The organism is Arthrobacter glacialis (assembly GCF_002909445.1).
GTDB lineage: Bacteria > Actinomycetota > Actinomycetes > Actinomycetales > Micrococcaceae > Specibacter > Specibacter glacialis.
On sequence record NZ_PPXC01000004.1, the window covers coordinates 1 to 57,671 of the forward strand.

52 protein-coding genes, 1 tRNA gene, 1 pseudogene and 2 riboswitches (1 of these 56 running past the window's edge) are annotated in these 57,671 nt (G+C 61.6%); of the genes and pseudogenes, 17 read left to right on the forward strand and 37 right to left on the reverse strand.

From position 1 onward, the window contains the following. Positions 1–227: 227 nt before the first annotated feature. From CVS27_RS05610 to gcvP, 5 genes are all read right to left on the reverse strand, one after another. Positions 228–1,625 carry an L-serine ammonia-lyase gene (locus tag CVS27_RS05610; protein ID WP_103464774.1) on the reverse strand — a complete coding sequence of 466 codons (1,398 nt, stop codon included), beginning with the start codon at positions 1,623–1,625 and terminating at the stop codon, positions 228–230. 139 nt (positions 1,626–1,764) lie between these two features. After that, the gene (gene glyA, locus CVS27_RS05615; protein ID WP_279325104.1) at positions 1,765–3,090 is read right to left on the reverse strand and encodes a serine hydroxymethyltransferase; all 1,326 of its coding nucleotides are present in this window, start codon (positions 3,088–3,090) and stop codon (positions 1,765–1,767) included. Then, the gene (gene gcvH / locus CVS27_RS05620) at positions 3,087–3,470 is read right to left on the reverse strand and encodes a glycine cleavage system protein GcvH (protein ID WP_103464775.1); all 384 of its coding nucleotides are present in this window, start codon (positions 3,468–3,470) and stop codon (positions 3,087–3,089) included. Before gcvH ends, glyA begins: the two co-directional genes overlap by 4 nt. 221 nt (positions 3,471–3,691) lie before the next feature. Next, a complete protein-coding gene (gcvT, locus tag CVS27_RS05625; protein WP_103464776.1) occupies positions 3,692–4,813 on the reverse strand; it encodes a glycine cleavage system aminomethyltransferase GcvT in 1,122 nt (373 codons plus the stop codon). Positions 4,814–4,847: 34 nt separating this feature from the next. Beyond that, the gene (gcvP, locus tag CVS27_RS05630; RefSeq protein ID WP_103464777.1) at positions 4,848–7,739 is read right to left on the reverse strand and encodes an aminomethyl-transferring glycine dehydrogenase; all 2,892 of its coding nucleotides are present in this window, start codon (positions 7,737–7,739) and stop codon (positions 4,848–4,850) included. Between the two features lie 150 nt (positions 7,740–7,889). Continuing rightward, positions 7,890–7,985: riboswitch (glycine riboswitch) on the reverse strand. Positions 7,986–8,187: 202 nt separating this feature from the next. After that, a riboswitch (glycine riboswitch) is annotated at positions 8,188–8,304 on the forward strand. Positions 8,305–8,459: 155 nt separating this feature from the next. Between gcvP and cycA the strand changes: the two genes are divergently transcribed. Further along, a complete protein-coding gene (gene cycA, locus CVS27_RS05635; protein WP_103464778.1) occupies positions 8,460–9,938 on the forward strand; it encodes a D-serine/D-alanine/glycine transporter in 1,479 nt (492 codons plus the stop codon). Further along, a complete protein-coding gene (gene purU, locus CVS27_RS05640) occupies positions 9,935–10,840 on the forward strand; it encodes a formyltetrahydrofolate deformylase (RefSeq protein WP_103464779.1) in 906 nt (301 codons plus the stop codon). The genes cycA and purU overlap by 4 nt, the downstream gene beginning before the upstream one ends. Before the next feature lie 550 nt (positions 10,841–11,390). On the opposite strand, the gene CVS27_RS05645 is transcribed toward purU, so the two are convergent. Beyond that, positions 11,391–11,828: a Fur family transcriptional regulator gene (locus tag CVS27_RS05645; RefSeq protein WP_103464780.1), complete on the reverse strand. Its 438-nt coding sequence runs from the start codon at positions 11,826–11,828 to the stop codon at positions 11,391–11,393. A gap of 198 nt (positions 11,829–12,026) precedes the next feature. On the opposite strand from CVS27_RS05645, the gene CVS27_RS21610 reads away from it, so the two are divergent. Beyond that, positions 12,027–12,389 (forward strand): hypothetical protein, encoded by a 363-nt coding sequence (locus CVS27_RS21610; RefSeq protein ID WP_370739472.1) that lies wholly within the window; start codon positions 12,027–12,029, stop codon positions 12,387–12,389. 11 nt (positions 12,390–12,400) lie between these two features. Here CVS27_RS21610 and CVS27_RS05655 read toward each other — a convergent pair whose 3' ends face one another. After that, complete coding sequence (locus tag CVS27_RS05655; RefSeq protein ID WP_103464781.1) at positions 12,401–14,110, reverse strand: ABC1 kinase family protein; 1,710 nt, start codon at positions 14,108–14,110, stop codon at positions 12,401–12,403. 5 nt (positions 14,111–14,115) lie between these two features. Beyond that, on the reverse strand, positions 14,116–14,658 hold the full coding sequence (locus CVS27_RS05660; protein ID WP_103464782.1) for a PadR family transcriptional regulator: 543 nt from the start codon (positions 14,656–14,658) through the stop codon (positions 14,116–14,118). Positions 14,659–14,853: 195 nt separating this feature from the next. Here CVS27_RS05660 and CVS27_RS05665 point away from each other — a divergent pair, with 195 nt between their 5' ends. Beyond that, positions 14,854–15,639, forward strand: coding sequence for an isocitrate lyase/PEP mutase family protein (locus CVS27_RS05665; RefSeq protein ID WP_103465076.1), 786 nt, complete (start codon positions 14,854–14,856; stop codon positions 15,637–15,639). Positions 15,640–15,695: 56 nt separating this feature from the next. On the opposite strand, the gene CVS27_RS05670 is transcribed toward CVS27_RS05665, so the two are convergent. From CVS27_RS05670 to galU, 10 genes are all read right to left on the reverse strand, one after another. Continuing rightward, complete coding sequence (locus CVS27_RS05670) at positions 15,696–15,950, reverse strand: HPr family phosphocarrier protein (protein ID WP_103464783.1); 255 nt, start codon at positions 15,948–15,950, stop codon at positions 15,696–15,698. 32 nt (positions 15,951–15,982) lie between these two features. Next, the gene (gene ptsP / locus CVS27_RS05675; protein ID WP_103464784.1) at positions 15,983–17,656 is read right to left on the reverse strand and encodes a phosphoenolpyruvate--protein phosphotransferase; all 1,674 of its coding nucleotides are present in this window, start codon (positions 17,654–17,656) and stop codon (positions 15,983–15,985) included. Between the two features lie 9 nt (positions 17,657–17,665). Then, positions 17,666–18,535 carry a PRD domain-containing protein gene (locus CVS27_RS05680; RefSeq protein WP_103464785.1) on the reverse strand — a complete coding sequence of 290 codons (870 nt, stop codon included), beginning with the start codon at positions 18,533–18,535 and terminating at the stop codon, positions 17,666–17,668. 57 nt (positions 18,536–18,592) lie between these two features. After that, complete coding sequence (locus CVS27_RS05685; protein WP_103464786.1) at positions 18,593–19,066, reverse strand: PTS sugar transporter subunit IIA; 474 nt, start codon at positions 19,064–19,066, stop codon at positions 18,593–18,595. Positions 19,067–19,105: 39 nt separating this feature from the next. Then, positions 19,106–20,653, reverse strand: a complete 1,548-nt coding sequence (locus CVS27_RS05690; RefSeq protein WP_103464787.1) for a PTS transporter subunit EIIC — start codon at positions 20,651–20,653, stop codon at positions 19,106–19,108. 349 nt (positions 20,654–21,002) lie between these two features. Next, a tRNA-Ala gene (locus CVS27_RS05695) sits at positions 21,003–21,075 on the reverse strand. 89 nt (positions 21,076–21,164) lie between these two features. Further along, positions 21,165–21,953, reverse strand: a complete 789-nt coding sequence (locus CVS27_RS05700; RefSeq protein WP_103464788.1) for an SDR family oxidoreductase — start codon at positions 21,951–21,953, stop codon at positions 21,165–21,167. 111 nt (positions 21,954–22,064) lie between these two features. After that, a complete protein-coding gene (locus tag CVS27_RS05705; protein WP_103464789.1) occupies positions 22,065–22,886 on the reverse strand; it encodes a hypothetical protein in 822 nt (273 codons plus the stop codon). Between the two features lie 171 nt (positions 22,887–23,057). After that, positions 23,058–23,672 carry a GNAT family N-acetyltransferase gene (locus tag CVS27_RS05710; RefSeq protein WP_103464790.1) on the reverse strand — a complete coding sequence of 205 codons (615 nt, stop codon included), beginning with the start codon at positions 23,670–23,672 and terminating at the stop codon, positions 23,058–23,060. Between the two features lie 4 nt (positions 23,673–23,676). Continuing rightward, positions 23,677–24,579 (reverse strand): UTP--glucose-1-phosphate uridylyltransferase GalU, encoded by a 903-nt coding sequence (gene galU / locus CVS27_RS05715; RefSeq protein ID WP_103464791.1) that lies wholly within the window; start codon positions 24,577–24,579, stop codon positions 23,677–23,679. A gap of 80 nt (positions 24,580–24,659) precedes the next feature. Here galU and CVS27_RS05720 point away from each other — a divergent pair, with 80 nt between their 5' ends. Together CVS27_RS05720 and CVS27_RS21220 are read left to right on the forward strand one after the other, a co-directional pair. Next, positions 24,660–25,283, forward strand: a complete 624-nt coding sequence (locus CVS27_RS05720) for a 5-formyltetrahydrofolate cyclo-ligase (RefSeq protein ID WP_103464792.1) — start codon at positions 24,660–24,662, stop codon at positions 25,281–25,283. Positions 25,284–25,365: 82 nt separating this feature from the next. Continuing rightward, positions 25,366–25,479 (forward strand): annotated as a pseudogene (locus tag CVS27_RS21220) (FmdB family zinc ribbon protein); the annotation flags it as partial. A 62-nt stretch (positions 25,480–25,541) separates the two neighbouring features. Here the strand turns inward: CVS27_RS21220 and CVS27_RS21225 are convergent. Continuing rightward, the gene (locus CVS27_RS21225; RefSeq protein WP_243399919.1) at positions 25,542–25,688 is read right to left on the reverse strand and encodes a hypothetical protein; all 147 of its coding nucleotides are present in this window, start codon (positions 25,686–25,688) and stop codon (positions 25,542–25,544) included. 289 nt (positions 25,689–25,977) lie between these two features. On the opposite strand from CVS27_RS21225, the gene CVS27_RS05730 reads away from it, so the two are divergent. Beyond that, positions 25,978–26,598: an RcpC/CpaB family pilus assembly protein gene (locus CVS27_RS05730; RefSeq protein WP_243399915.1), complete on the forward strand. Its 621-nt coding sequence runs from the start codon at positions 25,978–25,980 to the stop codon at positions 26,596–26,598. A gap of 19 nt (positions 26,599–26,617) precedes the next feature. Here the strand turns inward: CVS27_RS05730 and CVS27_RS05735 are convergent, their stop codons facing one another. The 8 genes from CVS27_RS05735 to CVS27_RS05770 all read right to left on the reverse strand — a co-directional run bounded on the left by CVS27_RS05735 (position 26,618) and on the right by CVS27_RS05770 (position 37,698). After that, positions 26,618–27,133 (reverse strand): hypothetical protein, encoded by a 516-nt coding sequence (locus tag CVS27_RS05735; RefSeq protein WP_133162887.1) that lies wholly within the window; start codon positions 27,131–27,133, stop codon positions 26,618–26,620. Positions 27,134–27,150: 17 nt separating this feature from the next. After that, complete coding sequence (locus CVS27_RS05740) at positions 27,151–31,356, reverse strand: DUF4011 domain-containing protein (RefSeq protein ID WP_103464796.1); 4,206 nt, start codon at positions 31,354–31,356, stop codon at positions 27,151–27,153. A 111-nt stretch (positions 31,357–31,467) separates the two neighbouring features. Then, the gene (gene guaA, locus CVS27_RS05745; protein ID WP_103464797.1) at positions 31,468–33,057 is read right to left on the reverse strand and encodes a glutamine-hydrolyzing GMP synthase; all 1,590 of its coding nucleotides are present in this window, start codon (positions 33,055–33,057) and stop codon (positions 31,468–31,470) included. Positions 33,058–33,276: 219 nt separating this feature from the next. Further along, entirely contained in the window at positions 33,277–33,786 is a 510-nt protein-coding gene (locus tag CVS27_RS05750) for a DUF3817 domain-containing protein (protein ID WP_370739473.1), read from the reverse strand. Further along, positions 33,783–34,622 (reverse strand): SURF1 family protein, encoded by an 840-nt coding sequence (locus CVS27_RS05755; protein ID WP_103464798.1) that lies wholly within the window; start codon positions 34,620–34,622, stop codon positions 33,783–33,785. Before CVS27_RS05755 ends, CVS27_RS05750 begins: the two co-directional genes overlap by 4 nt. 161 nt (positions 34,623–34,783) lie before the next feature. Beyond that, positions 34,784–35,275 (reverse strand): PTS sugar transporter subunit IIA, encoded by a 492-nt coding sequence (locus CVS27_RS05760; protein WP_103464799.1) that lies wholly within the window; start codon positions 35,273–35,275, stop codon positions 34,784–34,786. Positions 35,276–35,417: 142 nt separating this feature from the next. After that, on the reverse strand, positions 35,418–36,542 hold the full coding sequence (locus tag CVS27_RS05765; protein WP_103464800.1) for a GuaB3 family IMP dehydrogenase-related protein: 1,125 nt from the start codon (positions 36,540–36,542) through the stop codon (positions 35,418–35,420). Between the two features lie 43 nt (positions 36,543–36,585). Continuing rightward, on the reverse strand, positions 36,586–37,698 hold the full coding sequence (locus CVS27_RS05770) for a BtrH N-terminal domain-containing protein (RefSeq protein ID WP_103464801.1): 1,113 nt from the start codon (positions 37,696–37,698) through the stop codon (positions 36,586–36,588). Between the two features lie 66 nt (positions 37,699–37,764). Between CVS27_RS05770 and CVS27_RS05775 the strand changes: the two genes are divergently transcribed. Further along, positions 37,765–38,379 (forward strand): hypothetical protein, encoded by a 615-nt coding sequence (locus tag CVS27_RS05775; RefSeq protein WP_103464802.1) that lies wholly within the window; start codon positions 37,765–37,767, stop codon positions 38,377–38,379. A gap of 165 nt (positions 38,380–38,544) precedes the next feature. Here the strand turns inward: CVS27_RS05775 and guaB are convergent, their stop codons facing one another. Next, positions 38,545–40,053, reverse strand: coding sequence for an IMP dehydrogenase (guaB, locus tag CVS27_RS05780; protein ID WP_103464803.1), 1,509 nt, complete (start codon positions 40,051–40,053; stop codon positions 38,545–38,547). Positions 40,054–40,283: 230 nt separating this feature from the next. Here guaB and CVS27_RS05785 point away from each other — a divergent pair, with 230 nt between their 5' ends. Next, positions 40,284–41,282: a DUF389 domain-containing protein gene (locus CVS27_RS05785; RefSeq protein ID WP_103464804.1), complete on the forward strand. Its 999-nt coding sequence runs from the start codon at positions 40,284–40,286 to the stop codon at positions 41,280–41,282. Between the two features lie 92 nt (positions 41,283–41,374). Here CVS27_RS05785 and groL read toward each other — a convergent pair whose 3' ends face one another. From groL to CVS27_RS05800, 3 genes are all read right to left on the reverse strand, one after another. Further along, complete coding sequence (groL, locus tag CVS27_RS05790; protein ID WP_103464805.1) at positions 41,375–42,982, reverse strand: chaperonin GroEL; 1,608 nt, start codon at positions 42,980–42,982, stop codon at positions 41,375–41,377. Between the two features lie 93 nt (positions 42,983–43,075). After that, positions 43,076–43,372: a co-chaperone GroES gene (groES, locus tag CVS27_RS05795; RefSeq protein ID WP_038464523.1), complete on the reverse strand. Its 297-nt coding sequence runs from the start codon at positions 43,370–43,372 to the stop codon at positions 43,076–43,078. A 238-nt stretch (positions 43,373–43,610) separates the two neighbouring features. Beyond that, positions 43,611–43,940 carry an ankyrin repeat domain-containing protein gene (locus CVS27_RS05800; protein WP_133162888.1) on the reverse strand — a complete coding sequence of 110 codons (330 nt, stop codon included), beginning with the start codon at positions 43,938–43,940 and terminating at the stop codon, positions 43,611–43,613. 105 nt (positions 43,941–44,045) lie between these two features. Between CVS27_RS05800 and CVS27_RS05805 the strand changes: the two genes are divergently transcribed. Both CVS27_RS05805 and CVS27_RS05810 read left to right on the forward strand, forming a co-directional pair. Beyond that, positions 44,046–44,921, forward strand: a complete 876-nt coding sequence (locus CVS27_RS05805) for an ABC transporter ATP-binding protein (protein WP_103464807.1) — start codon at positions 44,046–44,048, stop codon at positions 44,919–44,921. Next, positions 44,918–45,730 (forward strand): ABC transporter permease, encoded by an 813-nt coding sequence (locus CVS27_RS05810; protein ID WP_103464808.1) that lies wholly within the window; start codon positions 44,918–44,920, stop codon positions 45,728–45,730. Before CVS27_RS05805 ends, CVS27_RS05810 begins: the two co-directional genes overlap by 4 nt. 84 nt (positions 45,731–45,814) lie before the next feature. Here CVS27_RS05810 and CVS27_RS05815 read toward each other — a convergent pair whose 3' ends face one another. From CVS27_RS05815 to CVS27_RS05830, 4 genes are all read right to left on the reverse strand, one after another. Next, positions 45,815–46,573, reverse strand: a complete 759-nt coding sequence (locus CVS27_RS05815; protein ID WP_103464809.1) for an iron ABC transporter ATP-binding protein — start codon at positions 46,571–46,573, stop codon at positions 45,815–45,817. Further along, the gene (locus tag CVS27_RS05820; protein WP_103464810.1) at positions 46,570–47,586 is read right to left on the reverse strand and encodes an iron chelate uptake ABC transporter family permease subunit; all 1,017 of its coding nucleotides are present in this window, start codon (positions 47,584–47,586) and stop codon (positions 46,570–46,572) included. The genes CVS27_RS05815 and CVS27_RS05820 overlap by 4 nt, the downstream gene beginning before the upstream one ends. Beyond that, entirely contained in the window at positions 47,576–48,598 is a 1,023-nt protein-coding gene (locus tag CVS27_RS05825; RefSeq protein WP_306418476.1) for an ABC transporter permease, read from the reverse strand. Before CVS27_RS05825 ends, CVS27_RS05820 begins: the two co-directional genes overlap by 11 nt. Before the next feature lie 70 nt (positions 48,599–48,668). Then, a complete protein-coding gene (locus tag CVS27_RS05830; protein ID WP_103464811.1) occupies positions 48,669–49,619 on the reverse strand; it encodes a siderophore ABC transporter substrate-binding protein in 951 nt (316 codons plus the stop codon). Positions 49,620–49,766: 147 nt separating this feature from the next. On the opposite strand from CVS27_RS05830, the gene CVS27_RS05835 reads away from it, so the two are divergent. Next, positions 49,767–50,993: a THUMP-like domain-containing protein gene (locus tag CVS27_RS05835; RefSeq protein WP_103464812.1), complete on the forward strand. Its 1,227-nt coding sequence runs from the start codon at positions 49,767–49,769 to the stop codon at positions 50,991–50,993. A gap of 34 nt (positions 50,994–51,027) precedes the next feature. Here CVS27_RS05835 and CVS27_RS05840 read toward each other — a convergent pair whose 3' ends face one another. Beyond that, a complete protein-coding gene (locus tag CVS27_RS05840; RefSeq protein ID WP_103464813.1) occupies positions 51,028–51,843 on the reverse strand; it encodes a shikimate 5-dehydrogenase in 816 nt (271 codons plus the stop codon). A 100-nt stretch (positions 51,844–51,943) separates the two neighbouring features. Between CVS27_RS05840 and CVS27_RS05845 the strand changes: the two genes are divergently transcribed. Next, a complete protein-coding gene (locus CVS27_RS05845; RefSeq protein WP_103464814.1) occupies positions 51,944–53,086 on the forward strand; it encodes a glutamate--cysteine ligase in 1,143 nt (380 codons plus the stop codon). Positions 53,087–53,152: 66 nt separating this feature from the next. On the opposite strand, the gene CVS27_RS05850 is transcribed toward CVS27_RS05845, so the two are convergent. Continuing rightward, positions 53,153–53,761: a TetR/AcrR family transcriptional regulator gene (locus CVS27_RS05850; protein WP_103464815.1), complete on the reverse strand. Its 609-nt coding sequence runs from the start codon at positions 53,759–53,761 to the stop codon at positions 53,153–53,155. Between the two features lie 154 nt (positions 53,762–53,915). Here CVS27_RS05850 and CVS27_RS05855 point away from each other — a divergent pair, with 154 nt between their 5' ends. The 4 genes in view from CVS27_RS05855 to CVS27_RS05870 are tightly spaced (each overlapping or abutting the next) and all read left to right on the forward strand, a layout consistent with a single transcriptional unit that may run on beyond the window. After that, positions 53,916–55,259, forward strand: coding sequence for an ABC transporter substrate-binding protein (locus CVS27_RS05855; protein WP_103464816.1), 1,344 nt, complete (start codon positions 53,916–53,918; stop codon positions 55,257–55,259). Beyond that, positions 55,256–56,218, forward strand: a complete 963-nt coding sequence (locus tag CVS27_RS05860) for a carbohydrate ABC transporter permease (protein WP_103464817.1) — start codon at positions 55,256–55,258, stop codon at positions 56,216–56,218. Before CVS27_RS05855 ends, CVS27_RS05860 begins: the two co-directional genes overlap by 4 nt. Continuing rightward, the gene (locus tag CVS27_RS05865) at positions 56,215–57,123 is read left to right on the forward strand and encodes a carbohydrate ABC transporter permease (RefSeq protein ID WP_103464818.1); all 909 of its coding nucleotides are present in this window, start codon (positions 56,215–56,217) and stop codon (positions 57,121–57,123) included. The genes CVS27_RS05860 and CVS27_RS05865 overlap by 4 nt, the downstream gene beginning before the upstream one ends. Further along, positions 57,123–57,671, forward strand: the 5' end (the start) of a protein-coding gene (locus tag CVS27_RS05870) for a glycoside hydrolase family 2 TIM barrel-domain containing protein (RefSeq protein WP_103464819.1). The gene runs 2,538 nt beyond the window's last position; 549 of the gene's 3,087 nt are visible here — the first part of the coding sequence; its start codon is at positions 57,123–57,125; its stop codon lies beyond the right edge, outside the window. The genes CVS27_RS05865 and CVS27_RS05870 overlap by 1 nt, the downstream gene beginning before the upstream one ends.

Sequence of the window (57,671 nt, forward strand, 5' to 3'; positions counted from 1 at the left end):
AGGCTTCCGCTCCACCGGCACAGCAGCATTACGCTGCTCAATCCGCAACAACTTACGTCCCTCAGGTGCCAACGTCATGTCAATACTCCTTCAAGCGGCGCCGGCAAGATGCCATGGCCTGGTTGTTTCTGAACTTATGCGGTGAACTCGTGCTGGGTTCTGCGCATGCGTGCTTATGCGTTGAACTCGTGCCGGGTTTGGCGCATACGTTCATGGTTTCACCGGTGTTAGCATTCCACGACGTTGACGGCGAGGCCGCCCATGGCTGTTTCCTTGTATTTGGAGGACATGTCGCGACCGGTTTCGCGCATGGTGATGATGACTTCATCCAGGGAGACCCGGTGTTGGCCATCGCCCCAGAGCGCCATTTTTGCGGCGTTGATGGCTTTCGCTGCGGCGATCGCGTTGCGTTCAATGCAGGGGATCTGCACCAAACCGCCGATCGGGTCACACGTCAGGCCCAGGTTGTGTTCCATGGCGATCTCGGCGGCGTTTTCGACTTGTTCCGGGGTGCCGCCCATGATTTCAGCCAGGCCTGCAGCGGCCATCGAGGACGCGGATCCGACCTCGCCCTGACAGCCGACCTCGGCGCCGGAGATCGAGGCTTGTTCCTTGTAGAGCACGCCCACGGCGGCGGAGGCGAGCAGGAACTTCACCACCACATCATCAATCTGCTCCTGCGTGGCATCGGCCATGCCGGCGGTGTAGTGGGTGGCGTAGAACATCACGGCCGGGATGATCCCGGCGGCCCCGTTTGTAGGGGCAGTGACCACGCGCCCGCCGGAGGCGTTTTCCTCATTCACGGCCAACGCGACCAGGTTCACCCATTCCTGCCAGAACTTCGGATCCCGGTCCGGGTCTTCAGCCCGCAGCCGGGCATACCAGTCCGGGGCGCGGCGGCGCACATTCAACCCGCCCGGCAACAACCCGGTACGGGCCAGGGACGCGTTCTTGCAGTCCTCCATGACGTCGCGGATATGCAGCAACCCGGTACGGACTTGTGCCTCGGTGCGGGTGACGAGTTCGTTAGCGAGCATCACACCACTGAAATTGGTGCCCGTCGAGGCACAATGCTTCAGGAGTTCCGCCGCGGTCCGGAACGGGTGGGGCAGCAGTTCCTTGGAGTGTTCCAGCTCAGCCACGGCCGCGTCCACAGCGCCTTCACGGATGATGAACCCGCCACCGACGGAAAAGTAGGTGGCCTCATGCAGCACGGCACCGTCACTGCCCAAAACAGCGAGTTTCATGCCGTTGGTGTGGCGGGGAAGAATCGTCAAGGGGTGCAAAATGATGTCCCCGGCCCCGTAGGCCAGGGCCACACTGCCACCGAGCAGCAGCGGATCCCCGGCAGCAAACGCGGCCAGGCGGGACTCGACCTCTTCGGGCAGGATCAGTTCAGGCTCACGCCCCTCCAACCCCAGCAACACCGCCGTCATGGTCCCGTGCCCACGACCCGTCGCGGCCAGCGAACCATACAAATCAACCCGGACCCCAGAAACCTGTCCCAGGACACCAGCGTCCATCAGTTCCTGCACAAACGCAGCCGCCGCCCGCATCGGCCCCACAGTATGCGAACTCGACGGGCCAATACCCACCGAAAACAAATCAAAAACACCAACGGACATGTGAGTACCTCACTAAAGACTAAATTCCTTCCGCCAGTGAAACCTGGCGGAGGGCCGGGCACACCCTTGGATAATGCCCAGCCTATTCCCTGCGGCGACGGCCATCAATGGCCGTCGCCGCAGGGAGCTACTGTACCGCCTAGGACAGATTTGTCACTGACGGGTAGAGCGGGTGGGCTGTTGCAAGTGCTTCAACCCGGGTGCGCAGACCGGACAAATCCGCGTCAGCGTCGGCCAGAAGGGCCTCAGCAATGATGTCCGCCACTTCGGCAAAGGCGGCCTCGCCGAAACCGCGAGTGGCCAGAGCCGGGGTACCGATGCGCAGGCCGGAGGTGACCATGGGCGGGCGGGGATCAAACGGAACGGCGTTGCGGTTGACCGTGATGTCAATGGCAGCCAGCCTGTCCTCGGCTTCCTGGCCGTTGAGCTCGCAGTTGCGCAGGTCAACGAGGACCAGGTGGACGTCGGTCCCGCCGGAAATCACGGAGATTCCCTTGGCCGCGACATCCGGCTGGATCAGGCGGTCGGCCAGAAGTCGGGCACCCAGCAGCACCCGCTCCTGGCGTTCCTTGAATTCTTCCGAGGCGGCGATCTTGAAGGCCACAGCCTTGCCAGCGATGACGTGCTCCAGCGGCCCGCCCTGCTGGCCCGGGAACACGGCGGAGTTGATCTTCTTGGCAATGTCGGCGTCGTTGCTCAAGATGATGCCGCCGCGGGGGCCAGCAAGGGTCTTGTGCGTGGTGGACGTGGTGACGTGGGCGTGCGGCACCGGTGAGGGGTGCAGCCCGGCGGCCACCAGGCCGGCGAAGTGTGCCATGTCCACCATGAGGTAGGCACCGACTAGATCCGCGATGCGGCGGAATTCGGCGAAGTCCAGCTGCCGTGCGTAGGCGGACCAGCCGGCAACAATCAGGGCTGGCTTGTGCTCGAGCGCCAGGCGCTCAACCTCAGCCATGTCTACCTGGTGGGTGTCCTCGCGGACTTGGTACGGGACCACGTTGTAGAGCCGGCCGGAGAAGTTGATCTTCATGCCGTGCGTCAGGTGCCCGCCGTGGGCCAGGTTCAAGCCCATGATGGTGTCGCCCGGCTTGATGAGCGCGTGCATGACGGAGGCGTTGGCCTGGGCGCCCGAGTGCGGCTGGACGTTGGCGAAGCCGGCCCCAAACAGGTCCTTGACCCGGTCGATGGCCAGCTGCTCAATAACGTCCACGTGCTCGCAACCGCCGTAATAGCGGCGGCCCGGGTAGCCCTCGGCATACTTGTTGGTCAGCACGGAGCCCTGGGCCGCCATGACGGCCGCCGCAGTGTGGTTCTCCGAGGCGATCATTTCCAGGCCGGTCCGCTGGCGGGACAGCTCGGCGTCGATCTGCACGGCGATTTCCGGATCCAACGCGGACAACGGAGCATCCAGGCTGGCCGATGTCACCTGAACGTAGTCCACGGTTGCTGCGTCGGCGCGGCTCACAGTTCCCCGCCATTGGCAGCTGCGTACTCGTCGGCGGACAGGAGCGGACCCTCAGACTCCACGGCCACCTTGAACAACCATCCGGCACCGTAGGGATCGGAGTTGATCACGGCCGGATCCTCGACGGCGGCCGTGTTGACTTCGCTGACCTCGCCAGTGACCGGGGAGTACAGGTCCGAGACGGACTTGGTTGACTCAATCTCGCCACACGCCTCACCGGCGGTGACAGTGGAGCCCACCTCAGGCAGGTCCACATACACAATGTCGCCCAGCGCGTCGGCGGCGACGGCGGAGACACCAATCGTGGAGGGGCCGGCGCCATCAGCGGCGATCCACTCGTGCTCGGCGGAGTACTTCAGTTCAGGAGCTACTTTGCTCATCATGATCCGTTCGTTAAGTGTTGTGAAGGCTATTTGCAGAGGATGGAGGAGGGGAACAGGCGCGCAGCGAGGTGGGGGCTGGCGGTGTGGTGGGCGCCGCCGCGGACACACCGACGAAGTCGTGTGTGGCGCGGCGCGGGCACCAGCCCCCACCTCGCGAGAGCGCCGGTCCGTCGCCGGGATCTGAACTAGCGAAACCCCGGCGACGGTCCGCGCAGAAGTTACTTTTGGCGCTTGTAGAACGGCAGGGCAACCACTTCGAAGGCCTCAGCTTTGCCGCGGAGATCCACGTCAAGCAGGGTGCCGGGTTCGGCGTGCGCCACGTCGACGTAGGCCATGGCGACCGGGTAGCCCAGGGTGGGGCTGGGCTGGCCGGAGGTGACCTCGCCGATGGTGGCGCCGTCCTTCAGGACCGGGTAGTGGCCGCGGGCTGAGCGGCGGCCAAGACCCTTCAAGCCAACCAGCTTGCGGCCTGTGGTGGAGCCTTCACCGGCTTCCTTGATGGCGGCGAGTGCTGCCTTGCCGACAAAGTCGCTTTCCTTGGCCAACGAAACCACGGGGCCCAGTCCTGCGGAGTACGCGTGCCCGGTGACGGACAGCTCGTTGCCGTACAGCGGCATGCCGGCTTCCAGACGGAGCGAATCCCGGGAGGCCAAGCCAGCCGGGATGAGCCCCTGGTCTTGTCCGTTGGTCAGCAGTATCTGCCACAGGGCGGCGGCGTCGGCGTTGGGGATGTAGATTTCGAAGCCGTCTTCGCCGGTGTAACCGGTGCGTGCCAGCAAGAGCTCCTGGCCGTTAATCGTCACATCGACAGCAGCGTAGTACTTCAGCTCGGTCACCAGGGAGTGCTGCTCCGCAGGCACCAGCGTCAGCAGGATGGCTTCGGCGTTGGGCCCCTGAACGGCGATCAACGACGTCTCTGCGGAGACATCCTTGACCTCTACATCGAAGCCTGCGGCGCGCTCAGCCAAGAGCCCTGCCACGGTTGCGGCGTTACCGGCGTTGGGGACCACCAGGTACTTCTCGTCGCTGCGGCGGTAAGAGATCAGATCGTCGATGATGCCGCCGTCGGCGTTGCAGATCAGCGAGTACTTGGCCTTGCCCACGGCAACGGCTGACAACTTGCCAGCAAGTGCGTAGTCCAGGAAGGCTGCGGCGTCGGGGCCACTCACCCAAACCTCGCCCATGTGGGAGAGGTCAAAAAGGCCTGCGGCGTTGCGGACTGCGTGGTGTTCGGCCAGCTCCGAGGAGTACTTCAGCGGCATCTGCCAGCCACCAAAGTCGGTGAATGACGCGCCGGCCTTCTCGTGCTCGCCGTAAAGGGCTGTGTGGTTCTCAGTCATGGGAATTCCTTCGCGGTGGTGGTTAGTGAACGCTTCAGTTTTCTTCGAAATCTGCTGCATCGTCCTCGAAGGACTCGATGGGAGGGCAGGAGCAGACCAAGTTGCGGTCTCCGGCTGCACCGTCAATGCGGCCAACGGGCGGGAAGTACTTGTCTTGGCGCAGGGCGGCCACGGGGAACACGGCCTGCTCTCGTGAGTAGCCGCGATCCCAGTTGGAATCGACTACGGCGGCAGCCGTGTGGGGTGCGTTGCGCAACGGGCTGTCGAGCAAGGTGAAGGTGCCCTCGGCTACCTGATCAATCTCGGCACGGATGCTGATCATGGCGTTGATGAAGCGGTCAATCTCGGCCAAGTCCTCGGATTCGGTCGGCTCAACCATCAAGGTGCCGGAAACCGGGAAGGACAGGGTAGGGGCGTGGAAGCCGTAATCGATGAGGCGCTTGGCCACGTCTTCTGCCGTGACACCGGTCTTGGCTGTCAGATCGCGCAGATCCAGGATGCATTCGTGGGCAACCAGGTCCCCGGCGCCCGTGTACAAGACCGGGTAGTGCTCGTTGAGCTGCGAGGCGATGTAGTTCGCTGCCAACAGTGCCGACTTCGTAGCTTCCGTCAGCCCCTTGCCGCCCATGAGCTTTACGTATGCGTAAGAGATGGGCAGAACGCCGGCCGAGCCGAAGCGTGTAGCCGAGATCGGGACGCCGGTACCGTCGTGAGACGCCGCGTTGGCATCGCCGGGCATGAACGGGGCCAGGTGGGCCTTGGCTGCAACGGGACCTACACCGGGGCCGCCGCCGCCGTGCGGAATGCAGAACGTTTTGTGCAGGTTCAGGTGGCTGACGTCGCCGCCAAACTTGCCGGGCTGGGCAAGGCCCACAAGCGCGTTCAGGTTGGCGCCGTCAACGTAGACCTGGCCTCCGGCTGCGTGAATGGCGTCGCACACCTCGCGAACATCGGCGTCGTAAACGCCGTGCGTGGATGGGTAGGTGATCATGATGGCCGAGAGCTGATCCTTGTGGGTTTCGATCTTGGCCGTCAGGTCCGCGTGATCGATGGTGCCGTCGGGAGCCGTGGCAACAACAACAACCTTCATGCCGGCCAGCACGGCCGAGGCAGCGTTGGTGCCGTGGGCCGACTGCGGGATAAGGCAGATGGTGCGCTGTTCGTCACCGCGTGAGAGGTGGTACCCGCGGATGGCGAGCAGGCCCGCAAGTTCGCCCTGGGAGCCGGCGTTGGGCTGAATGGAGACCTGGTCGTACCCGGTGATCTCGGCCAGATCGGCTTCCAGTTCACCGATCAGTTCACGCCAGCCTTCGGTCTGGGAATCAGGAGCGAACGGGTGGATGGAGGCGAATCCTGGCCAGGACATGGCTTCCATCTCGGCCGTGGCATTGAGCTTCATGGTGCAGGAGCCCAGCGGGATCATGGTGCGGTCAAGTGCCAGGTCACGGTCGCTGAGGCGGCGGATGTAACGCAACATCTGAGTTTCGGAACGGTGCGTGTTGAACACGGGGTGCGTCAGGAAGTCAGAGCCGCGCACGGTGTCCGCCGCAAAGCCGAAATCTGAGCTGCTGCCCTGGTCCGTGCCGTCTCCTGCCGGCGCGGCTCCAAACACGGCGACTACGCGAGCCACGATGTCCGCCGTCGTGGTTTCATCAACGGAGATGCCAACATGGTCGGCGTCGATGGAACGCAGGTTGATGCCATCCCTCTCGGCCAGGGCCACCAGTGCGCTGGCGCGTCCCGGAACCTTGACTGTGATGGTGTCAAAGAAGGAAGTGTGGGCCAGTTCGACGCCGGATGCCTGCAGTGCCGCTGCCAGGGTGCGGGCGTGGCCGTTGACCGTTTCGGCAATGGCCTTCAGCCCGGAGGGGCCGTGGTAGACGGCGTACATGGAGGCGACAATCGCCAGCAGGGCCTGTGCCGTACAGATGTTGGAGGTGGCCTTCTCGCGGCGGATGTGCTGCTCGCGGGTCTGCAGGGCCAGGCGGTAAGCCGACAGGCCGGTGTTGTCGGTGGAGACCCCAACGATGCGTCCGGGCAGGGTGCGTTCCATGCCGCTGCGGACCGCCATGTACGCTGCGTGCGGTCCACCAAAGAACAGGGGAACGCCGAAGCGCTGGGCAGTACCAACGGCAATGTCGGCACCTTGCTCACCGGGAGGGGTGATCAAGGTCAGGGCCAGCAGATCGGCGGCAACAGTGACAAGCGCACCGCGCTCCTTGGCTGCGGCAATCACGGGAGCGTGGTTGAAGACGCGTCCGGATACGCCGGGCTGTTGAAGAACGACGCCGTTGATGTCACCTTCGGGCAGTCCCTGGGCGAGATCGGCAACTTCCACCTCGAAGCCAAGGGCTTCGGCTCGGCCCTTGACGATGGCGATGGTCTGCGGCAGGAGGTCCGCGTCCAGGACAGTCTTGCCGTTTGCGGCGGTCTTTGACTTGTTGGCGCGGCGCATGAGCAGCACGGCCTCGGCTACAGCGGTGGCTTCATCGAGCAAGGAGGCGTTTGCAACGGGCAGTCCGGTCAGGTCGCTGACCATGGTCTGGAAGTTCAGCAGCGCCTCGAGGCGGCCCTGGGAGATCTCGGGCTGGTAGGGCGTGTAAGCCGTGTACCAGGCCGGGGCTTCAAGGATGTTTCGCATGATCACCGGCGGGGTCACGGTGTTGTAGTAGCCCTGACCGATTAGCTGGACTGCCATCTTGTTCTTGGCGGCGATGGCGCGAAGGTCGGCCAGCACTTCCACTTCGCTCAACGCAGAACGGAGCTCCAAGGGCTTGGCCTGACGGATGGAATCGGGAACAGCCGTGTCTACGAGGGAATCGACGCTGTCATAGCCGATGGCCTTGAGCATGGTCTCGATGTGGGACTGCTTGCGGGCGCCAATGTGCCGGTCTACAAACGCAGTTTGACTGGACTGAATCGTCATGAGGAACTCCAAGATACGGCCGAACCAAGGGGGTGCGGCATGGGTGGGTTCCTCCCCGCTCTGTCTTGGACCTGAGAGATTCCGCGGATTTGTCATCCGCTTTGCACCGTCGGTGAGCTGGGGTTTCCCGCAGCTGCTTTCCAGAGTTGCCTCACCATGACGGTACGGGGGCCTGAGAGATTCCTGGGGAGGATTTGCTCCTACGGCGCCGCCACATTGCTGGGAGGACTCTCCCGCCACGGTTCGAAAGGCGTATTAAGATATGGGTGATTCGAAGCACACATTACACGATAGATTGTTTCCGTCCAAACATTGTCCGGTCTGCGAACTAATTTTTCCGGACATCACCTCTAGCTCCCGGCCACATACTGAACTCATCTTGCACGCGGTCAAAGATCAAGATAATCTGTGACTCGCGTCACCAAACTAAAGTTATTTGAAGTGCCTATGATCCGCGGCGGGAGAGTTCCGCCGGTACATCTGCGCGAAGCGCAGACATCAAGTGGGCGCCGAAGGAGCAAACCCTCCCCGGGAATCTCTCAGGCCCATGTACCGCCGTGGCGAGGCAACTCTGGAAAGCAGCCCGAACATCCGGGCTCACCGACGGTGCAAGCGTCCCCTTGATTTCTAAGGAAACGCGGAAACTCTCAGGTCCAAGACAGAGTGGGGAGGAAGCAAATCTTCGTGGTGCACCCTGCCACCTAAACGAAGGGCCTTCCTTTGACGATCCACCAATCCATCACCACACCCGAGGCCGAGCCCCACCTTGAGCGGCAGCTGAGCAACAGGCATATTCAGCTCATCGCCATCGGCGGCGCCATCGGAACCGGCCTGTTCATGGGCTCCGGCAAGACCATCTCCGCAGCCGGCCCCTCGGTGATATTTGTGTACATGATCATCGGTTTCATGCTGTTCTTCGTCATGCGCGCCATGGGTGAGCTGCTGTTGAGCAACCTCCATTACAAATCTTTTAGCGATTTTGCTGCGGATCTTTTGGGCCCATGGGCCGGCTTCTTTACCGGCTGGACGTACTGGTTTTGCTGGGTCATCACCGGCATCGCCGATGTCATCGCCATCGCGGCCTACTCGGAGGTACTCTTGCCGGGGATCGAGCTGTGGATCCCCGGGGTAGTCACCATCGGAATTTTGCTGGTCCTGAACCTGACCACCGTGAAAGCCTTTGGCGAAACGGAATTTTGGTTTGCCCTGATCAAGATCATTGCCATTGTTGCCTTGATCGGTGTGGGCTTGTTCATGATCTTCAGCCGTTTCCAATCTGACACCGGAACGGCGAGCTTCACGAACCTGTGGAGCCACGGCGGACTCTTCCCCAATGAATTCATGGGCTTTGTTGCCGGATTCCAGATCGCCGTCTTTGCCTTCGTGGGCATTGAGCTCGTGGGAACCACCGCAGCCGAGGCCAAGGATCCGGAAAAGAACCTGCCCAAGGCCATCAACTCCATTCCCATCCGCGTCCTGCTTTTCTATGTGGGCGCACTGGTCATCCTGATGTCGGTCATTCCCTGGACGCAGTTCGTCGCAGGCGAAAGCCCGTTTATCGCCATGTTCTCCATGGCGGGACTCGGCGCGGCTGCCACCATCATCAATCTCGTGGTCCTCACGTCCGCGATGTCCAGCGCCAACTCCGGCATCTACTCCACCTCCCGCATGGTCTATGGTCTGGCGCAGGAGGGCGATGCCCCCTTCCGGTTTTCCAAGTTGTCCAAGCGCAAGGTCCCCAACAATGCGCTGTTTCTCTCCTGCGTTTTGCTCCTCTCCAGCATCGTGCTGCTGTACGTCGGCGAGGATGTCAGCAAGGCCTTTGAAATGGTCACAACCGTGGCCGCTGTCTGCTTCGTCTTTGTCTGGTCCATCATTCTGGCCAGCTACCTCGCCTTCCGCCGGCGCCGCCCTGAACTGCATGAATCCTCGAAGTTCAAAATGCCTGGCGGCATTCCCATGGTCTATGTTGTCTTCGCCTTCTTTGCCTTTGTCCTGTGGGCCCTGACCACTCAGGTGGATACGCTGATTGCCCTGCTGGTGACCCCCTTGTGGTTCATTGTGCTGGCTGTGGTCTGGTACCTCGTAGGCAAGACCCCCAGCCACCGGGCCCGCTACGCGAAGTTCAAGGCAGATCTTGAATCTGAACGAGTTTCCGCGCAGGGACCGCTCGGAGCTGAGAGCTCGGCAGGAAAATGAGCACCGGTCCGCTGACGCCGTCGGCCAAAGTTCCTGCGAATCCTCAGGAGGGTGGGTCATTCATCCTCACCCTCGATTGCAACGAATCCCCGGGGATCGTGCATGCCGTGGCGCAGTACCTGCTGGACCACGGATGCTACATCGTGGACATCAAGCAATTCGGTGACCAGCTGGTGCGGCACTTCTTCATGAGGGTTCATTTCATAGCCGGCGTTGGTGGGCCAAGTCCTGAAGACCTCCGGCAGGAATTCGCGCCGGTGGCCCAGCAATGGGGCATGAATTGGCGTCTTGAACCGCAGGTCCGCAAGGAACGCATCATGGTCATGGTCTCGAAGTTTGGCCATTGCCTCAACGACCTGCTTTTTCGCGCCCGAACCGGTGAATTGCCGGTGGAAATTGTTGCCGTCGTCTCCAATCACGAGACCCACAGGGACCTGGTTGACTGGCACGGGATCCCGTTCCACCACATCCCCGTAACGCCTGAAACGAAGCCGGCCGCCGAAGCAGAGTTGCTGACGCTGGTCGAGGAGTACAAGGTTGAGCTGGTTGTTCTGGCACGCTACATGCAGGTTCTCAGTGACAACCTTACGTCCGTACTATCTGGACGGGCCATCAACATCCACCATTCCTTCCTGCCAAGCTTCAAGGGCGCCAAGCCGTATCACCAGGCCTACGATCGTGGCGTCAAGACCGTAGGTGCGACGGCCCACTACGTCAATGCCGAACTGGACGAAGGCCCGATCATCGCCCAACAGGTCATCGACGTGGACCACACATTCAGTCCTGCGGATCTCGTGGCTGTTGGCAAGGATGCTGAGTGCAAGGCCCTGACCAACGCCGTCCGGTGGCATGCCGAGGGCAGGATCATTTTGTCGGGGAACCGGACCGTGGTGCTGCGCTAGGTCTGCCATCCTAGGTCAACCGATGAGGCTCCCCACGAGGTGAACTCCCGTGCAGATCATGAAGAACGACGGCGGCGCAAGGTACAGCCAGTTTTTGGCCATCTTGGGCCGCCGTTGATTTGGCACCTAGGTGGCGCACCCCGACCACCGGGAGGATGCCGCGCCTGTTACCTCGCGGAACGCTCGGCACAGCTCACGTATGAGCCCACAGGACCAGAGAGCTTCGCGCTGGTTGTCACATAGGTGCCCACTGGCCCGGACGGCTGCGCGTCGGTTGTCACATAGCTGCCTGGACGTGCGGCAGGCTTCGCATCAGTTGTCACGTAGCTTCCCGCGGGGGCCCAGCTCGCTGCTCGGGATCCCCCATCAGCATGCTCGCTCATGTACAGGCGGATATGGGGATGGCGGGAGGAAAAGGTGGATGTTGTCAAGATAATTCCTTTGCGGTTGCTTGATGAGGGCGCAACAAATCACGCCACGTCATGTGGTTGGTGGCAGTAGCAATGGAGCTATCTGGCCAAAAAAAGGGGGGCGCCGTACGCGCTGCAGGCTATGGGACGGCGGTCTGGCACTGGGAGCACAGGCCCCAGAAGGTTATTTCAGCGGTCTGAACGGCGAAACCGTTCATGTTCGACGGCGTCAGGCAGGGACTCTCCCCGACTACGCAGTCCACATCTTCCACACTCTTGCAGTTGAGGCAGACCATGTGATGATGGTTGTCGCCCACGCGGGCCTCGTAAAGCGCTGCGGAGCCAGCGGGCTCGATTTTTCGAACCAATCCGGCCGATACCAGCGCAGCCAAAACGCCGTAGACCGCTTGCAGGGACGTCTTCGGCAGGGGCGTGGAGACCTGGGAGAAAACTGCTTCGGCATCCAGATGGCCACTGGTGGCAAGAACACCAAGAACGGCCACGCGGGGTGCCGTCACTTTCAGTCCGGCCAACCTAAGCCGTACCTCTAAATCGTCTGCTTGCGCGTCCCGTCCCATAACTCAATACTAACAGTTGTTTTGATTTACTCAAAACAACTATGCGCGGTCACGCACCAGGCCTGCCCGCCCAAGACTTGGCGCCGTGCTTGGCGGCGGCCACAGTACTTGAGAAAATGGGGACCGCCCCGAAGGCTCCTCCCTTCGGACCCACAGACACGAAGATGAGTTATTGGATGGGGGTTTCACATGTTCGAGGTGATCATTAGCGGCGGCGAGCCGACGGGGATGATGCTGGCCAGCGAGCTGGGGCAGCACAACGTGGGCGTGCTCGTGCTGGAGAAGGATGCCGAGCGGCACCCGGTAGCCGGAGGAGTGCTGACCCTCACCCGAGCACAATCGGAATTGATCTCTCCCGAGCCCGGCCCGCAGGCAGGGCTCCGGCTGCTGACTGAGCTGATGGATTTGCCGGACGTCAGCCGTTTCCTGGCCGAGAAGATCACCGGGTCTGGATCCGTTACGACTTCGTCGAAGGACCCGAGATGCTCGGGCGACGACCAGGAGGACCACCTGCACCACCTGCACCACCTGCCCACAGGGTATGGGGCAGCCTCCGAGTGAGGTGGCGAGGCTCAGCGGCGGCGCCCCACCCACAGTCCATGCAGCAGCGGAACCACCGAAAGCAGCATTAGCATGTTGCCGAGTGCCGAGTCATCTGCCCGAACCAAGGATCCGGCGATGAGCAGGGCGCCGAATAGCAGGGCCCCTATCCCCCGCTGCGCCGTTCGCTGCAGCCGGGCCAGCTGCCGTTCCAGGCGCGGGTTGGCCATTTGTAGCTGCCCGTCTTCAATGGTGCTGATGAGTCCATCCAGGCGTTTTGGCAGGCGCAGGGCGAGTCCTACGACGTCGAGCGCCTCTTGGGCAACATCCTGGACAATGTTGCCGCGCTCCTCGCGCAACAGCCGCGCCGCATAGGGTTCCACCGAGTCCCACAGGTTGAACCGGGCATCCAGGGAGCTGCACACTCCCGAAGTCAGCGCCATGGCGCGGATAACGAGCAGGAAGTTCTCCGGCAGCTGGAACGGCAACGAACGCACCACGTCGCCGAACTCCACCGCAAAATCGCGGAACTCCCGCGGATCCACCTCGCGCAGTTCGGCGAACCCCATCCCGCCAAACCGGGAAAACAGCTGCGTCATGGCCCGTTCGAGCTCGGCGGTGTCGGCCGACGGCACCAGCACACCCACGTCGCTGATCGCTGCCACCAGCCCCTTGCCGTTGCGCGAGGCAGCCGCGATCAGCAGCTTCCGCAAGCCCGAGCGCGTGCTGGGCGGAACCTCGCCCATCATGCCGAAGTCGACGAACGTCAGCCTCCATGGGTGCTCAGCCGATGTATCGGTGACCGGAGTGACAAAGATATTGCCGGGGTGCGGATCAGCGTGAAAAAAGCCGTTCGTGAACAGCTGGTCAAACATGACCGACGCGAAAACCGGGGCCACCTGCGCCGGCTCGATGCCCACGGCAAGGAGCGCCTTCGTGTCCGTGATCTTGATCGCCGTGACATCTTCAAGCGTGAGCACCCGCCGGGTGGTCCGCTCCCAGACGACGCCGGGCACAGCCACCCTGTTGTCGTTCTCGAAATCGGCACCAAAGCGTTCCGCATTGGCAGCCTCATTCAAGTAGTCGATCTCCTCGAGACTTGTCTGGGCAAACTCCTCGACCAGGGCGGGCGCGTTGGCACGGTTGGACACGAGGCGAATGTGGCTGAGCCAGCCGCCCACCTTGCGCAGTGCGGCCAGATCCACATCCACAATTTCCGCGATGCCCGGCCGCTGTACCTTCACCACCACCTGGTGGAGCCCGGTGTCGGCGGCATTGGCGGGAAGAAGCTGTGCCCGGTGAACCTGCCCGAGGGATGCGGCAGCTATGGGCGTCTCCTCAACCCAGGCGAACACCTTGTTCAACGGCGCTGCCAGCTCCGCCTCGGCAAGGGCACGAATGGCAGGGAACGGGACGGGCGGCACCTCGTCCTGCAGCCCCTCCAGTTCGGCAGTGATTTCCGGCGGGAGCACATCGAGCCTGGACGACATGAACTGGCCAACCTTGATCATCAAACCGCCCAGGTCCACCGCAAGGGCATGGAAACGCTGCGCGAAACGCCGCATCCTCTTGGCCCGGGTGCGGTTGGCAACCCTGGCCAGGCCCAGCCGGGGAAGGACCAGCTCAAACCACCAGGTCACCGTCAGATGCCACGCGGCGAAGCGCAGGATGCGGCGGTAGCGGGCACGGGTGTTCCCGGCACCGGGCACAGGATCTGCCCGGCCGCCACGAACCGACGCCACCTACGTCAGTCCTGGGCGAGGATCGAATACAGTTTGCGCCGTGCCTCTTCGAGCACCGCAACGGCCTCCTGCACCTGCTTCGACGTGCCTGTACGGCCAACCTGGGCAGCCGCCTGCGCAAGCTCCATGCCAGCCTTGGGCAACGCCGCGAACCCGCCACCCTGCGCAGGACCCGTTGAGTCCCACGGCGCTGACACATCTGTTCCCGCCACAGCCTCGCGGCCCGCCTCGGTCAGCGAGTAAATCTTGCGGCCGTTGGATTCTTCAGCACTGATGAGCCCCTCATCAGCCAGCAGCTGCAATGTTGGGTAGACGGAGCCGGCACTTGGCTTCCAGCTGCCACCACTGCGCTCCTCGATTTCACGGATGATCTGGTAGCCGTGCATGGGCTTTTCCGCGAGTAGTGCCAGCACCGCCGATCGCACCTCGCCGCGGCCCGCGCGCGTGCCCGAGGGCTTCTCGAACCGTGAACGCAACTCCTCAACGGCCTGCCACATGCCATCCATGTTGTTGCCAAAAAACCCGCCTGCCGGGAATGAATTATGCATCATGCTCTCCTCAACCACTCGTGAACGATACTCAGCGATAGTTAACGATATACCCGGGCAGGAGCAGAATCAATGGTTCCGGGGACGCGAGCGGGGCCGCGTTCTGTTGTGCCCATTGCATCCTGGCGTCCTCCTGCCACGCTTGTAGGCTGGGGGAGATTCGGGTTGCTCGTCTGGTTTGGGATGGGAATGGACATGGCCACGTTTAGGGAACTCCACCGCGGTAATGCACCGCGTCTGCTGCCCAATGCCTGGGACGCTGGCTCGGCCCTGGCATTTGCTGCAGCGGGCTATCCCGCAGTCGGCACCACGAGCTTTGGCATCGCGGCCAGTGCGGGCCTGCCCGACGGCGGCCGGACCGGCAAGGCGGCAACCGCCGCGCTGGCAGCGCAATTGTGCCGGCTGGCTGTCCACATCACGGTGGACAGCGAAGACGGCTATTCCGACGATCCTGCCGAGGTCGCTGACTTTGTGGCCGAACTGGCGGCCCTGGGCGTGGCCGGGGTCAACCTTGAGGACATCACGGACGGGCATCTGGTGGCTCCAGCGGCCTTTGCCGCCAAGATCGCCGCCGTCAAGCGCCGCAGCCCGGACATGTTCGTCAATGCGCGGGTGGATAACTTCTGGTTTGGCGAACAAGCCGCCGTGGACGTTGTGCTGCGCCGTGCCCGCGCATACGCCGATGCGGGGGCCGACGGCATCTTTGTCCCCGGCGGTGCGGATCCGGAGGACATTCGGGGCCTCACCGCCGGGATTGGGCTGCCGGTCAACCTGCTGGCACACCCCTCGTTGAGCGTTTCCGAGCTGTGGGAATTAGGGGTCCGGCGCGTGAGTTCCGGTTCGCTGCCCTACCGCGCATCCGTGGACGCGGCCGTGAACGTGGCTAACGCCCTGCGCGACGGCAAACAACCTCTGGCGGCCACCTCTTACAGGGAGATGCAGGCGCGTCTAGAGGCACATGTGGCTGGAAATGCTCCTTAAAGAAGTGGCACCCCGATCCAATGAGCGGGGTGCCTTGTACCAACTGGGGTGATCCGTTAGGCGTCCAGGTCTTTGGCGATCAACGAGGCGATTTCCGCCACGGCGTCGGCGTTCTCCGACTCAACAGTGACGCTCGCGCCAAAGTCTGCGCCGAGGGTCATGATCATCAATGACGAGGCGGCATCTGCTTCCTCGCCGTCCAGGACCAGCAGGATCTCCTCGTCGTAGGCACCTGCGGCCTTGGCAATCAGGGCGGCGGGGCGGGCGTGCAGGCCCACGGGGGATCCAACTACAACTGTTTGGGTGGTCATTCGTTTACTCCTTGGAACATTTCTTGGGTGAATTATGAAAGCAGTTCGCGGGCCGTGGCCCTGGCCGCACGTGCCGTGGTGCAGCGAAGGACGGCGACGGCTGCCCGCTGGCATTGCTCGAGCGTGACGGATTCAAGCTGGAGGCCGACGGCGGCCACGGCGTTGGGTGCCATGGACAGACTAGTCAGGCCCAGCCCCACCAAGATGCAGGCGAGCAGCGGGTCTGCCGCCGCCTCGCCACAGACGCCAACCGGCTTTTGGGCACTGGCGCCGGCCATGGCAGCGAGGCGGATGAGGTGCAAAACTGCCGGCTGCCACGGGTCTGTCAGTGCAGCAAGGGATGGTGCCATGCGGTCGGCGGCCATGGTGTACTGCGTGAGGTCATTGGTTCCGATGGACATGAAGTCCACTTCTGCCAGGAACGCGTCGGCGAGCAACGCCACGGACGGCACCTCAACCATGAGCCCCGGCGAAAGCTTTCGCGAACGGCAGGCTGCGGCAAAGTTGCGGGCCTCATCGATGGTGGCCACCATGGGTGCCATCACCTTGGCCGCGGTCACGCCCTGCTGTTCTGCGGCAAGGGCAACGGCGTCGAGCTGGCGCTCCAGCAATCCCTGGTCGGCGTTGCCCAGGCGGATGCCCCGCACCCCCAACGCCGGATTCTCCTCATCAGGGTGCGCCACAAAAGGCACGGGCTTGTCGGATCCGGCGTCGAGCGTGCGGATGACTACCTTTTGTCCGGGGAAGGCTGCCAGGACTTCACCGTAGATGCTGGCCTGTTCGGCCACCGACGGTTCGTGTTGTGCAGACAGGAAGCACAATTCCGTGCGGAAGAGCCCCACTCCCTGTGCCGGGAATTGTGCCGCCGCCCGTGCGCCGGCGCCGTCCTGAACGTTGGCCAGAATTTCGACGGCGGTTCCATCCTTGGTGCGGCCGGGCCCCTGCCAGGACTGCACGGCCTTGCGGCGTGCAGCATCCGTAAGGACCTTGGCCTCAGCCTCAGCCGGATCTGCCCCAACCGCCACAGTGCCGGCGGCCCCGTCAATGAGGACCAGGGTGCCGTCAGGAATGTCAGCCAGGTCTGCGGCAGCCACCACGCAGGGGATTCCAAGCTGACGGGCAATGATGGCCGTGTGGCTGGTGGGTCCGCCCAGTCGGGTTGCAATGCCGTGAATCAAGGCCGGGTCAAGCGTTGCCGTGTCCGCCGGGGCGAGGTCTTCGGCGAGCAGGATGATGGGGGTAAGTGGAGTGGGGACGCCGGGTTCCGGCAAGCCCAGCAGCGCGGAAATGACCCGGTTGCGGATGTCGCCAAGATCAGTGGCCCGCTCGGCCATCAGGCCACCGAGCTTTTCAAACTTCGCGATGAACGCCGCTATGGCCGTGACGGTGCCGGCTTCAGCCGTGGACCCTGCCGCTATGAGCTTGACTGTTGTCCGTTGGAGGCCCTTGTCCGCCGCCAGGGCTGCTGTTGCTTCGAGGACTTCGGCGGCCGCTCCCGTGGCAGCCGCCGCCCGGGCTGCGAGCCTGGCCGCCACCGTCTCAACGGCTGCTTTCCAGCGGGCAATTTCGGCTTCCCGGGCCTCCTCGGCAACCACGGCATCAGTACTGTGGGGCAGGATGGGCGCTGGCTTCACCCAAAGCGCGGGCGCATAGCCAAGCCCAGCCACAACACCTGTTCCGGTGGTGGCTATAGCATTGTCAATCATGAAAGAATCCTAAGTATTGAGCATCTCGACATAGAGCCGACTTGTATGCAGTGCCAGGTAGGAGACCTCGTCATCCCCAAGTTCCCGGCGAAGAGCGCCACCAATGAGCTTGGCCACCTCCAGGGCGGCATCCGCCGCTTCCGGGTAGGCCTGGCGGACGGATGCCAGGACATCCACCCGGATCGAGTTGGCACCAGTGGCCTCGGCCGAGCGCGCAAAGAGATAACGCAGGTGGGTCACGAAGCGTGAAGCGCTGAGCGCATTCTCATCAATGTTCTTGCCCCACCGCACTGACAGTAGTGAAAACGCCCGGGCGATGGTCTCGGTCATGGAGACAGTCTTGGAAAAATCGGCCTTGGACCATTGCTGGTTGACGAAGTGCAGGGCGAACGCCACCCACTCGTCTTCCTGCAACTGCACGCCCAACCGCTCCATGATGAGTGCCACAACGCGCCGCCCCAAATTTCCTTCGGCCGGGTATAGCTGGGCCACTTCCCACCTGAGCGGGAAGTCAACCTTGATGCCGTCACGAGCGCGCTGCACGGCGAAGCCCAAATGATCAAGAATCGGGACCAGCAGCGACTGCCGGGGCTCCAATTTCAGCTCTGTCTGGGCCATCGCCATGATTTCCTGAACCAGCTCGATCTGTTCCAGCGGAGCGTCGCTGAGGATGTCGGCAACGTGGCTGGCGGCGTAGCTGCCGTCAGGAACGAACCTTTGATCCGCAGTTTCAAGGTCAACGGCTTCGCCCGGCTTGTGGTTGAAGCCGATTCCCTTGCCAACAAGAACCATCTCGCTGCCGTCGCTGAGTTCAGCGAGGAGAACGTTGTTGTTGTAGACCCTCTTGATGGTTGCGGAGGATCCCTGAGTCAGCTCCATGGTGATGCGATCCTGGCAGATGTCTGGGCGCAGGCGGCACCCGTGACGGGCATCATGTTATTTCTTCCGAACGGTGATGACTGGCGTTCCGTTGGCAGCACCGATTTGCGTCTCGGCGATGACAAAGTCCTTGCCGTTGGTCACCAGCACCGGTGTCACCATTGACGGAACCAATGCCGCCATCTGGGCCAGGTCGCAGGTGATGATGACATCGCCCTGCTTGACCTGTTCCCCTTTTGCCCGGTGAGCCGTGAATCCTTCACCCTTGAGCTTGACCGTGTCCATGCCAATGTGGACCAAGATCTCGGCTCCGGCGTCGGTGCGGACCGCGTAGGCATGCAGCGTCTTGGCAACCAGGATCAGTTCCCCATCGACCGGGCTCACAAAGGAACCTTCGGTAGGTTCGACGGCGAATCCCCCACCAACGGCGCCACTGGCGAAGACGGGGTCCGGCACCTCGGCAAGGGCCATGACGGAACCGGCGGCCGGCGCGAAGATCTGTTCGCCTTTTTTCTTGAACATTTTCAGCATCTGATTGACTCCTAGGGTGGTTAAGCGTTTGGCGTGTGATTAGTCGTCAAGGCCAAGGCTTTCATTAATCGCACTTTTGTAAAGGACAGCTTTTCCGCCGAAGACGGCCTGAACGCCACCGCTGACCTCAAAAACGCCTGTGGCGCCGAGCTTGCGGAGTTTGTCCTTGTCCACCTGGCTGGGGTCCTTGACGGAAACACGCAGCCGGGTGATGCAGGCATCCACGTCGTCCAGGTTCCCGGCCCCGCCCAGTGCGGCGAGAACCTGGGCGGCTTCGCGCTGAATGGGGGTGCCGGCTTCAGCGTCGCCTACTGTGGCGGGAACCAACTCGGCGTCGCCCGCGGAGGCGGTCTCGGCGTCGTTCCCCAGCGTGTCTTCCAAATGTCCGGGGGTACCGAACTTGAACTTCTTGATGAAGAACTTGAACGTGAAGTAGTACAGGAAGAACCACACGATGCCCACGGGGATGACCAGCAGCCAGTTGGTGCGGTCGTTGCCCTGGAACACACCGAAGAGCAGGAAGTCGATCAGGCCGCCGGAGAAGGTGTTGCCGATACTGATGTTCAGCAGGTCTGCAATCAGGAAGGACAGGCCGTCAAAGACCGCGTGAACCACGTAAAGGATGGGGGCCACGAAGAGGAACATGAACTCGATGGGTTCGGTGATGCCGGTGACGAAGGATGTCAGCGCAACAGACGCGAACAGGCCCATGTACTTGGCGCGGCGACCCTTGGGGATGACGTGCCACATGGCCAGGCAGGCGCCCGGCAGGCCGAACATCATGGTGGCGAAACGGCCTGAGAAGAAGCGGGTGCCTTCGGTGAACAGTCCCACGTGGTTCGGATCGGCGAGCTGGGCGAAGAAGATCTTCTGGGCGCCGATCACCTGAACCCCGTTGACCATCTCGGTGCCGCCCAGCGGGGTGTACCAGAACATGGGGTAGATAATGTGGTGCAGGCCGGCGGCACCGCTGAGGCGCAGCAGCGACCCGTACAGGAACGTTCCGAAAGCGCCCATACTGGCGATTCCCGTGCCGGCGTTGACCAGCGCCAACTGGACAGGGGGCCACACGAGGAAGAAGGCAGCGCCAACAAAGATGGCCGCAAAGGCCGTAACAATGGGGACAAAGCGGGATCCGCCAAAGAAGCCCAGGACGGCCGGCAACTGAATGTTGTGGAAGCGGTTGTGCAGCATGACAGCCACACCACCCACCACCAGTGCGCCAACCACACCGGTGTCAATCGCTGCGGCGTCGGGGGTAAAGATCCCCAAAAGTGACTTGATGGTGGCCACCATGACCAGGTACCCCACCACACCGGCCAGTGCGGCGGTTCCCTTGTCACGCTTGGCCAGACCAATGCACAGGCCGACGGCGAGCAGGATCGCCAGGTTGTCAAAGACAGTTGCGCCGGCGGCCGACATGACGCCGAAGATGCCCTGCAGGACATGGTTGTCCAGCACGGGGTAAGCCGCGACGGTGGTGGGGTTGGAGAGGGCCCCGCCGATACCCAGCAGCAAACCGGCTGCCGGCAGGATGGCGATCGGCAGCATGAATGCCTTGCCGATCTTTGAAAGTTGCTTGAACACTACAATTCCCTTCGCTCGTAGCTTGACGACGTCGTCGAAGCCAGAATCTGAGCCGAGGGGGACCATGCAGAAGAAACGCAGCTGGTGCGTGACGGGCGGCAACGTTGGCGGCCCACGCGAATTGCGCAGTCAGGATGGAACCTCGGACAAAGACAGACGGATCGCCCCTGCAAATTGCTGCGCGAGGCGTGGCGTCCCAGGTTATTGCCGAAAGTTACAATCCCGATGACAACCGCCAAAAGTGGCGGCGTGACAACCATACACGTGTGACGGGCATCTATGCCAAACAGGGTCCGAAATGAGCATTTTTCACCGCCGGAGTTGATACCCTCACGGCGGCACCCGGCGGTGGAGCTAAGGGGATTCGAACCCCTGGCCTCTTCGATGCGAACGAAGCGCGCTACCAACTGCGCCATAGCCCCTTGGCAGTGCGTGCACTGCCGTTTTCATAGACTAGTCCTGCAATCGGGTGGATTCCAAGGGATGACTCACGCCGAACCCGAAAGGGCCGTCAACTCACGTGGGTCTTCGATTGCAGCCACTGCCCAAAGCTCTGCTGACCCACGGCATGCTCCGGAATCAAATTCTTGCCGAGCCGCAGGAACGTGCCAAAGGAGCCCGGCAGCGGCATAGTTGTCACGCGAGCCTTGCTGCCGGTGACGCCCTTCCACTCCTTCGCCAGCTCCGCCATGGCCTGCACTTCGGGCCCACCAGCGAGAACTGGCCTGTGCCCGGGATCCTCAACCAGTGCCTCCCCAACAAGCACACGCGCCACGTCCGCCGTCGCAATTGTTTGAAAGGAGACACCACGGAAGGCTGGAATGACACCAACTTTGGCACCTGCAGAAAAAATGCCCGCCAACAGATTGTGAAACTGGGTGGAATACACAACGCTTGTCGCCATGCCCGAGTGCTCGTAACTCAGGGCCCGCGCCGCCTGCGCCTGGTAGTAGCCCACGGAGCACTCCCCTGCCCTGACAATGGTCAGCAAAACGCACCGCTTAACGCCCGCCGCGGCGGCCGCGTTCAAGACAGCCACCGAGGTGACCGGCAGCGCCCGCAACCCAGCGCCGGATCGGGCATCCAGCGTCTCAACCAGCGCATCAACACCAAGCAGCCCCGCCGCAACGCCCTCGCCAGTGTGGAAGTCGCAGTGGACGTACTCCGCTCCCGCCACCCGCGCCTCGGCAGATGGAGGCCGCCGGGTCAATGAGCGCACCTTGTGCCCTCGGGCCAGAACCTCTTCAATAACGGCCCGGCCAGACAGTCCCGTACCGCCTGCAACCGCAATCAAAACCATGGCTCAAACACTACGCCTAGAGGGACAAAACAGCCTCCCGAACGGGGAGTAGTTGTTGATGTTTTTGGAAAACATCAACAACTACTCCCCGTTCGGGAGGCTAAAAGTTTATTAGGCCCGACGGCGTTGGAGGACGTCGTCCAAATTGTTCAGGGCGTAGCTTCCGCGCTCCGAAGGAGCAATCGCCGACGGTGCAACCACAGCGGGCGCAACCACAACCGGGGCGCCCCGGCCGGGAACATCGGGAACAGCCGCAACGCCTTCGTGGTCACCGGCAACACCCACACCGGCCTGGTCAGCCTTGATGGAGGTGCCGGCGGATTTGGGGGCAATAGGAATAGCCAAAGGCTCGGCCTTCGACGCTGCGCGGGCGGCAGTCACGTAGCCGGGCACGGGGACCTCTACCGGCTCCCATGTTTCGACCTCCAACTCACCCTCAGCGAGGGTTTGGGTGTGTGCCAACTTGGCGTCGGCGGTTCCCTTGGCAGCAACGCGCAAAGCGGCAGCGCGCAATTCCTCTGCCGTGAGTGGTTTCTGCACAGGCGCCGGCGGAGCACCTTCTGCACCATCAAAGAGTGTGGTCTCACGCAATTCCGGAGCGGGCGTGGAGGCCTGCGCGGAAGTCGCTCTTGCTGCATCACTTGCAGCAACTCGGGCGGCACGGCGAATATTTTGGTCACGCACAGCAAGCGTGCGGAGGCCTGCAATCACCAAGCCAAACACGGCGAGGGATGCCCAGGTCAAGCCGGAAGTGGTCACAGACAGCATGCTCAGCGCGCCGGAAATACCAGCCACCAGCAATGCCATGAGACCCAGGCAGGCAACCAGGGTTCTGCCCCAGCGGATTTTCAAAGGCTTGTCAGCTGGCGAGGGCACGACCGTTGAAGGTCCCGGCTCCACGTGGGTGTGGGCGTCGGAAGTAATGCTTTCCATTGACGTCTCCTGCAACTGCTGGATTGGGTGGGCTCGCAACACGTGTCCGGCCACATTTCAACCCTAGAGGGGAAACATGTCGCCACCGGCATTACTGGCGGTGTGTCGCAAGCTAAGGGAATAAATCTGACACTTCTTACATCCGATGTCGGTCAACCCACCACCTGATTCCTACCGGCTGGCCAACCACCTGGTCAGGATCCCCTCGGGGACCTCTTCAGCAGTGAGGGCAAAACTCCTATGGTCAGCCCACTGGCCGTTGATGTGCAGGTACCGAGGACGCAGGCCCTCATCCCTGAAGCCCAGCTTCTCCACCACACGCAAACTCGCCACGTTCTCCGGGCGGATGTTGATCTCCATGCGGTGCAGTCCTAGCTGCCGGAAGCAATGGTCCGTAGCCATGGCAACGGCCGTGGGAACAATGCCACGCCCGGCGCGGTCCTGATCCACCCAATACCCCAAGGTGGCAGACATGGCTGATCCCCACATGATGGAGGAAACAGTCAGCTGACCCGCAATGGCTGGTTTTGACTTGCCCGGGACACGCTCAGTAATGATGAACGGCAATGCCGCCGCCTCACGCGCCTGCTGATTCAAGACCCGCACCATTCCACCAAAGGTGGGCAACTGGCCCTGGCTGGCAGGGTTGCTGGCCTCCCACGGCTGAAGCCAGGCAGCATTTCTGGCGCGTACCTGGCTCCACTCCGCCTTGTCACGAAGCTTGATGGGGCGCAGGACCAAATCGCCGCTTTCCAAGGTCACCGGCCAGATGGCCTGCCCCCACATGAACTTAGACCTGGAAGTCGGCTGTGAACTCGCCCAGCCATTCACGCAAGTCCGAGCCCAACTCTTCGTTTTCACAAGCCAAGGTCACCACTGCCTTGAGGTAGCTCAACTTGTCGCCAGTGTCATAGCGGCGGCCACGGAATACGACGCCATACACGCCCCCACCTTCACCGTCCATCGTGGCCAGGGTCTGCAGCGCATCGGTGAGCTGGATTTCATCGCCACGGCCCGGAGGGGTGTTTTCCAGTACTTCAAAGACGGCCGGGTGGAGCACGTAGCGGCCAATGACGGCCAGGTTGGACGGTGCGTCCTCGATGGCCGGCTTCTCGACCAGGTGGTTGACGCGAACGTAGTCTTCGCCTTCAATGACTGTCATGTCGGCGCAACCGTACGAGGAGATCTTGTTCTGCGGAACCTCGATCAAGGCCACCACTGAGCCGCCGGTGCGTTCCTGCACGGCAATCATGGCGGTGAGCAGCTCATCGCGCTCGTCAATCAAGTCATCGCCGAGCAACACGGCAAACGGCTCGTTCCCCACATGGGTCTTGGCGCGCAACACTGCATGCCCCAACCCCTTGGGGTCGCCCTGGCGGACATAGTGGATCTCGCCCAAATCCGTGGCGTGCTGGACAGCGGCGAGGCGCTCGACGTCGCCCTTTTCCTGCAGCAACTGCTCGGTGACGGGAACCCTGTCAAAGTGGTCTTCAAGAGCCCGCTTATTGCGGCCTGTGATCATCAAAACGTCTGTCAGTCCGGCACTTACTGCCTCCTGGACAACATATTGGATGGCTGGTTTGTCAACAACAGGCAACATTTCCTTGGGCATGGCTTTGGTTGCTGGCAGGAATCGAGTGCCCAAACCGGCTGCGGGAATTACCGCTTTACGAACGCGCTGTGCAGGAGTCATGCCCCAAGGTTAGCGGAATTCCAAGCGAAATCATGGATAGTGTTGCTTAGGCCAGTATTCCCCACCTCGAGCGGACAGACATGAGCACAATGAGCAAAGCCGAGTGGAGGGCCCAAATCCGCGCCCAGCGCCAGTCCGTGGCGCCAGCCGCCGGCCCTAAGCTCGCCCGCGTGGGGCTTGACTGGTTGGCTTCCTTGGACATGTTGGCCCCAGCCGCTGCTGGCATGACCGCATGCGCCTACGTCTCCATGGGCCATGAACCACCAACTGCGCCGCTGCTAGAGGCGTGGACGGCGGCCGGGCACACGGTCTATGTTCCGGTATGCGAGCCCGAATATCGGCTGAGCTGGACTCTCTGGCACCCGGGAATCCAAATGGCCAAGAGCCCTCTGGCACCGGTCATGGAACCAGTTGGTCCGCGACTCTCCTTTGCCGCACTGGGTTCGGTGGAAGCCATCCTGATTCCCGCACTAGCCGTGGACACAGCAGGTGTGCGTTTGGGGCAGGGTGGCGGCTACTACGACAGGTTCTTGGCCACCATTCCGGCTCTCCCCGTGGCCGCCGTGGTCTATGCCCATGAACTGGTGGCGCCGGGGCTGCTCCCCCATGATTTCCTCGATGCACGCGTCACCCATGCACTCACTCCAGCCGGCTACCAACGCTGCGGCCCACCCCTAGGCAACGGGAATGCCCAGGAGCCCTGAGGCGTTCTAGCTTGCGATGGTAGAATTAGCCCTTGGGACCATGGACTGCCAGCCACGCGACTGGCGGTTAGGGTTCCAACGCATGTATCCAGGAGGAAAATTAGTGCCCACGTATGCCTACGCCTGCAAAGATTGCGGCCATGCTTTTGATATTCAGCAGTCATTTACCGATGACTCGTTGACTGTGTGCCCGGAATGCCGCGGAAATCTACGCAAGAAGTTCAACTCCGTTGGCGTCGTCTTCAAAGGCACCGGTTTCTACCGCACCGATTCCCGCTCCACCTCCAGCTCGGTGGCAGCTACGGCAAGCACCAGCTCAGAGCCGGCCCCGGCAAGCAGTTCCGCTGGCAGCAGTTCAAGTTCCAGCAGCACCTCCAACAGCGCAGCGCCAGCCAAGGCCGCCACTGTTGGTGCCGCCTAGTATCACGGAGATTTGGGCCCTCGTCGGGCTCTCTTCCATCCTTTAGTTCCTCCACAGGGACAGCTGTGCCATGCACTGTCCACAATAGGGCGAGAGCCACTTTTGCGGGCGGGCGCGTACCCTTAGCGTGGGTGCATGAAAGCAAATCGTGTTCCCGCGCCTCCGCCCACGTACCCAGGACCTGCGTGGCGGTCCCGACATTGGTCGGGACGGGCATCACCACAAACAGCATGGGGGAAATTCTTTCGTCTGGTGATGCGCCGACGAAGACTTGTGGCAGCTCTGCTGCTGTGTGCGGCAGCCGCCATTGCTGTTGAGCAGCTAACCCCTGCGAGTCCTCCCACAACCACCGTTTTGCTTGCTGCGCGGGACCTTCCTGCCGGGCATGTTCTCAGCCCATCCGATCTTGGTCAATCCGCAGTCAGCCCGGCCATGGTGCCAGACGGCTCATTGCTACCAGAATCTGTCCTGTCGCCAGAAAATGGCACAACTACCGCGTGGACAGGCCGGCAGCTTTCAGGCCCCGTCCGCCGCGGAGAAGTCCTCACCGACGCCTCGTTGCTGGGTAACGAACTACTGGTGGGTGCACCACCTGGCAGTCAGGCAGTCCCGGTTCGGTTGAGCGATCCCACCACTGTGACGTTGCTGCGCCAAGGACAGCTGGTGACAGTGGTTTTGAGCAGCAGTGCAGGACTGGACGGGCCAGTCACCAATGAAGTGCTCGCCAGTGATGTTCCCGTTCTCTGGACACCCGCCCTGGCTCCTCAAAGCGGCGGTCTTCTTCCCGCCCAAGAGAATGAGGGGATTGTGGTGGTTGCTGCCTCTCCCGAACAGGCGGTACCGTTGGCCGGCGCAATCAACCGGGGGAAAGTGTTCCTGATACTGCTGAACTGACGCTCCCCCGGAATCGGTGCTACTGGCCGCGGGCAGCCTTGGCGGCAGCAAAGTACCTGGTACTGGCAGGCAGGTAGCAAAGACCCACGGCCACGCCGCCCAGAACAAGCTGCGCCACAGTTGCCAGGCCTGCCGGGAAGCTGATGCCGACCAACTGGATCAACGTCAGTGCCACCAGGACAGCAGCCGTTGACCGCGCCCATGACCGGCCGCGCAGTAGGAAGAAACTGATGAAGAGGTAGGCTCCCACCGTCACAACACCAGCCAAGATCACCGTTAGCAAGCCCATGTTGCGCATCAATTCCAGGCTGGGCACGTCCCCGCTCATGACATCGATCTGCGCTTGGATGGCGGCAAGCCGTTCAGGAGAGGATGCATAGATCAGGCCAAAAATGCTCGCAACAATCTGCACAACGGCGCAAAGTCCCAAGAGTCTGGCTGCAACTTTAACAAGCCCTGGAGTTTCCGGCATGGACGCCCCGGGGTTCTTGTCCACGAATGCGCCTATTCCTGGAATTTGTGGCGAAGTAGCCATGGTGATCCTTTTAGTCTTTAGCCCCAGTGCGGGGGTTTGTTCTCGCGCAGCCATTCGTCATGGCCCTTGGCTGTGGGTGTGTCGCCCCAGGTGTGGTCGGCGTCGTGCGGAGCTACCTTGGGCAAGACGCCCGAATCCGATGACGGTGCCAAGTCGCCGGCCGCATCCTGAGCCGACTCTGCAGCCGGTTCGGCCATGGCCTCGGCAGTGGTTTCAGCCGCTGACTCAGTCTCGTTCATATTCGCAGCCTGCTCACTCACTGACTTCTCGCTTTCAGCACTCACTAAATCTTGTTCCAGTTCCGGCGCCATGTCCTCGCTCTGGGTTTCCCCGGGCGCTTCGACTGCGTCGTTGTTTGTCTCGGCGGCTGTTCCGCTGCGCCGCCGCGAACGGGGCGAATCGATCACGGCCGTCATGGACGTATCCAAGGAGGTGCCCATCAGGGAGGCCAGATCGGCGTCGCCAGCTGTGGAGGACAGGCCCAGGAAACGGCCAATTTGGTCGGCACAACTCGAGGGATCCGTGAAGACTTCAATGGTCCACAGCGGAACGTAGCGCCAACCTAGGCGTTCCAGCATCTCGGGCCGCAGGCGACTCCGTTCACGCACACTCATGTTCTGGTATTTGGCGGTGCCATCCGATTCAACTGCCACAGGGACAGGGATCTCATGCTCGGCGCGGCCCAACAACTGGATGGGATCCGGGGCTGCCGCCATGTCCAGGGCGCCGTCGTAGTGGTGCCACACGCGGGCCCCGCGGGCACGGAGCCTGTCGGCAAGGTCGGCCACCAAGGGGTCTTCACCCGTGATCCGTTCGCTGTCCTGGGCGCGCGATGCGGGTGTGCCCAACAACGAATTCCCGGCCAGTTCACGGTCCAGCAGCTCAAAGAAGTCGGTGGCGCCGTAGCTCAAACGCTGCTCGTCCAGATCCTCGGGACGGAAGCAGGTCAAGATGTGGATATGAGTCCGGGCACGGGTCATGGCCAGCGCAAACTTGGCGCGGCCATCAGGCTCGGACAACGGACCAAAGCCATGCAGGGCGCGGCCATGGGGTGTCCGGCCATAACCTAGGGAGAAGATAACCCTGTCCCTGACCAAGCCGGCAGCCCTGTCCACCGTGACCACACGGAAAGACTCAGGACCGGATGCGAAGAACTCGCCCAGCAAAGGATGGTTGGCCATGTGGATCCGGATGGCCTGCGCCACACGTACCGCGTGGCGGTCACTGGCAGTAATAACCGCCAACGACTCGCGCGGACGTACCCTGGCGTGTTCAAACACCAGGTCCACAACGCGGTTCACCTCAGCCACCACTGACTCGACACCACCGTCGCCAGCACCCGGCAGGCCCTTGCCGTCAGGCAGGTAGTCCACGGTGAGTGAGCGTTCAAGGCCAGTCACGGCGCGGCCATCGGGCAGGCGTTCGAGCTGGGCGTCGTAGAAACCATTGCTGAGCTGGCGGACCAACTCTTCATCCACGGCACGGTAGGAAACCGTCAGGCGGTGGCGCGGCAACACGCGCGACAGTGCACCAAAAACGCTTTCCAGTGGGTGTTGCTCGCTGCCGCGCTGCGACGGTGAGCTGACAGCCACGGTGAAACTCTTGGGGCAGGCTGTTTGCTCATCCCCAAAGGCAACCACTTGGTCGGCACGGGCCAACGCTGGCAGGGCCGATTGCAATGATGTTGATTCGGCATCCAGGATAATCACTGCATCAAAGCGGTAATCGGAGGGGATTGCCGTGGGCACCACCAGGGGGCTCAGCACAAACACGGGAGCCAAGTTGCGCAACAAGTCCGGCGCTTGAGCACTCAGTGCGGCCAAGGAAACCCGGCCATCCTTCAAAACGTTGCGCAGCATTTCGCCCTGGCGGTTGCGGCCAGCCAGGATTTCAGTCCACTGCTGCGCCAAACGCCAGCGAATGCGGCCGGGCCCGGAGGCAACATGGGTTTGGTCAGCCAAGCGGAACTCGGCCTCCAAACGGCGCAGGTTGGCGCCGTCGGACATGGCAAGGTATTCATCCCCGCTAATCATCGCCTCAAGGGCAGACTGCCACCACGCCAATTCAAGCTCTGACCCGGTCTGCTCGGCGGGAACCTCACGGTGAGCCAGATCAGCCAGCAATTCGCCCAGTCCCTGCTCGCGCAGGCCGTCCAGCAACAGTGTGCGCTCAGGCAGCGTCTCCAACGTTTCCTTGGACGCCACCAAGGCCTCCAGACGGCCAACCAGCTCGCCAGCGTTGAAGTTCAGCAGGTCACCGCCATCCACTGTGCGCTCCAGAACCGCACCCAAGGTCAGCAGCTTCTCCCGCAGTGCCGCATAGCTTCGGTTCAGCTCGGCCAGGCCCGAAGGTACCGTGGGGTGGCGCTTGCTGGTGGCGGCCTCGGCCCACAGTGCACTCTGCTCATTCACCAGAACCAATGACTCATGCAGATCGGCAATGTGAACGCCCGGGCGCACCAAGTCCTTGGCGTTGCGGCGGAACCGTGCACGCTGCAGGGCAGGCATTTCGATCCCGCGCTCACGCCGCCAGGCAGCCGTGGCGGTGGCAGCGATCATGTCTTCGGTGGACCAGTCAAAAATATCGGCGTTGAACTTGTCCAAGCTCTCGCGGATGGCCACCAGCATGTTCAGTTGAAGGCCCCAGTCGGCAAAGGTAACGCCCTGGGTGATCTGGCCAAATTCAGCCACCTCGCGCATCTTGGCGGCAAAGAGGGGAACCTGCTCATGGAGCTGCTCGGCCAGTGAGTAGGCCACTTCAGTTTCCTTGCGGGTGACCATGCGGGCACCGTGCCAGGCACTACTCACGGCCACTTGGCTAAACGCGCCCAAGGCCGCGGCACGGCGCAAACGCCCTGTCAGTTCCTTGCGGTCACGGATGCTGTCCAACACGCTGCGCTTGAGCCGCACAGTGGTGGCCGGTGCCGGATGTATGGAGGTCAGCTCCGCCAGCGACTGCATGGCCTGATACGGTGAGCAGCCCCACCGCTCGCGGACATTGTGCAGGCTCGCCACGTGGTCCACCAGCTGGTGGCGGTGATCAACCAAGGTCTCGTGCAGATTGGCCAGCTTGGGCTCAACAGCTTTTTCGTTGCGTGTGATGGCACGAATGAGCTGGGATTTGATTTGTTGCGGCCCGCTTTGGGCGCTGAGCTGGAGCATCAAGGAGTCCAGATCATGCTCGGTGAGGATCTGGGCCAACTCGTTCAGCGTGCCGCGACGTTCGCCCACCACCAAAACGCTCTTGCCGTCATGGACCAGCTGGGCAATCGCATTGATGGCTGTTTGGGTTTGCCCGGTGCCCGGAGGGGTTGAGACCAGCACCGAATCCCCTGCACGGATCATGTCCAGCACGTATTGCTGTTGCCGATCGGCGTCGCGCACCAGGATTTCATCCTCCGGACGGCGATCATCCAAGGACGTGAACCTGGAAAAGTCCGGTTCCAGTTCAACCGGAAGGACATCGTCCTCACTGTGACGCTGCAACAGCTCCAGCAGTTCACTGCCCGCCATCAGGGCAGGGTCGCTCAGGTTGTCATTGAGGAAGCCAAAGCTGGAAACCACCAGCTCATGCTCCACGGTGGACCCTGAAATGGGTGCCAGCATGTTCCGGACGCGATCCAGCACGGGGGTGGGATCAAAGCGTGCGGTGCTGTACGCGAGCCGGCCCAGAGCGGCAGCATCAACGTGGATGTTGGTGTGTTCGCTCAGGTGCTTGACCAGCGCGGGATTGATCTGTGCCTGCTCCATGAGCTGGAGTTCGTAGTCGTCCTGGCCCGGACGCACCGTCAGTGCGACGGCGGCCAGCAGCACGGGTGCATTGACTGCCTCATGGTCATCGCCCAAGGCAGACCACCGGGCCATCCCGGCGGCGAGGTAGCCGACGTCGATCCCGCGATCGGTGCTCAGCTCAAAGATCTTGGCCCGCAACGCAGCGGCGGCCCGCTTGGCAGCTGCGTAGTGTTCGGGTTCGCGAATCAGCGTGGATAGCCGGGTTTTGCGGCCAGCCAAGAGCTGCGCCAGTCCGGAGGGGTGGGCGTGCGTGAGGCTGATGCTGCCATGCTCGGTTTTTACGAAGGCAAGGGCGGTATCGGCTCCGGAATAGGAATCCAATCCAGCAAGCCAGGATTGGAGTTCAGGTGAACTCACATTGAGGCTTGCAACTTCGGACACGGGTGCCTTCTTCTCTGCACTTGAGCGAAACGGTCTTGACCATACTGACATGCAATTTAGGCTATCGCCCCTAGCCTTTTAATGCCTGTTCGGCACACTGGGGAGCACCAAATAAAGCCAGAAAAACGGCTTTTCCGGTACTCCCCAGTGGTCCTGTGGGTTTTACTCCCACTCAATGGTTCCCGGCGGCTTGGACGTGACGTCCAAAACAACGCGGTTTACGCCTTCCACCTCATTGGTGATTCGGTTGGAGATCTTGGCCAGCAGATCGTACGGAAGGCGTGACCAGTCAGCCGTCATGGCGTCCTCGGAGGACACCGGACGGAGCACAATGGGGTGACCGTAGGTACGGCCGTCACCCATGACGCCCACGCTGCGCACATCGGCGAGCAGCACTACGGGCATCTGCCACACTTCATTGTCCAGGCCGGCAGCTGTGAGCTCGGCGCGGGCAATGGCATCAGCCTTGCGCAGCAGTTCCAGGCGTTCGCCGGTGATTTCGCCGACGATGCGGATACCTAGGCCGGGGCCGGGGAACGGCTGGCGGCCAACGATTTCGGCAGGCAGGCCCAGTTCGGCGCCCACGGCACGGACCTCGTCCTTGAACAAGGCACGCAACGGCTCAACGAGCTCAAAGCGCAGGTCCTCGGGCAGACCGCCAACATTGTGGTGGCTCTTGATGTTGGCTGCGCCTTCACCACCGCCGGATTCAACAACATCGGGGTAGAGGGTGCCCTGAACCAGGAACTTGATCTCTTCGCCTTCTGAAGCTGCCTCGGCCATGATGGCGCGTTCTGCTTCTTCGAAGGCGCGGATGAATTCGCGGCCAATGATCTTGCGCTTGGTCTCCGGATCGGAAACACCGGCAAGGGCGTTCAGGAAGCGGTCCTGCTCGTTGGCAACGTACAGCTTGGCGCCGGTGGAGGCTACGAAGTCGAGCTCAACCTGCTCGGCCTCACCCTGACGGAGCAAGCCGTGGTTGACGAACACGCAGGTGAGTTGGTCGCCCACAGCGCGCTGCACCAGGGCGGCGGCCACGGCAGAGTCAACGCCACCAGAAAGACCACAAATGACCTTTGCGCTGCCAATCTGCTCGCGGATGCGATCAACCTGCTCGTCCAGGATGCTGTTGGCAGTCCAGTTCTTTTCCAGCTTGGCGCCGTTGAACAGGAAGTTCTCCAACACGGTCTGGCCGAACTCGGAGTGCTTGACCTCGGGGTGCCACTGGACACCGAAGAGGCACTTTTCCTCATTGGCAAAGGCGGCAACGGGTGCGCCAGCTGAGGACGCGAGGACGTCGAAGCCCTCGGGCGCCTGCTGGACGCTGTCACCATGGCTCATCCAGGTGGTTTGCACGTCACCTGTGGAGCTGAGGATGGAGCGGCTTTCGCCAACCAGGGAAACGTTTGTTGCACCGTATTCGCGCGAACCTGTTTCGGCGACGGTACCGCCCAAGGCAGCAGCCATGGCTTGGAAACCATAGCAAATACCCAAGACCGGAATGCCGGCTTCGAACAGGTCAGCACCAACGCTGGGTGCGCCCTCTGCGTAGACACTTGAAGGTCCACCGGAGAGAATAATGGCAGCTGGGTTTTTGGCCAGCAACTGCGCAGTTGTATAGGTATGCGGCACGATTTCCGAGTACACATTGGCCTCACGCACACGGCGCGCAATCAACTGGGCATACTGGGCACCGTAGTCCACAACCAGGACGGGCTTCTGGGAAGTCTGGGCCGTAGCGGGATTAGTCACCCTTCAATCTTAACCCACGCCGCAGCCAGCTTGCTGCGCACCCCCAGTTTGAGTGACCAGCACCTCAAATTTCCCAGCGCTATCGCAGCTATGGGACTTAAACCCGGAACGCTCCTGCAGTTGTGCAGGAGCGTTCCGAAAAACCCACCCACGTCTGCAGGAGCGTCAGGCGGTGGAGCGTGTGGGATGCTGCCCCTTAGGGTTCGACGGCGATTGGCTCTAGTAGCGTTTGCCGGCCTTTGGATTGGCGGCAACCTCTGCCAGCACTTCCTTGTGAACCTTGCCTTCAACAATGAAGGACAGGAACGGCACCACGCCGCCCAGGGCAATGAGTACCAGCTTGCCAAACGGCCAGCGCATGAGAGTCCACAGGCGGAAGTCGGCAATCAAGTACACAACGTACATCCAGCCATGAACAATCAGAACCATAGTGGACAGGTTCACGCCGCCGGTGATCGCCATGGCGCCACCGTCAACGTTCACCAAGCCAAAGCCGTGGGACTCGCCCGTGATGGAGTTGGTGCCACCAGCCACCAGAACGCTGCTGAAGGCGTAGCGCAGCACCAGTTCAACCACCAGCAGCAGGAGCATGGCACCTGTTGCGTAGGCCAGCACCTTGTAAAACTTCAGTGCCGTCATGATCTGGGCAGGGGTGCCGCCAAAGCGTCGCTTCGGGGTTGCAGCATTGGTCGATGCTGCCGGGGCGCCGCTCGATTTGGGCTCGGTCACTTTGTTACCTCTTTGGTCGTATCTTCATCGGGGGTGTCGTCGTCCGGGTATTCCAGGTCGTAGAGTGCGTCTTGGTCGCGGCGGTAGTCATCGGCCACCAAACGCCACCACAGGAACAAAGCAAAGCCGGCGAAGACTACCCATTCAATCGCGTAGAAAATGTTCAGCCAGTTGACCTTGTCATTTTGGTCCGTTGCGGTGACAGTAATCGGCAGCAGTCCCGAGGACTGTGCTGAGGCGCCAACGTCTGCACCGTTCGCCATCTCGTGGCGGGAGACCACAAATGCGGCGTAGGTGGTTACGTTCCACATGTTTGTCAGCTCGGCGCTGGAGAGTGCACTGACTTGGCCGGCGGGGAGATCCGGTGCCAGCACTGGACCTTCGGAGTTCAGCAACCTGCCTTCAAGCTGGACGGTTCCGCTGGGTGCGCTGGGCAGTTTGTCAGGTGATGCAATCCAGCCGCGGGCCACGGGAATCACTACTTCCTTAGTTGCCGCTACACCTGAGAGCGTTGGGGCTCCGTCCACCACAAAGGCCGTGACAACCCAGTAGCCAACGTCGCCGTCCTGTACGCGCTCGGGGACCACGACTTGTTTTGCGGGGTCAAAGTGGCCGCTGGTGGTCACCAACTGGCCCTCAATGTCGCCGGTCAGGGGCTCACCCGGAACCATGATGTTCAGCAGAGGCTGAACCTTCTCTGTCACTGTGGGAGGAGCCACGTCTTTTTCCAGCGAGCGGGAGAACTGCCACTGGCTCAGCAGGACTAAGACGGCGGAAACGGCCAACGCAAATACCAGCGCGGCTATCCATTTGGGCTTAACGGCAGTTTTCAACACCCTTCAACGTTACTTCGTCACCGTGTAGAACAACGAATGCGCCTGGAAACCCGGACCTGCCTGGGCCCACGCGCCAGCGGCTGAAATCGGGGAGGAGCTGGGTGGGCCCCCGCGCCCGAGGGCCCCGCCGCGAGCCTGCGAGTGGTGGGAGGGCGTGGGGCCTAGTGGTCGAAGAAAATCAATGACGAGTTGATGAGTTCGGCAATAACCTCGGGATCGTGGGCCCGGCGCAGGGATTCACGGTAGTTTTCCTTGAACAAGGACCTGGCTAGCGTGGCCAGCACCTCCAGGTGCGCGGAGAATGAGCTGGCGGGCGTGGCAATGAGCAAGATCACCGTGGCGGGGCCGTCAACGGCACCAAAATCGAGGCTGTGGTCAAACTTGGTGATGCCCACGGCGATGGAGATTTCATTGACGAACTCGCTGCGCGCGTGTGGCAGGCCAATACCTCCGGGGAGTCCAGTGGCCATCTGATGCTCGCGGGAGTTGACGTCGCGCAAGAAACCGTCAAGATCGGAGATGCGGCCGTGCTCAAAGAGTTTCGCGGCCAATTGGGCGGTTCCGTCTTCTTTCGAGTCGGCTACCATTTCCAAAATAACCAAGTTGGGGTTGGTTAGTTCAGTTTCATAGCGTTCCAGCGAACCCGATGTCATCAGTACCTTTCGGCTGGTGTTGGAATAAAAGACTGCCCCCAGTCTAGTCTCATTTCCGCCTCGAAATAGGGGCTCCGCCGGGGTCGTTGTTAAGGAACAAAGTGCCCCGGCCCAACGGCCGAGGCACTTTGAAACCACAAAACTACGGGGAGACGATGACGTCAATCCGCTGGAATTCCTTCAGGTCTGAATAACCTGTGGTGGCCATGGACCGGCGCAGCGCACCAATCAGGTTTGAGGTGCCGTCGGCTTGGTGTGCCGGACCGTACAGGACCTCTTCCAGGGTTCCTACGGTGCCCATCTTCACGCGGTGGCCGCGCGGCAGTTCCTGGTGGTGGGCTTCGGCACCCCAGTGCCAGCCCTGGCCGGGCGCCTCGGCGGCGCGGGACAAAGCTGCCCCGAGCATGACGGCGTCGGCGCCCATGGCAATGGCCTTGACGATGTCACCGCTGGAGCCCATGCCGCCGTCGGCAATCACGTGCACGTAGCGTCCGCCAGACTCATCCATGTAGTCGCGGCGGGCCGCGGCAACGTCGGAGATGGCGCTGGCCATGGGTGACCGGATACCCAGTGCGCGGCTTGTGGTGGTGGAGGCGCCTCCGCCGAAGCCCACCAGGACACCGGCTGCGCCAGTGCGCATCAGGTGCAGGGCCGAGGTGTAGCCTGCCGCGCCACCAACAATGACGGGGACATCGAGTTCATAGATGAACTGCTTGAGGTTCAAAGGCTCGGTGGTCTTGGACACGTGCTCAGCGGAAACAGTGGTTCCTCGAATCACAAAAATGTCCACGCCGGCTGCGATGACAGTCTTGTAGAACTCCTGGGTGCGTTGCGGCGTCAGGGAGCCGGCAACGGTCACGCCGGCGGCACGAATCTCGGCCAGGCGGGCCGTGATCAGTTCCGCCTTGATGGGTGCGCTGTAGATTTCCTGCAGGCGGCGGGTGGTCTCGGGATCAACCACCGAGCCTTCCAGCGTTGCAATCTCATCCAGCACCGGCTGCGGGTCCTCGTAGCGAGTCCACAGGCCTTCCAGATCCAGGACACCCAAGCCACCCAATTTGCCCAAGGCAATGGCTGTCTCCGGGGACATCACCGAGTCCATGGGCGCCCCAATGACGGGCACCTCAAACTGGTAAGCGTCGATCTGCCATTTCACCGACACATCCTGGGGATCGCGAGTACGCCTGTTGGGCACAATCGAAATCTCATCCAACGAGTATGCGCGGCGTCCACGCTTTCCACGGCCAATCTCAATCTCATAAGTCACGCCCCCTAGCCTATCGCAGCGAGCGCCAGAGCCCTTAAACCGCTCAGTCCACGGACTTTTGCAGCGCCAGGGCGGCTGCCGCTTCCAAGCCTGCAATGCGCTCCACTTTCGCTGCCATGGCCGTAAAATCAGGCTCCCCGTCCCGCCCGATCAGCACTGCCAGCTCATCCCAAAGTTCGCCCAGTTCTTTGTATTGTGCGCCAACTTGGCCCAATGCAGTGGGGAGCCCGACGCCGGACGCCCCGTCCCCGAGCATCGCCACCTCGCGCAAAAATTGCGCATGCAACGGCCGGAGAGCCCCGGGGCCACTGAACCGTTTGCCGGCCAGGAGGCCGTGCAACATGGCAAGGCCAGCTTGGGAGCGTTGGGGGTCGCCAAAGATTCGCGTCCAGCCACGCTTGGTGGAGGTGTCCCGCAGCCGCAAAGCCCATTGTTCCATTCCAAGAATGCCAAAGTTATTGGCATATCCCGGCGGGATCCCGGGCGGCGCTTGCTGTGTCAACAGGGCGTGGGCGGTCTCGGCAATGGTCTGGCGCAGCACAGCTTTGGTCAAGATCTCCCCTGTAGGTTCGCCCCCGCTCCCCTGCACAACATGCGCCTGCCAGTGCTTGTCCGCCTTCCGTGCGCCGCGCGCCTGTGCCAGCTCCTCCGGCGCTATCCTCTCGAGTCTCCCGCCGCCGTCGTCCACCAGGTAGCCGCCGCCGTCGTCCACCAGGTAGCCGTCGCCGTCACGGGCCACCACGGCAACATCCATGGAATCCATGTCCGCCAGCGCATCCGACGCGGCCCACGGCAGCTTCCCGCGCACAAGCCGCACCACTGCCGGAACCCCAGAGTCCAGCGCAGCGTCCAGCCGCGCCTGGGCCAGCGTGGCGCTCCCGGTCTGCTGAATGTTGACGCCTGCGCCACTGCGCCGCAGCAGATTCTCGGTGTACGGGCCGGGGTGAAAACGGGTGACCACGGAGGCTGTGGTGGTTTCCTTGTACTCAAACGTAAAAATCATGAAGCCGATTCCGCCCGCCAGGCCAGCCAACATGGCTTCGCTGTAGGGTCCGCCGGTGAAGGGGTTCCGTACGCCGGAGGTGGCCAGCACCCGGGTCCACAGACCCGAGTCCCAGTGTGAATATTCAGTCTGTGGATCATAGGCGGGGAGCATGGGTTGATTGTAGCTGCGACTGCTGCTGCGTGCCTCGCAAGTGGGGCGTTTCTGTAGGCTGGGTTCATGACTGACACAGAACTGCGGATGACCGACCACGAATTGCTCGGCCTGCTGGCAATGACCCCCACAGAGTCGGCGGCGGTGACGCTGGGCCTGCTCCGTCTTGACCAGCACACCGACAACGAACTGCTCACCAACGCAGGAATCACCACCTTGATGGTGCGCGGACTGGCGGAACTTCAAGGCGAGAAGATTGTTCCCCTGGAGAAATGCTCCATAGTGGCTTCGGTTTTGTCTCAGGCCCAGGAGTGGCTGGAAATTTCCCTGACCACACCAACAACCAACCATGTGCTCTTCACGGTGGGCTCCAATGTTGGGGCCGTCCTGCTGAGCTTGAGCCCGCTCGGGGTGCACGAGGTCCAGCCCATCGAGTCCGGACCCGCCATGGTGGAGCTGGCCCTGCACCTGACCCAGGAGTACCTCGCCGGTGCCGCCGAGGGCCTTCCCGCCACCGCTGTCATCAGGCGCCTGCGCACGGGCTCCGAGCCGGTGGTTGCCCAGCTGACAGCAGAAGAAACAGGTGAATGGGTGCTGCGTTCAGGTTCCGAATCCGAGTTCACCCAGACCTCGCTTCCGCAGGACGAAGCCACGGCGGCATTCAAGGCCGCCCTGGCCTAGTTCTGCTGGGCCCACACGTCCGAGGGCCCCTCAGCGGGGGCCCGCCGCGAGCTTGCGAGGGGTGGGAGCTGCTGGGGATTGCGAGTGGTGGGAGGGCGTGGGGAACGACGGCGGGCCGTCACCTTTCGTGCGAAAGGTGACGGCCCGCCGTCGTACTGGAAACTGTTACTTGTAGTTCGGGGCTTCCACGGTCATGGTGATGTCATGAGGGTGGGATTCCTTCAGACCTGCCGCGGTGATGCGCACAAACTTGCCGCGCGCCTTCAGCTCGGGAATGGTCGGGGAGCCAACGTAGAACATGGTCTGTCGCAGGCCGCCAACCAGCTGATAGGCAACCGAGGCGAGCGGGCCGCGGTAGGCAACCCGGCCTTCAATGCCCTCGGGGATGAGCTTCTCATCTCCGGTGACATCGGCCTGGAAGTAGCGGTCCTTGGAATAGGAGGTGTTCTTGCCGCGGGATTGCATGGCACCGAGGGAGCCCATGCCGCGGTATGCCTTGAACTGCTTGCCGTTGACAAAGACCGTCTCGCCCGGGGACTCTTCGGTACCGGCCAGCAGGGAACCGAGCATGACGGTGTCAGCGCCGGCGACCAGCGCCTTGCCGATGTCGCCCGAGTACTGCAGTCCGCCGTCGGCAATCAACGGCACCCCTGCCGGAATGGCAGCCTTGGCGGATTCGTAAATGGCGGTGATCTGCGGAACGCCAACACCTGCCACCACGCGGGTGGTGCAGATGGAACCTGGGCCAACGCCAACCTTGATGCCGTCGGCACCGGCGTCGATCAGGGCCTGGGCACCTTCGCGGGTGGCAGCCTGGCCACCAATCACATCAACGTGGGCGGCGGACTTCTCGCTCTTGAGGCGCTGGATCATTTCCAGGACGCCCTGGCTGTGGCCGTTGGCGGTGTCAACGAACAAAGCATCAACGCCTGCCTCAACCAGGGTCATGGCGCGTTCAAAACCATCGCCGAAGAAGCCAATGGCTGCACCCACGCGCAGGCGACCCTTGTCATCCTTGGTGGCAAGCGGGTACTGCTCAGCCTTGGCGAAGTCCTTGACAGTGATGAGGCCGCGGAGCACACCGGCAGCGTCCACCAGGGGGAGCTTTTCAATCTTGTTCTTGGCCAGCAGGCCCGAAGCCTCTTCGCGGCTGATGCCAACACGGCCGGTGATCAACGGCATGTGGGTCATGACGTCGCGGACCAGGCGCTGCGAGTATTCGCTTTCCGGGATGAAAACGGTGTCGCGGTTGGTCACGATGCCTACCAGGCGGCCGTCAGCGTCAACAACGGGCAGGCCAGAAACGCGGAAACGTGAGCACAGCTCGTCCAGCTCCGCCAGCGTGGCGTCGGGGCCCACAGTGACCGGGTTGGTGATCATCCCCGATTCGCTGCGCTTGACCAGGTCAACTTCTTCGGCCTGGCGCTCAATGGACAGGTTGCGGTGCACAACACCCAAGCCACCCTGGCGGGCCATGGCGATGGCCATGCGGGATTCAGTCACGGTGTCCATGGCGGCAGACAGCAACGGCGTCTGCACGGTGATGCGCTTGGAAACCCGTGAGCTGGTGTCAGCTTCGGAAGGGATGACGTTGGTGTGGCCGGGAAGGAGCAGGACGTCGTCGTACGTCAGGCCAACAAAGGCGAAGGGGTCATGCATTTCAGGCTGGGACACGAAGGCTCCTTGGCGGGGGTAGAACCATTTAAGGGTGTGCATCCGATGACTGGTCCCGTGATTACGGAGACTGTCTGTGCGTTGGTTACATTCTAAAACGAAAGCTGCCCTGACCCTATTCCCGAGGCCTGAGTCACAGTGGGGGCCGATCTGACGGTAGGCTGCGGTGCCAGCCGAGCATCTGACGTAGTAGTGTTCCGATCAACTATTGGCACCACAGGAAGCAGCAGATGGCACTGCACATTCGAATTGTTGTCCCTGCTGACCTCTCGGATCAGGTGGTGGCCGTTGCTACCGGTCATGCCGGCGTTTCGGAGGTTTCCCGGGCCGTGGGAGCCTCAATCGTGCCGGCGGGTGACGTCATCACTGTGCAAGCCGTCCGGGAATCTGTTGAGGGCCTGCTGGAGAAACTCCACGAGCTCAACATCGCCGGCGTCGGTTCGGTAACCATCACCACCCCTGAGCTGGTCATTTCCGAACGCTTAGAGCAGGCCGACAAGGCCGTGCCCGGAGATGAGGCCGATGCCATCATTTGGGACGAGGTGGAGAACGACACCAGCGAAGAGTCCAAACTGACTTGGAGCTACCTGGCCTTCATAGTCATCGCTGTCCAACTGGCGGGCATCGGCATTGTCACCGACTCCACCATTGCCATTGTTGGAGCCATGGTGCTGGGTCCGGAATTCGGGGCCTTGGCCGGCTTGGCTCTGGCACTCGTGGACAGGCGCTGGAAACTTGCCCGACGCGCAGCCCTGGCCTTGGCGGTTGGGTTCCCGCTCGCCATTGTCATCACCGCACTTGCAGCATTCGTCTCCATCCCACTGGGTCTTTTTGAGCCCGCCGACGTTCTGGCGAGCTCAAGTTCCACCGAGTTCATCTACCACCCAGGCTGGTATTCATTCATTGTGGCGGTCCTGGCTGGCGCCGCCGGAATGCTCTCGCTGATTGGGCGCAAATCCACAATGCTGGTGGGGGTGTTCATCTCAGTCACAACGGTTCCGGCAGCGGGGTACGTTGCAGTGGCCGTGGTGTTGGGCCAGCCCGACCGCGCAGCCGGCTCCGCCTTGCAACTCTTGCTCAACATGGCCGGCATCATAGTCTCGGCCGCGGTGGTCTTGCTGATCTACCGTCTGATCCGACGACGTCGTCCGGCACTCTCGCAGTACTCCGCCGCCCAAGCCAAACTTGGGCTGCCCCGGCTGGGAGCTCGCCGCACTTTCCGGCGTTAGAGCGAAAATGCCGCCGTTCCCGCAAAATGCCACCGGTATATCGGTGGCAAAATGCGCGAACGGCGGCATTTTTGAAACGGGAGCAGCTGGCGTTAGTGCTGGTGCCCGGCTTCTTCTGCCTCGGCAGGCTTGTCCGTCACGAGGACTTCGGTGGTGAGCACCAAAGCCGCGATGGAGGCTGCGTTGCGCAGGGCCGAACGGGTGACCTTGACCGGGTCGATGACGCCGGCCTTGACCAGGTTTTCGTACTCGCCGGTGGCCGCGTTGAAGCCGAAGCCGTCTTCGAGTTCGCCAACCTTGTGCACCACAACGTAGCCGTCGTGGCCAGCGTTCTGGGCGATCCAGCGCAGCGGCTGGGCAACAGCCTTGCGGACCAATTCAACAGCAGTTGCTGCGTCACCGGTCAGGGCTGCAACAGTGGCATCCTCGTCGAGAGCCTTGGCGGCCTGAACCAGTGCGGAACCGCCACCGGCAACAATGCCTTCTTCCAAAGCGGCACGCGTTGCGGACACTGCGTCCTCAATGCGGTGCTTCTTTTCCTTCAGCTCAACCTCGGTGGCTGCGCCAACCTTGATTACGCCGATGCCGCCGGCCAGCTTGGCCAGGCGTTCCTGCAGCTTTTCCTTGTCCCAGTCGGAGTCGGTGCGCTTGAGCTCAGCATGCAGCTGGGCTACGCGGTCGGCAACTTCAACAGCTGTGCCGGCACCGTCAACGATGGTGGTGTTGTCCTTGGTGACCGTGATGCGGCGAGCCGTACCCAGTACTTCAAGGCCAACCTGGTCCAGAGAAAGGCCGATCTCCGCGGAGACAACCTGTGCGCCAGTCAGGATCGCAATGTCCTGCAGCATGGCCTTGCGGCGGTCGCCGAAGCCCGGAGCCTTGACAGCAACAACGTTCAAGGTGCCGCGCAAGCGGTTGACGATCAGCGTGGACAGAGCCTCGCCGTCAACGTCTTCAGCAATGATGAACAGCGGCTTGTTGGCAGCAAGTGCCTTTTCAAGCAGCGGCAGGAATTCCTGCAGGCTGGAGATCTTGCCCTGGTTGATCAAAACCAGTGCATCTTCCATGACAGCTTCCTGGCGTTCCGCGTCGGTGACGAAGTACGGGGACAGGTAACCCTTGTCGAACTGCATGCCCTCGGTGAGGACCAGTTCGGTGGAGGTGGTGGAGGATTCCTCGATGGTGATCACACCATCCTTGCCAACCTTGTCGAATGCCTCGGCGAGCAGGTCGCCGATTTCCTGGCTCTGAGCGGAGATGGCGGCAACTTCTGCAACCTGTCCACCCTCAACCGGGCGGGCGTTCTCCAGCAGGCGCTTGGCAATGGCTTCAACGGAAACCTGGATGCCGCGCTTGAGCTCGCCGGGAGCCGCACCTGCGGCAACGTTGCGCAGGCCTTCCTTGACCAGTGCCTGTGCCAAAACGGTGGCCGTGGTGGTGCCGTCGCCAGCAACATCGTTGGTCTTTGTGGCAACTTCCTTGGCCAGCTGTGCGCCGAGGTTCTCGTACGGGTCTTCCAGCTCCACCTCGCGGGCGATCGTGACGCCGTCGTTGGTGATGGTGGGAGCGCCCCACTTCTTGTCCAGTACTACGTTGCGACCGCGCGGGCCAAGTGTCACCTTGACGGTGTCGGCAAGCTTGTCGATGCCGGCCTCAAGGGCCTTCCGTGCGCTGTCGTTAAATGCAAGCTGCTTAGCCATGCGTTGTGTCCTTTCACGCAAAGACCCCGCGTTCGTGACCTAGAACGGTCCCGGTCGCGGGGCTTTACAAAGTGGTTACTTGAGCAAAAGTCGTTACTTAACGACGATGGCCAGTACGTCGCGGGCCGAGAGAACCAGGAGCTCTTCGCCACCGGTCTTCACTTCAGTTCCACCGTACTTGGAGTAGATGACGACGTCGCCAACGGCAACATCGATCGGGACACGGTTGCCGTTGTCGTCAACGCGGCCGGGTCCAACTGCCACAACTTCGCCCTCCTGGGGCTTTTCCTTGGCAGTGTCCGGGATTACCAGACCGGAAGCGGTAGTCAACTCTGCTTCGAGCTGGCGAACAACAATACGATCCTCAAGAGGCTTAATAGAGACCGACACTCGGACCTCTCCTTCACACGTAAATTCTTTGGATGGCTGGCAGTCTTCTTCACCATGTTTATCAGGAGCCCCAACCGTCGTCGCGGTGCCGGTGTTGCTCCCATGGCCAAAAAGATAAGCAAGTTAGCACCCTCGGGGTGAGAGTGCTAACCCTGACTCTATGGAATTGATTAGCACTCGGTCAAGGCGAGTGCCAGCTTTTGGCTTAAAAGTGCGACGCCGGCGGGCCTGGTTTCGCTCACGGCGCACCTTTGGCGCCCGCCCCGGGGCACGCATTCATCGTGAGTGCGCAGCTGATGCGACTTCTGACGCTGGAAGTCGCATCAGCTGCGCACTCACGGCCGCATATCCCTGCCCCTGAGTGCATCGCGGTGACGCCGTTCGAGTCGGCCAGGTTGACGTTGGCGCCGTCGGCCAGCAGGGCCACCAACGAGGCAGAATCATTGTTCATGGCCGCACCAATGAGTTCCGTGTTGAGAGCCACTTGCTCTTGGGGTGTCAGCGGCGCCGCGCTGGATGCCGGCGGTACTGCAGACGGCGAGGAAAACTGAGCCTTCGAAGTCGCCACGGTTGGAGCTGCAGTCCCGGAATCGGATCATGCTGGCCAGCCTGGCGCGTCGCATTATGCCTAAACCTCTTTTGGTGTCTTCAGCAAAGATGTCAGGATAAAGCTATGACAACGAGCCCCGTGCAGGTGCGTGACCTCCAAAAGTTCTATGGCAGCTTCAAAGCCGTGGACGGCATCAGCTTCGACATTCATGAGGGCGAGACATTTGCCTTGCTCGGGCCCAACGGTGCGGGCAAGAGCACCACGATTGAAATCTTGGAAGGCTACCGCAACAAGACCAGCGGTGATGTTCATGTCCTCGGTGTGGAGCCATCCCGCGGGGGGCTGGACTGGAAGGCGCAACTGGGCATTGTTTTGCAATCCACTGGGGAGAGCGGCAATGTCAGCGTCGTGGAGCAGCTGACTCATTTCGCCGGCTACTATCCGCATCCACGCAACGTTTCTGACGTCATTGAGGCTGTGGGTCTGGGCAGCAAAGCTAAAACTCGCATCAGCAAACTCTCCGGCGGGCAGCGCCGACGGGTTGATGTGGCCCTGGGCATTATTGGCAGGCCCAAGCTTTTGTTCTTGGACGAGCCCACCACCGGCTTTGATCCGGAAGCCCGGCGACAATTTTGGGACTTGATCAACCAGCTCAAGGCCGAAGGCACCACCATCTTGCTCACCACCCATTACTTGGATGAGGCGGCAACGTTGGCCGATCGGGCAGGAGTCATTGTGGGCGGCAAACTTGTGGACATCGGCCCCATCGACGCTATTGGCGGGGCCAGCGCGAGGGTGCCGCTGGTGCGGTGGCGGCAGGACGGCGTCGTACGTAGTGAGCGCACAGCCGAACCGGCGACACTCGCTGCTCGGCTGTACGCCGAGGCAGGAGGCGAGGTGGACGGGCTGGAAATCACCCGACCCAGCCTCGAGGACATTTATCTGGACATGGTGGGCAACCATTCCACCGCGCTCAAGACTGCGGAGGAGAACGCATGAGAACCCTGCAACTAGGCACCTCTCGCATCGGCTACGAGCTCAAGGTGTACTTCCGCCAGGGCGATACCGTGTTCTTCACGTTCCTGTTTCCCATCATGATGTTGTCCATCTTTGCCGTGGCCTTCAGCACCAGCGGTAACATCGGCACGGCTCCCGATGGCAGCGGCGGCATCACTGTGGCGTCGTTCTATGTGCCCGGCATGGTGGCCGCGGGCATGTTGCTCAGCGGGGTGCAAAACCTCGCGGTGGACATTGCAGCAGAAAAGGGTGACGGCACGCTCAAACGCCTGGGCGGCACTCCCCTGCCGGTGTTTTCCTATTTCATGGGCAAGATCGGCATGGTCCTGCTCAGTTCAGTGTTTCAGGTGGCATTGCTGCTGCTTGTGGCCCGGGTCGCCTTCAACGTGGAGCTGCCCAGTGAACCCAGCAAGTGGTTGACGTTTGCGTGGGTGTTTCTCTTTGGTGTCATCACCAGTTGCGTTTTGGGTATTGCCCTCTCGGCACTGCCGCGGACTGGAAAGTCGGCCACGGCAGTGATCATCCCGCTGGTGTTGGTGTTGCAATTCATCTCAGGCGTGTACTTGAACTTCTCGCAGTTGCCGGGCTGGCTGCAGAACTTTGCCAGTATTTTTCCGCTGAAATGGATGGCTCAAGGCATGCGCAGCGTGTTCCTGCCAGCCTCCTTCGAGGCCGCCGAACCCTCTGGTGCGTGGGATTTGGGGCTTGTGGCGTTGGTGCTGGGCGTGTGGCTGGTGGTGGGGCTCGCACTGTGCAAAATGACGTTCAAGTGGATCCGTAAGGACACGTAGTTCCACCAACATCTATGACGCAGTTGGTGCAACGGAAAGCGCCTTCCTGGCGCTTTTGTGTGCAACAAGTGCGTCATGGATGGCTTAGGCGAAGTAGACGCCGATCCTGTTGCCGTCGATTTCCTCGATGCGAATGTCAATGTCATACACATCAGCCAGGACGGAGCTGTGCATCAGTTCGGCAGGGGTGCCCTGGGCGATCAGCCTGCCGTCCTTCATGGCCAAAATATTGTCCGAATAGCATGAGGCAAAGTTGATGTCATGGATGACCAGCACAATGGTCTTGCCCAATTCATCGGCCATTTTTCGCAGTGTGCGCATCATGTGAACTGAATGCTTCATATCCAGGTTGTTCAGCGGTTCATCCAAGAGCAGGTACTTGGTGTCCTGGGCCAGCACCATGGCGATGAAGGCGCGCTGGCGCTGGCCGCCTGACAGTTCATCGACGAAGCGGTCCGCCAGGGGACCTAGGTCGAGATAGTCCAAGGCCTGATCTATGTGGATCTTGTCCGCTGCCGTGGCGCGGCCGCCGTTGTGCGGGAAACGGCCAAAGCCCACCAGATCCCGCACCGATAGCCGCACGCTGAGTTGGTTCTCCTGGCGCAGGATTGCCATGGTCTGAGACAGCTCGCGGCTCGGTGTGGAGGTGACGTCCAGGCCACCAACCGCGACTCCTCCGGCGTCCATGGGCAACAGGCGGCTGATCATGGAGAGCAGGGTGGACTTGCCCGCACCGTTGGGGCCAATGATGGAGGTGATGCCGCCGGCAGGGATGGTTGCCGTGACATTGTCCACGACCTTTTGACTGCCATAGGACTTGCTGACACCGGAAATTTCAATCACTTCAGTGAGCCTTTCAACAGCAACCCGATGAACACCAGGCCACCTATAAATTCGATGACAATGCTCAGCGCACTGTTGAAATCAAAGATGCGTTCAAGCACCAGCTGCCCGCCCACCAGCGAGATGATGCCCAGGAGAACGGCAACGGGGAGCACTGTGGCGTGCTTGAACTTGGGCACCAGCTGGTACGCGAGCGATGCCACCAGGAGGCCAAAGAAGGTGATGGGCCCCACCAGTGCAGTGGAGACGGCCACCAAGACGGAGCAGATCACCAGTGTTTTAGTCACCGCCTTGCGGTGGTCCACGCCCAGATTGATGGATGTTTCACGGCCCAACGCCAGGACGTCGTACTCGCGGCGCAGGCGCCAGGCCGGGACGGTGACCAGCCCGACGGCGGCAATCGCCACAAGCAGCAACGTCCCGTCCACCTGGTTGAAGGAGGCAAAGAACAGGTCCTGCAAAATCAGGAACTCGCTGGGGTCCATGAGGCGCTGCAACAGTGCGGAGAAGCCTCGGAACAAGGTGCCAAACACGATGCCCACGAGCAGCATCAGGTGCAGGCTCTTGCCGTTGCCCAAGAACAGCCATCGGTAGAGCACCAGTGAGAAGGCCACCATCAGCAGCACCTGCATGCCAAACTTCAATGGCGTGGGCATCGACAGCAACACCTGACCACCCAGCACAAACGTCAGGACCGTCTGCAGCAAAATGTAGAGGGCATCAAAACCCATGATGGACGGAGTCAAAATACGGTTGGCGGTCACTGTTTGAAAGAGGACTGTGGACATGCCCACCGCATACGCCACCAGGATCATCGAGCCGACCTTGATGGCGCGGCGAGGGAGAATGTAGCCCAAATTCCCACGCAGCTCGATCGTCATGAACACCAGAATCAGCGCGGCGGCAACCACCGCCAAAACTGCTAACAGGACAGCTGAGGACACTTCAAGTTTCTTGGCGCCAGTTTTGCGCGCGTTGACGGACAGGGCTGCCGGAAGCGGATTAGTGGTCATTCTTTTTCCTCCTTCCCAGAAGCAAGTACAAGAAGATCAAGCTGCCCACAGCGGAAACAATAATTCCCACGGGGATCTCAAACGGGTAGCGAATGGTGCGGCCAATGATGTCGCACACCAGGACAAAGGCGGCACCAAAAACTGCCACCCACGGGATGGCGCGGCGGACGTTGTCGCCAAAGAACATGGACACCAGGTTTGGCACAATCAATCCCAGGAACGGGATGGCACCCACGGAGACCACCACCACGGCGCTGATCAGGGACACGATCACCAAGCCCAGCGTCATGATGCGGTTGTAGTTCATGCCCAAATTGGTGGTGAACTCCTCCCCCAATCCAATAACGGTGAACCTGTCGGCGCAGATGAAGCCAACAATTGTCAGCGCACCCACCAGATACAACAGCTCATAGCGGCCCTGGATGACACCCGAAAAGTCCCCCACCATCCACGAATTCAAGGTTTGCAGCAGGTCAAAGCGGTAGGCAAAGAAGGTAGTGACAGCGGCGATGACACCACCAAGCATGATGCCCACGAGCGGCACAACCAAGGTGTTGCGCAAGGGCATCCGGCGCAGAATCACCAAGAACAAGGCCGTTCCGGCCATGGCAAAAACACTGGCAACTCCCATTTTGGCGAACAGGGACGCCGCAGGGAACAACACCGTAACGGCAAGGATTCCCAGTGAAGCTGATTCAACAGTGCCCACCATGGAGGGTTCAACGAACTTGTTCCTGGCCATGAGCTGCATGATCAGACCGGCCACGCTGACAGCCGCGCCAGCCAGGATGACGGAGATGGTCCGGGGGATTCTGCTGACCCACAGCACGTGCCAGGCGTGCAGATCCCCTGCCATGAGTGCTGGCAGGGAGACATCGCTGACGCCCACAAACATGCTGACAATGGCCAGCACCAACACGGCAGCCCCACCAAGCGCCAGCATGGTGCCGGAACTGATGGGGCGTCGCACTGAACTCACCTTGGGAACGGCTTTATCCGTTGCAAGTGACACAGAAAATCCTTGAGTGTTGTCTTCTTACGTGTCCCTGTGCTCGCCGCCCGGTGGCCTCGAGCAAAGAGAATTAGGCCTTCGCTACGGAGCCGGCAATGGCACCGACCATGGCGTCAACGTTATTCAGGCCGTAGCCCACCAAGTACCAGCTAGCCGGTTCAAGGTAAGTGATGCGATCGTTCTTGGCTGCGTCGGTTCCCTTGACCAAGGGATTGTCCAGAACGGCCTTCGCGGCTCCCGCAGACTCACCGGTGGCTACGTCGCGGTCAATAACGTACAGGCTGCCTGGGTTGGCCTTGGCAATGAATTCGTGGGAGATAGCCTCGCCATGTGACCCTTCACCCTTGACATCGGTTGCCGTGGGAACACCCAGGACGTCGTGGATGAGGCCAAAGCGGGAGCCCGCTCCGTATGCTGTTAGCTCGCCGCCGCTGGTCAGCACAATCAGGCCGGTTCCGGCTGCGGGTGCCTTTGTATTGGTGTCGGCGATCTTGGCGTCAATGGCCTTGATCTTCTCGGCGACCACTGCTTCCTTGTCGAAGATCTTGCCCAAGCTGGCCGAGACTGTCTTGAAGGACTCAATGGGAGACTTCGCATCAACGCTCAGGTCAATGGTGGGGGCAATCTTGCTCAGCTCGGCGTAGGAGCCTGCAGTACGGCCGGAGATGATGATCAGGTCAGGAGCGCCAGCACTGATGGCTTCAAAATCGGGCTCCTTCATGGTGCCGATGTTGGTCAGATCTTTGGAAGCGTATTCCTGCAATGCTTCCGGGAGGTTTGCTTGCGGCACACCCGCAACAGGGACTTCCAACACGTCCAAGGTATCCAGCACGCCCAGGTCAAAGGTGTAAACCTTCTTCGGGTTGACCGGAACATCCTGGGTTCCCTGCGCATGTGTGATGGAGACTGTGCCCGATGCTGTTTCTTGGTCTTGGGCACCTACCGTGCCGCTTTGGCCACAGGCCGTCAGAGCCAGAACAGCAGCGGTGGCCGCGAAAGTCAGCAGGTACTTCTTCGACATCGAAATTCTCCAAAAAGTTAGATTAGCTTAGGCAATCCTTATAAGCTCTTCTAAGAACCTATTATGACGAGCAATAATTGCGCAAATTAATGGTGCCCTATTTACCGTGACGCTCATCACTTGATATCGGGCGGTTACGATTTAGAGATGTCCCTTGATGCCATTTCCCCCCTTCTCACCGTTGCTGGATGGGAACTTCTGTCCTCCTTGGGCCCCTATTCGGACGCCGAATCGCTCAAACTCAACGAATCCTTGCGCAAAGCCGGGCACTCCCCCGAACTGGTGGCGGCCGCCCTGACGCAATCACGGCTTCGCGCCAAGGCTGAGGCCAAGTTTGGCGAATTCGCGCACCAAATGCTGTTCACCCAGACTGGGCTGGAACAAGCCACGCGATTGAGCATTGCGGCGTTGCACGCGCAGCGATTTAAAGCAGCCGGGATCACCCGTGTGGCAGATCTGGGCTGCGGTTTGGGCGCCGATTCGTTGGCCATGGCCAGCTTGGACATTTCCGTCACAGCCGTGGAGATGGATGAGATCACAGCAGCCTGCACCACTGTGAATCTCATGCCGTTCCCTGAGGCGACGGTCATTTGCGGCCGCGCCGAGGAAACTGACCTGGGTGGCATTGACGGCGTATGGCTGGATCCGGCCCGCCGCACCACCAACACCTCCGGCACCACCCGGCTCTTTGACCCCGAGGCATTCTCACCGCCGCTGTCATTCGTGGAAATGCTGGCTGATTCGGGTAAAGCCGTGGGCGTCAAGATGGGGCCGGGCATTCCCCACGACGCCGTGCCCGCAACGGCTGAGGCCCAATGGATTTCCGTCAATGGTGACGTGGTGGAGGCCGGCCTCTACTTCAATGCGCTGGCACGCCCCGGCATCCGCCGCGCGGCCCTGGTGGTGGGGGCTAATGGGATGCATGAACTCACCAGCGCCGTGCCGTACGACCCCGCCGCCCAGGATGTTGAAGTGGGCCCCATAAGCGGCTACCTCTACGAGCCCGACGGCGCTGTGATCCGGGCAGGGTTGGTGGCAGATTTGGCCCGTACCGTGGGGGCACACTTGGTGGACGAACACATTGCCTACATCTGCACAGAAAACCCCGTGAACACCCCCTTTGCCCGCGGCTACAAGGTTTTGGACGTCAAACCCTTCAACGTCAAGGCGCTCAAAAGCTGGGTCAAGGCCAACCGGATCGGTGTACTGGACATCAAGAAGCGCGGCATTTCAACCACGCCCGAAGTGTTGCGCCGCCAGCTCCTGACGGGGTCCGGTAAGGGACCCAACAAGGCAACCCTGATCCTGACCCGCATAGGCGAGGACAGGGTCGCCGTCGTGGTTGAACCGCACGGGGCTACGGGCGCACCCTAGGCCCACGCCCCAAAACGCTATCGCAGCAATGGCGTCACTGGGAGCGGGAGAACTCGGACGCTTCGCGGACCAGCTCGGGGCTGGGGCGCACACCCGTGTAGAGCACAAACTGTTCGGCTGCCTGGATGGCGATGACCTCGGCGCCTGTGATGACAGGCTTGCCCGCGGCACGGGCTGCTTGGATGAGGGGCGTCTCAGAGGGAAGCGCCACCACGTCGAAGACAATCTGCGCGGCTGCCACAGTGGCGTCGTCGAAGGATTGGGATGATTCCTCGGAACCTGCCATACCCAGCGGCGTGACGTTGATGAGCAAGTCCGCTGTTGCCGGGCCAACTTCGGCCAGCCAGCCAAATCCGTAGAGGCCGGCCAGTGCTTTCCCAGCCTCCTCGTTGCGGGCCACAATCGAAACGTGCGTCAGCCCGGCGTCGCGCACTGCAGCAGCAACAGCCTTGGCCATACCGCCGGAACCGCGCAGCAGAACAGTGAAATCGGCAGGGACCTTGTGCGTCGCCAACAACTCGGCGATGGCCAGGTAGTCGGTGTTGTAGGCGGTGAGGACGCCGTCATTGTTGACAATGGTGTTCACCGAGTCGATGGCGGCGGCGGAGGCATCCATGACGTCAATCATGGCGATGACGTCCTCCTTGTACGGCATGGACACTGCCGCGCCGCGAATGCCCAGACCCCGAATGCCGGCGACTGCCTGCGCCAGATCTTTCGGGGCAAAAGCCTTGTAAACGTAGTTCAGGTTTAGTGCGTCGTACAGGTAATTGTGGAAGCGCGTACCTATATTGCTGGGCCGCGCGGCGAGGGAAATGCACAATGTCATGTCTTTGTTCAAAATAGGCACCACCCCATTGTGCCGGAAAACCTGAACTACAATCAGAAGGCACCCGGCGCCTTTGCCGCTTCGCACCCGATATTTTAGTTGCTGCCAAGGGGGCGCCCCAGTGAAGATTGATTTCGCTAAATCAGAGCAGTCCACTCTTGGACTGGAGTGGGAAATCGCTCTGGTTGACCACCAAACCGGTGAATTGGACGCCCGCGCCAATGATGTTTTCGCCAACATCACCGCCGCCCACCCCGAGGTGATGGCTGACGGTGAACACCCCCACATCAAGGGTGAGATGTTGCAGAACACCGTGGAGTTGGTCACAGGAATCTGCCACACGGTGGCCGAGGGCAAGGAAGACTTGCGCCGGAACCTGAACATTCTCCGGGATGCTGCCACACCGTTGGGCCTTGATCTGCTCAGCGCCGGCACCCACCCGTTCAGCAATCCGCGCACCCAGGTCGTCACGGACAAGGAACGCTACGCCAAGCTTGTTGACAGGACCCAGTGGTGGGGCAGCCAAATGCTCATCTATGGAGTTCACGTCCACGTGGGGCTTGACCACGTTTCCAAGGCCATGCCCGTCCTGGATGGGCTGGTCAATTATTTCCCGCACTTCCAGGCACTCTCCGCTTCCTCCCCGTATTGGAACGGTGAGGATACCGGCTACGCCTCCCAGCGGGCCTTGATGTTCCAGCAACTCCCCACGGCCGGCCTGCCGTTCCAGTTCCCGGACTGGGCGGGGTACGAGTCCTATGTGCAGGACATGTTCACTACGGGTGTCATCGACGCCACGAATGAAATCCGTTGGGACATCCGCCCGGTGGCGGGTCTTGGCACCATTGAAATGCGCATCTGCGACGGCATGTCCACACTCGAGGAAATTGGGGCTATTGCTGCCCTGACCCAGTGCTTGGTGGAGAGCTTTTCAAATACCTTGGACGACGGCGGTTCCATCCCCACCATGCCCCCGTGGCACATCCAGGAAAACAAGTGGCGCGCGGCGCGCTATGGCATGGACGCCATCATTATTTTGGATGCCGCCGGCAAGGAACAGCTCGTCACCGAGCACACCATGGAACTGCTGAACAAACTTGAGCCTGTTGCCGCCCGTTTGGGTTGCGCGGATGAGTTGGCCAGCGTCGAGGCAATCCTCAACAAGGGGGCCAGCTACCAACGCCAGCGCTCCGTTGCGGCCGCCACAGAAGGTGACCTGCGCGCCGTCGTGCGTTCCCTGGTTGCAGAGATGGCCACCAACTAGTCCCCTCTTCCCGGACCGCCGGTTCCCATCAACGGCCCCCTCAAGACCAGCGGTCCGCCAGCGGTGCTATTCCGGCAGGATCACCATGTCCAGGTAGTCACGCAGGGCCCCGGCCATGTCGATGCGTTCGGGCGCCATGAGCCACTGCGTCTGAATGCCGTCCCACAACGCGATCAGGCTGGCAGCGGCCCGCTCGGGATCCACGCCCGGGCGCAGCCGGCCAGCATCGGCGAGCGCGGAAAATTGCTGCAGGTAGCTGCGGCGCAAGCCTTCATACCGCTGCGTGAAGTAGTCGCGGCCGGGGTGGTTGTCCGTGACGGATTCGGCGCACAGCACGGTGTAGAGCTCAATGACGCCGGGAACCGTTTCATTGAAGCGGGCCTGCCGGACCACGGCGTCAACCAGGGATTCCCGGGGGTCACGGGCCCCGCCGTCGCCCGTGACGGTGTCACGCCAATTCAAGACGGCCAGCAGCAGGTCGCCCTTGGACGGGAAATAGTGCAGCAGGCTTGTCTGGCTCATCCCCACCTTGTCCGCCACACCCTGCAATGAACCGCCGCGGTAGCCGTGGGCCGCAAACACCTCATGGGCGGCCATGACTATGCTCTCCCGGCGCTGCTTGGACTTGGCATAGGGTCCCCGCGGCGCCCTGGTCCCGGTCTCATTGGTGGTCATGCATAGCGAGCTTACATGAGTCCTGCGTCACATAATTTTAATTTCGAGTAACCACTCGAACTTTGTGTTAGCGTCCTTCGTACTCGGTCCGCCGGGTGATGCCGGTGTCCCGCGGACACCTCGCGTCCCGACCTCTACGACGAAGTGCAGGCACATGACACAATTCACGCGACGACAATTGCTCGGTGCCGGCCTCGGCACGGCGGCCCTGGGAATGCTGGCAGGATGCGCCACCCCGGGCACGGCTTCCGTCAACGGCGGGCCCGTCATTGCCCCGGTTGCTTCAGGGGAAAAGATCACCCTGAAGTACTGGTCCTGGTTGAAGGACCTGCAAAAGGTTGCGGACATCTGGAACGAGTCCCACCCCAACGTTCAGGTTGAAACTGTTTGGATACCCGGAGGCAACTCGGGCGGATACCAAAAGATATTCTCCGCCCTCGCAACGCAGGGCGGGCCGGACCTGGCCCAGGTTGAAATGCGGTCCATCCCTGAGTTCATGCTGGTCAACGGCTTGGTTGACCTCACCCGCTATGGGGCCCAGGAAACCGCGCACCTCTACGATCCCACCCTGTGGAGCCAGGTCAGCTACACGGGAGGCGTCTACGGCATTCCTCAGGACTCGGGCCCCATGGGCATGTTCTACCAACCCGCCGTGCTGGAGAAGGTCGGTGCAACTCCGCCTGCCACCTGGAATGAATGGGGCGAGGTAGCCGGGGAACTGCGCAAAACCGACGCCTACATGGATTGCTTCCCTCTCGGCGACGCGTCAGTTTTTGCGGCATTTGCAACCCAGGCCGGGGCCCAATGGTTCCGTGCAGAAGAGGACGGCTGGGTCATCAACATGACAGACCCGGCCACCATGCAGGCCGCCGAATTCTTCGATTCCGCGATTGACAAGGACCTCGTCCAGACCGCATACGGCGCCTTTTCCCCGGGCTGGTTTGCCGCTGCCGCCAAGGGCGGGCTGGCCTCCGTGACCTCCGGCAGCTGGGCGGACGCCCTCATTGCAGGAGTGAGTGGAGGCGAAGGGAAATGGCGGGTGGCACCCATGCCTGTGTGGGACGGCGGCTCAGGTTTCGGGTCCAGCTACCTGGGCGGTTCAACCGCAGCGGTCCTTGCCAACAGCAAGCACCCCAAGGAGGCACTTGACTTCGCCGTCTGGATGACCACCTCCAAGGAGGGCATTGACGCCATGATCAACAACAGCGGCATCGGATGGTCACCGGCCCCCGGTTTCATCGGCACCACACGGCAAAAGCCTTCACCGTTCTTCAGCGGCCAGAACTACAACCAGGAAGTCTTCGAACCAGCCACGCTGCAACAAAACCCGGATTGGTCGTGGTGGCCGGTAACCACTCAGTCGCTGAACATCCTCAGCGACGGCTTCCGCAAAAAAGCCACGGGCACCTCACTGGTGGAAACCATGTCGATCGCGGAAAAGCAGATCATGACTGTTTTCAAGAACAAGGGCCTGAGCATTCGAAGGGAAGCATCATGACAACCACACATCCATCCGACCAGCAACAACGCGGGACCACGCCGCAAGGCAACACCGGCAACCGGGTCCCCCGCCGGCCCAAGGCCCAGTCCCGCGCTCCCTGGATTCTGCTGGCACCGTTCCTGGCCCTGTTCCTGCTGACCTTCATCCTGCCCATCCTTGTAGCCATTGCCTCCAGCTTCACCAAGGTCACACGCAAGGGCCTTTTTGGCGAGGCAGGCGTAACGAGTGAGTTCGCGTGGTTCAGCAACTACGCCCAAGCACTGTCCGACGGCAACTTCGTCGCCTCCATCGGCAGAATGTTCCTCTTTGGCATTGTCCAGGTCCCGGTCATGATTATCCTGTGCACCGTGTTGGCGTTGATGCTGGAATCGACCTCGGCCCGTTGGCCGGGGTTCTTCCGCGCAGCCTACTTCCTGCCTTACGGAGTGCCAGGTGTGATCGCCACTATCCTCTGGTCATTCCTGTATGTGCCGGGTTTGAGCCCCCTGATCGACATCGCCGGGATGTTCGGACTGGAACCGGATTTTCTGGGCCCAAACACCGTCCTGTGGTCCATCGCAAACATTGTGCTGTGGAGCTACGCCGGATACAACATGCTCATTATCGTGGCGCAGCTCAAAACCATTCCTGTGGAGCTTTATGAAGCGGCCAGGGTGGACGGGGCCACCACATGGAGGATCGCCCGCAGCATTCAGCTGCCCCTCATCAAGCCTGCCCTGGTGCTGACCACAGTCTTTTCCATCATTGGCACACTCCAGCTCTTCGCCGAGGCCCAGGTGCTCAAAACTGTTGCACCGTCCATTGACAGCCAGTACACGCCCAACCTGAGTGCCTACAGCACTGCGTTCGCGTACAACGACTACAACGTTGCCGCCGCCCAGGCCGTCCTCATTGCCGCGGTGGCCCTCATCCTTTCCTTTGCCTTCCTCAAATTCTCGAACAGGAAATCATCATGACAACTCTCAAGGAGTCGAGGCCGGCACCGCCGGCGGCAGGAAAGCAGTCCCCGAACAAACCCCAACGGCGGGCACGTTCATCCACCATCATCGTCACCGGCCTGCTCCTGGTGGTGGCCCTGTACTTCCTTGCCCCGGTGTATTGGGTCCTAGTTGCGTCCACAAAATCAACCGCTGACTTGTTCTCCACCAACGGTTTTTGGTTTGCGCCCACTTTCTCCCTTTGGCACAACATCTCCCAGGTCCTCACTTACGATGGCGGGATTTTTGTCCGCTGGTTCGCCAACTCGGTCATCTATGCCGGGGTAGGCGCACTGCTTGCCACGTACTTTGCCGCGGCAGGCGGCTACGCGCTGGCGAAGTACGAGTTCCGCGGCCGGAACCTGGTCTTCGGCACCATCCTTGCCGGGGTGTTGGTCCCGGGCACCGCCACCGCACTTCCGTTGTTCCTGCTCTTCAGCCAATTGGGCATCGCCAACACCTACGCGTCGGTGCTGATCCCCTCGCTCGTCTCACCGTTTGGCATTTTCCTGTGCCGGATCTATGCACAAAGCACAGTGGACAGTGCACTTATTGAGGCCGCCCGGATTGACGGTGCCGGGGAATTGCGCATTTTCCACACCATCGGCCTGAAGTTGCTGACTCCTGCACTGGTCACCGTGTTCCTGTTCCAGCTGGTGGGCATTTGGAACAACTACTTCCTGCCACTTGTCATGCTCTCGGACGTGGAGCTGTACCCCATCACCTTGGGCCTGAACAACTGGCTCAGCCAGGTGGACAGGTTGCCCGAATTTTACGAACTCACTACCGGCGGGGTTTTGCTCTCCATCATCCCGCTGGGCATCGCCATGGTAATCCTGCAGCGCTTCTGGCGTGGCGGCCTCACAGAAGGATCAGTTAAATAATGTCTCCCGCAAATACGGCCACCGCCGGCGTTTCCCACCTCACCGACCAGGGCCCCGGCTCCGGCCGGAGGGTGCCGGCCCGTTCCTGGTTGCACAGCGATGCACCGTTCCTGTCCCTCAACGGAGACTGGCGCTTTCGCCTGCTCCCCGCCGCGCCCGGCACCCCGGGTGCCGGATGCGTCCTTCCCACCGGGGAGACGGTGGAAGGCATGGCCGCCGAGTCCTATGACGACTCTGCCTGGGACACCCTGCCCGTCCCCTCCCACTGGGTGCTGGGGCAGGACGGCAGGTACGGCCTGCCCAGCTACACCAACGTCCAGTACCCGTTCCCGATCGATCCACCCCACGTCCCCGACGCAAACCCCACAGGTGACTACCGCCGCAGCCTTGACGTCCCCGCAGCATGGTTTGAAAGTACGACGGCGGCGCTCACCCTGCGCTTTGACGGCGTCGAGTCCCGGTACAAGGTGTGGGTCAACGGACAGGAAATCGGCGTGGGCTCGGGCAGCCGGCTCGCCCAGGAATTCGATGTCACCGAGGCGCTGCGC

Excerpts from the sequence above, each read along its gene's own strand:
- CVS27_RS05680 (WP_103464785.1), bottom strand. The coding sequence starts at position 18,535 with ATGGAGCTGACTCAGGGATCCTCCGCAACCATCAAGAGGGTCTACAAC.
- CVS27_RS05820 (WP_103464810.1), bottom strand. The coding sequence starts at position 47,586 with ATGACCACTAATCCGCTTCCGGCAGCCCTGTCCGTCAACGCGCGCAAA.
- groL (WP_103464805.1), bottom strand. The coding sequence starts at position 42,982 with ATGGCTAAGCAGCTTGCATTTAACGACAGCGCACGGAAGGCCCTTGAG.
- galU (WP_103464791.1), bottom strand. The coding sequence starts at position 24,579 with ATGACTCCTGCACAGCGCGTTCGTAAAGCGGTAATTCCCGCAGCCGGT.
- CVS27_RS05700 (WP_103464788.1), bottom strand. The coding sequence starts at position 21,953 with ATGGTTTTGATTGCGGTTGCAGGCGGTACGGGACTGTCTGGCCGGGCC.
- CVS27_RS05705 (WP_103464789.1), bottom strand. The coding sequence starts at position 22,886 with ATGGAAAGCATTACTTCCGACGCCCACACCCACGTGGAGCCGGGACCT.
- gcvP (WP_103464777.1), bottom strand. The coding sequence starts at position 7,739 with ATGACGATTCAGTCCAGTCAAACTGCGTTTGTAGACCGGCACATTGGC.
- CVS27_RS05670 (WP_103464783.1), bottom strand. The coding sequence starts at position 15,950 with ATGACCACCCAAACAGTTGTAGTTGGATCCCCCGTGGGCCTGCACGCC.
- CVS27_RS05720 (WP_103464792.1), top strand. The coding sequence starts at position 24,660 with ATGAGCACAATGAGCAAAGCCGAGTGGAGGGCCCAAATCCGCGCCCAG.
- CVS27_RS05830 (WP_103464811.1), bottom strand. The coding sequence starts at position 49,619 with ATGTCGAAGAAGTACCTGCTGACTTTCGCGGCCACCGCTGCTGTTCTG.
- CVS27_RS05860 (WP_103464817.1), top strand. The coding sequence starts at position 55,256 with ATGACAACCACACATCCATCCGACCAGCAACAACGCGGGACCACGCCG.
- CVS27_RS05660 (WP_103464782.1), bottom strand. The coding sequence starts at position 14,658 with ATGCATAATTCATTCCCGGCAGGCGGGTTTTTTGGCAACAACATGGAT.
- purU (WP_103464779.1), top strand. The coding sequence starts at position 9,935 with ATGAGCACCGGTCCGCTGACGCCGTCGGCCAAAGTTCCTGCGAATCCT.
- CVS27_RS05775 (WP_103464802.1), top strand. The coding sequence starts at position 37,765 with ATGACTGACACAGAACTGCGGATGACCGACCACGAATTGCTCGGCCTG.
- gcvT (WP_103464776.1), bottom strand. The coding sequence starts at position 4,813 with ATGACTGAGAACCACACAGCCCTTTACGGCGAGCACGAGAAGGCCGGC.
- CVS27_RS05805 (WP_103464807.1), top strand. The coding sequence starts at position 44,046 with ATGACAACGAGCCCCGTGCAGGTGCGTGACCTCCAAAAGTTCTATGGC.
- CVS27_RS05735 (WP_133162887.1), bottom strand. The coding sequence starts at position 27,133 with ATGGCTACTTCGCCACAAATTCCAGGAATAGGCGCATTCGTGGACAAG.
- CVS27_RS05785 (WP_103464804.1), top strand. The coding sequence starts at position 40,284 with ATGGCACTGCACATTCGAATTGTTGTCCCTGCTGACCTCTCGGATCAG.
- CVS27_RS05810 (WP_103464808.1), top strand. The coding sequence starts at position 44,918 with ATGAGAACCCTGCAACTAGGCACCTCTCGCATCGGCTACGAGCTCAAG.
- ptsP (WP_103464784.1), bottom strand. The coding sequence starts at position 17,656 with ATGATTGACAATGCTATAGCCACCACCGGAACAGGTGTTGTGGCTGGG.
- CVS27_RS05855 (WP_103464816.1), top strand. The coding sequence starts at position 53,916 with ATGACACAATTCACGCGACGACAATTGCTCGGTGCCGGCCTCGGCACG.
- CVS27_RS05665 (WP_103465076.1), top strand. The coding sequence starts at position 14,854 with ATGGCCACGTTTAGGGAACTCCACCGCGGTAATGCACCGCGTCTGCTG.
- CVS27_RS05685 (WP_103464786.1), bottom strand. The coding sequence starts at position 19,066 with ATGCTGAAAATGTTCAAGAAAAAAGGCGAACAGATCTTCGCGCCGGCC.
- CVS27_RS05770 (WP_103464801.1), bottom strand. The coding sequence starts at position 37,698 with ATGCTCCCCGCCTATGATCCACAGACTGAATATTCACACTGGGACTCG.
- CVS27_RS05850 (WP_103464815.1), bottom strand. The coding sequence starts at position 53,761 with ATGACCACCAATGAGACCGGGACCAGGGCGCCGCGGGGACCCTATGCC.
- CVS27_RS05645 (WP_103464780.1), bottom strand. The coding sequence starts at position 11,828 with ATGGGACGGGACGCGCAAGCAGACGATTTAGAGGTACGGCTTAGGTTG.
- CVS27_RS05610 (WP_103464774.1), bottom strand. The coding sequence starts at position 1,625 with ATGTCCGTTGGTGTTTTTGATTTGTTTTCGGTGGGTATTGGCCCGTCG.
- gcvH (WP_103464775.1), bottom strand. The coding sequence starts at position 3,470 with ATGAGCAAAGTAGCTCCTGAACTGAAGTACTCCGCCGAGCACGAGTGG.
- CVS27_RS05865 (WP_103464818.1), top strand. The coding sequence starts at position 56,215 with ATGACAACTCTCAAGGAGTCGAGGCCGGCACCGCCGGCGGCAGGAAAG.
- CVS27_RS05835 (WP_103464812.1), top strand. The coding sequence starts at position 49,767 with ATGTCCCTTGATGCCATTTCCCCCCTTCTCACCGTTGCTGGATGGGAA.
- CVS27_RS05760 (WP_103464799.1), bottom strand. The coding sequence starts at position 35,275 with ATGACATCGGGTTCGCTGGAACGCTATGAAACTGAACTAACCAACCCC.
- CVS27_RS05740 (WP_103464796.1), bottom strand. The coding sequence starts at position 31,356 with ATGTCAGTATGGTCAAGACCGTTTCGCTCAAGTGCAGAGAAGAAGGCA.
- CVS27_RS05710 (WP_103464790.1), bottom strand. The coding sequence starts at position 23,672 with ATGTGGGGGCAGGCCATCTGGCCGGTGACCTTGGAAAGCGGCGATTTG.